The sequence below is a fragment of the Mesorhizobium sp. P3_A8 genome, assembly GCF_056402995.1.
This window is the reverse complement of record NZ_JBFUGI010000013.1, coordinates 169732-224797: the sequence shown is the minus strand read 5'-3', so window position 1 is coordinate 224797 and position 55066 is coordinate 169732. Positions and strand designations below refer to the sequence as shown.

Below are 55066 nucleotides of genomic sequence, written 5' to 3'. Positions count from 1 at the left end.
GCAGCTTGCGGATTTCCGAGCGCATCTGGACACGCAGCTTGGCGTCGAGATTGGACAGTGGTTCGTCGAACAGGAACACTTTCGGCTCGCGGATCATGGCGCGGCCCATGGCGACGCGTTGCCGCTGGCCACCGGAAAGCGCCATCGGCTTGCGGTCGAGCAGATGTTCGAGCTCCAGCGTGCGCGCCACCGCCTGGATACGCTGTGTGCGTTCAGCAGCGGGAACACCGGCGACCTTGAGCGAATAGCCTATGTTCTGCGCCACGCTCATATGCGGATAAAGCGCGTAGTTCTGGAACACCATCGCGCAGCCGCGCTCGCGCGGTTCCAGTTTGTTGACGACGGTGCCGTCGATCACGATTGTGCCGCCGGAAATGTCTTCCAGCCCGGCGATCATTCTGAGCAGCGTGGACTTGCCGCAGCCGGACGGTCCCAGGATGACGACGAATTCCCCCGAGGCGAAGTCGAGGTCGACACCGTGCACGACCTGCGTCTTGGCGTAATTCTTCTTGACGCCGCGAATGGTGATGGAGGCCATTTTTTGTCTCCTGTTATTTCTCGGTGGCGATCAGGCCACGCACGATCCAGCGTTGCATGAGCACCACGACAAGCAGCGGCGGCAGCATGACGATCAGCGTTCCGGCCATGGCGATATGCCATTCCGGAGCACCGCCGACATTGGGGATCAGCTGCTTCAGTTCGGTCACCGCCGTCGCATGCGACTGGTCGGTGGTGATGAGCAGTGGCCACAGATACTGGTTCCACGCCCACAGGAACATGATGGTGCCGAGCGCCGCCATATTGTTGCGCGACAGCGGCAAAAGCACATCGATGAAGAAACGCAGTGGTCCCGCACCGTCCATGCGCGCCGCCTCGGTCAGTTCATCCGGCACGGTGAGGAAGAACTGCCGGTACAGGAACGTGCCGGTGGCCGTGGCGACCAACGGCAGGATAAGTCCGGGGTAGGAATTGAGCAGCCCGAGGCTGAGCGAGACCTGCACGCCCGACACCTTCTCGATCAGCCAGCTCAAGCCCGTCAAGTCGAGGATGGTCTGATAGGGCGACAGCACGTTGGCGACGACCGCGTAGGTCGGCACGATGCGCACTTCCAGCGGTAGCATCAGCGTGATGAAAACCAGCCAGAAGATGAACATCCGGCCGGGAAAGCGGAAATAGACGATCGAGAAGGCGGTGAGCGCCGAAATGATCACTTTGCCCGCCGCCACGCCGCCGGCGACGATAAAGCTGTTGAGCAGCTTGGGGCCGAGGTCCGCCGTGACCCATGCCGTCTTGATGTTGACCCAGAAGTCGCTGCCCGGCAGCAGCGACATCGGCACATCGTTGACATCCCGCAGGTTGTGCGACGCGGCGATGGCGACGACCACGAACGGCGCGACGCAGAAGACAAAACCGACGAACAGGATCAGATGCGTGAAGAAATTGAGGAATGGGGTGCGCTCTACCATGTCATCCTCACCCGTAGTGCACGCGCCGCTCGATGAAGCGGAACTGGAAGATGGTGAGCACGATGATGAGCAGCATCAGGATGATGCTCTGCGCGGCGGCGCCCGAATAATCCAAACCTTTGAAGCCGTCGGAATAGATCTTGTAGACCATCAGATTGGTCGCATTCGCCGGGCCGCCTGATGTCATGATGTCGACGATGCCGAAGGAATCCTGAAAACTCTCGGTGATGTTGATGACCAAAAGGAAGAAGATCGTCGGCGTGATCAGCGGGAACTGGATGTCCCAGAAACGCCTGATGACACCGGAGCCGTCCATCGCCGCCGCTTCGATCAGTGAACGCGGGATGGCCTGGAACGCGGCCAGGAAGAAAATGAAGTTGTAGCCGACATATTTCCACGAGAAGGCGACGATGATCGACGCCATGGCATCCGCGCCATCGAGACCCGGATCCCAGATCCCCGGCCACATCCGGTTGATGACGGAAAGGAACCCTGCCTCCGGCGCCAGGATAAAGCGGAACGCCAGCGCCAGCGCCGGTGCGGCGATGCCATAGGGCCAGATCAGCACGACCCGGTAGAGACGCGAGCCGGCAAGCTGCCGGTCGGTCAATGCGGCGAGCACCAGCGCAATGAACATCGCCAAACCGGTGCTGATCCCGGCAAAGACAAGGCTGGCGGTGATCGAGTTCCAGTAATCGGCGTTGGCCAGGATCGAGCGGAAGTTGTCGAGCCCGACCCAGATGTTGCCGCCACCCCAGGGCTGCTGCAGCGTCAGCGACCAGTACACCGCCTGGCCGGCCGGCCAGTAGAAGAACGTGAAGATCAGGAGCAGCTGCGGCACCGCGAAAAGGATGCCGATCGTCCAGCTGCTGAAAGTGACGCGTTTTTCCATCGGTCCGCCGATGCCGCTGAGCGGCCTGTCACGTTTGCATTAAATACGCGAAACAACCGCCCGTCGACTCGAAGCACAGGAGTCGACGGACGGCCTGAAAATTCCCAGCGATCAGGGCAGGGTCTTGCCCGGATAGGTCTGCTGGAAGCGGTCGAGGATGGCGTCGCCATTCTTGACCAGCGTGTCGAGGCCTTCCTGGACGCTGACCTTGTTGGCGAAGATCGCCTGCATCTGCGTGCCGAACTCGGCGCGGATCTGGGTGAAGTTGCCCAGCCGGATGCCGCGGGTGATTTCGGTCGGCTCGGACGCGGTCAGGCTGGCGATGGCGACTTCGCGACCCTTGTAGGGTGCCTTGTCGTAGAAGCCCTGGGCTTTCAGGTAATCGAAGCCCGACTTCGTCACCGGGATGTAGCCGGTGTTGGTCGACCAGAACAAGGCGGTCTTGGGATCGTGGATGAAGTTCAAGAAGGCAGCCGCGCCCTTGTATTCGGCATCCGACTTGCCGGAAAGCACCCACAGCGAAGCGCCGCCAACCAGCGAATTCTTGCGCTCCGTGCCGGCATAGACCGGCAGTTCCGCGACATCCCAGTTCATGCCTTCCTTCTGGGTCCTGCCGACCGTGCCGTGGTCGCCGACCGAGGTCAGGATGACCTGGCAGGTGCCCGAGGCGAAGGCTTGGACCATGTCCTGGCCGAGGTCTTTGGACTTGATCTTGATCAGACCGGCATCATACCACTTCTTGAGATCGGTGACGTACTGGACGAACTTGGTCTTGTTGACTTCCAGACGTGCGTCGAGGCCGTCATAGCCATTGTTCTTGGTCGCGATCGGCTGGTTGTGGAGCGCCGAGAACTGCTCCATCAGCTGCCAGCTTTCGTTGGCCGAGATGTTGATGGCCATCGGGCATTCATAGCCGGCATCTTTCATCGCCTTGAGGTCGGCGCCGACATCTTCCCAGGTCTTCGGCGCCTCGGTCTTGCCGATCTTGGCGAAGGCGTCCTTGTTCCAGTACATCAGCGGGGTCGAGGAATTGAACGGGAAGGAAAGCATCTCGCCCTTCGACGTCGCGTAGTAGCGCGCGATGCCGGGGAAATAGTCGGCGTAGTCGATCTTGTAGCCGTTTTCTTCCATCAGTTTGTCGGCGGGCTTGTAGGCGCCCGACAGCATCATCGTGGCGGTGCCGACATCATAGACCTGGACGACGGTCGGCTGCTTGCCTGCACGGAAGGCCGCGATGGTGTTCTGCAGCGTGGCGTCGTAATTGCCCTGGCTGGTGCAGACGACTTCATAGTCCGCCTGCGAGGCATTGAAGTTCTTGCACATCGTATCGACGACACGGGCGAGATCGCCCGAAAGGCCGAACCAGAAATCGAATTTTACCGGTTCCGCAGAGGCAGGCATCGCCAGCGCGGTGCTGAGCGCACCAGCGGCAAGGGCAGCAAAGCCCCGCTTGATCATAGTCATGGTTTTTCCCTCTTGAGTGGCTGGTGACAAGGGTCTTGCGCAAGTCCTTGCCGGCTCTCTTAGAGAAGGTATGTGACAGTTCTGTTGTGGCTCTCCGGCCTTTGCACAGCTGCTCGCTCCTCTCCCTCGGCGGCTTGGCCGGCATCAAAACTGCACACCGGCGTCTGAGGTAGCTAGGGCGACTGTCGAGGACGTAAAGACCATGATTATCCGGCTAAAGGGACGATGAAATGCTGTGCAGCAACTGACGGGCGTGCGCCGGGGCGGCACGCTCTGGTTGCAGGAAACCTTATCGATCCTTCAACAGCCAAGCAGTAATCAGTTATATTTCGTTTTTATTTCCAATGAGCTTTGGGGAAATAGGATGTTGACGGTCTACAATTGTATCGTGAACCAGCACGATCTGAGACTGGTCGCACTGGCCGCGCTGATCTGCGGAATTTCTTGTTTCTCTGCTGTCAGCCTGCTTCATCACATCAGCCGCTCGACGGACCGGAACCGACTTGCCTGGCTGATGATTGCGGCCACCTCGACCGGCTTCGGCATCTGGGCAACGCATTTCATCGCCATGCTTGCGTTCACGCCGGGGATACCCAGTGCCTACGATCCGTGGCTCTCCGTACTTTCGCTCGCTGGCTCGGTCGCGCTGACGGCGGCCGGCATGTGGATCGCCACCTTGCGCGACGAGTTCGAGTATCATCTCGTCGGCGGCGCCGTTCTGGGCGGCGGTATCGCGGCCATGCACTATATCGGCATGGCGGCATTCGAGGTCGAGGGCCGGGTCGAATGGAACCTGTTGCTTGTCGCCGTTTCCCTGCTGGCCGGTGTAACGCTAGCGGCGCTCGCGCTGCATGTCGTGCTGCGCCGCCCCTCCCTGGTAGCCACATCCGTCGGCGCGGTGCTTTTGACGCTGGCGATCTGCACCTTGCATTTCATCGGCATGGGTGCCGTCTCGATCTTTCCCGATTCCTCGATCGTCATATCCGAATACACGATCGAGCCGACCTCGCAGGCTTTCGCGGCAGCGGCCGCCACGCTGGTGATCCTGGTGCTGTCGGCATCGGCGCTTTGGATCGATCTGCGCTTCCGTCGCCAGAAGCTCGAGGTCGACCGCATGCACGGCCTGGCCAATGCCGCCGTGGAGGGCCTGATCGTCTGCGACGGCAACCGCATCGTCAGTGCCAATGACAGCATGGGCAAGCTGACCGGCACGCTGGCAGCAGCGCTGAATGGCATGGAACTGGGCGAGCTCTTTGACGAACACGCTGCAAGCGACGCGGCCAGCCTGGAGGGCCAGCCGTGGGAGGCGGAGTTGCGGAACCGCGATGGGACGCGAATTCCCGTCGAACTGATCGCCCGAAGCATCGACTATTGCGGCAAGCCCCACAACGTCATCGCCGTTCGCGACATCCGTGAACGCAAGAAGGCGGAGCAGGAGATCCTTCGCCTCGCTCATTTCGACCCGCTGACGGGACTCGCCAACCGCCGGTCCTTTTCCAGCCGTCTCGATCTGGAAATCGCATCCATGAAACGGGCCACCAGTGCCGACAAGGGCGTCAAAGGCCGGCATCTTGCGCTTCTGCTGTTCGACCTCGACCGCTTCAAGGAGGTGAACGACCTCTACGGGCACGGCGCCGGCGATGCGATGCTGCAGAAGGTGGCAAACTGCGCAGCCGGCGTTCTGCGCTACGGACAGATGCTTGCCCGCCTCGGCGGCGACGAATTCGCCATCATCGCTCCCAACCTGCCCGACCCGCAGGCGGCGGGCCGCATCGCAGGCTCACTGCTCGCCGCGATGCGCGACGAAAACCGGGCCGCGGTCGGCGGCGGCCTGGTCTCGGCCAGCATCGGCATCGCGATCTATCCGCTCGATGCCGAAGACCAGACCAGCCTGATCAGCCATGCCGATACGGCACTCTACCGCGCCAAGACCGAAGGCAGGGACACTTTCCGCTATTTCGAGGCGTCGATGGGCGCCGAGGCCCGCGACAAGCGCGTGATGGAACACGAATTGCGCCAGGCCGTCGTGCGTGGTGAATTCTACCTCGTCTACCAGCCGCAGAAGGAGATCAGCAGCGGCAAGATGCTTGGCTTCGAAGCCCTGATCCGCTGGCGCCATCCCGAACGCGGCGACGTTTCCCCCGCAATATTCATCCCGGTGGCCGAAGACAGCGGCGCCATTGGGCAGATTGGCGACTGGGTGCTCGACGCGGCCTGCGCGGAAGCCGCCCGCTGGGAAAATCCGCTGACGATCGCCGTCAACGTCTCCGCGGTACAACTTCACAATCCCAATTTCAGCCGCAAGGTACACGAGACCCTGCTGAAGACAGGTCTTGCCGCGACAAGGCTGGAACTCGAGATCACCGAAACCGCGCTGGTAAAGGACATGCCGCGTGCGCTGGCAAGCCTGCGGCAGGTCAAGGCGCTTGGCGTGCGCGTCGCCATGGACGATTTCGGAACCGGCTATTCCTCTCTCTCGAACCTGCGCGCCTTCCCCTTCGACAAGATCAAGATCGACTCCTCCTTCATCAAGGCGGTCGACACCAACGGCCAGGTCGCGGCGATCGTGCGCGCCGTGCTGGGGCTGGGACGCGGCCTTGGCCTGCCAGTTCTTGCCGAAGGTGTCGAGACGCTTGGCGAGCTGAAGTTCCTGGACGCCGAAGCCTGCGAGATCGGCCAGGGCTACTATCTCGGCAAGCCGGCGCCGATCGAGGCGTTCGACGACCTGACCGGCATGGGCAAGCGCGCTCCGGTGCGCGCCGCCAAACACAGGGATAGTGGCCTCGTATTGCTCAAGCCAAGCGTGCGCTCGGCCTGATCGCTCACGATCCGAGTGCCGTCTCGACCAGCCGCCTGGCGTCGGGGCTCGACCATTCGGCCGGGCCGTTCATATGCGCGATCAGGCAACCTTCGCCGTCGATCAGCATGGTGACGGGAAGGCCAAACGCCAGGCCGCGTGCCTTGAGGTCGTTGAACAGCGCCACCGTCGAATCCCGGTAGTAGCCGAGCGTCTCGACGCCTGTGTCCTTGAGAAATTTCTTCGGCTTCACATCGTCGCCGGTATCGACATTGACGGCGACGACCTGAAAGGCGTCGCTGCCCTTTTCCTTCTGCAGCGCATCGAGCGCCGGCATTTCGGCACGGCACGGCGCGCACCATGTCGCCCAGAGATTGAGCAGCACCGTCTTGCCGGCATGGTCGGCGATCGTCATCGGCTTGCCGTCCGGGCCGTTGAAGGCAAGGCTCTTCATGGATTGCGGCGGATCGGCGGGCAACAGGGCGGCGACTTCGCCCGTGGCCGCGGCGGCGACCTTCTTGGCGCGGTCGCTCTTGGCGGCGCAGGCGACGTCGTCCTTGCTGTCGCCGACCGCCACTTGCGCCGGTGCATTGTTGCCAGACCGGCTCTCGCTGACATATACCGCGACCGCGCCGGCCAGCGCTCCCGCCACCAGGGCGGCGAGGATCAGGCGCGGGGCCGGGAAAAATCTGTTTCCGTCTGCCATGTTCTCAAAACTGCTCCGAAGCACGGGTTTTATAGCGATGAGCGACAAGAAGACCAGCAACCAGATGTGGGGCGGACGATTTGCCTCGGGTCCGGCCGCGATCATGGAAGCGATCAACGCGTCGATCTCGTTCGACCGCAAACTCTACGCGCAGGACATCCGCGGCTCGATCGCCCATAGCGAGATGCTGGCGCAAACGGGCATTATTTCGGCGGCCGATCAAGAAAAAATCGCTCACGGCCTGAACACGATCCTGAAAGAGATCGAGGCCGGCAACTTCGAGTTTTCGACCAAGCTCGAAGACATCCACATGAATGTCGAATCCCGCCTCGCCGAGCTGATCGGCCCGGCCGCCGGCCGCCTGCACACCGCGCGTTCGCGCAACGACCAGGTGGCGGTGGATCTGAGGCTCTGGGTGAAGGACGAATGCTTTCGTGTCGCCGAGGCGCTGAAGGGCCTGATCACGGCGCTGCTGGAACGGGCCGAGGAGCATGCGGCGACCGTGATGCCGGGCTTTACCCATATGCAGGCGGCGCAGCCGGTGACTTTCGGCCATCACTGCATGGCTTATGTCGAGATGTTTTCGCGCGACCTGTCGCGCGTGCGCGACGCGATCGAGAGGATGGACGAGAGCCCGCTGGGTGCGGCAGCCCTTGCCGGCACCAGCTTCCCGATCGACCGCCACCAGACGGCAAAAGCGCTCGGCTTCCGCGAGCCGATGCGCAATTCGCTGGACAGCGTTTCCGATCGCGATTTCGCGCTGGAGTTCCTCGGCATGGCGGCGATCTGCGCCACGCATCTGTCGCGGCTGGCGGAAGAGATCATCATCTGGTCGACGCCGCAGTTCGGCTTCATTAGGCTCTCGGATAGTTTTTCCACCGGCTCCTCGATCATGCCGCAGAAGAAGAACCCCGACGCCGCCGAACTGGTACGCGGCAAGACCGGCCGCGTCACCGGCCATCTGGTCGGCCTGCTGACGGTGATGAAGGGCATGCCTTTGACCTATGGCAAGGACATGCAGGAAGACAAGGAATCGGTGTTCGATGCCGCCGAGACACTCGATCTGATGCTGGCGGCGATGACCGGCATGGTCTCCGACATGACGGTCAACGCGGCCGCGATGAAGAAGGCCGCCGGCTCCGGCCACGCGACGGCGACCGACCTCGCCGACTGGCTGGTGCGCACGCTCGGCCTGCCGTTCCGCGAGGCGCATCATGTCACCGGCCGCGCCGTGGCGCTGGCCGAGGAGAAGAAGGTGAGCCTGGAGAAGCTTTCGCTGGAGGACCTGCAGTCGATCAACCCCGGCATCACATCGGATATTTTCTCGGTGCTGGCGGTGCAGAACTCGGTCAAGAGCCGCATCAGTTTCGGCGGCACCGCTCCGTCGGAAGTGAGGAAGCAGATTCGCTATTGGAAAAAGCGACTGGCGAAAGGCTGATGCCCCGATATTGCGACAGCAATATATCCGGGGTGCAATACGCCGAGAACTCGGCTAAAAGCGGCGGCTGACAAAACGTTTCGGACGGATGGATCGATGACCGGAAGCAGGATTTTGGTGACGCTGACGCTGCTGGTGGCGATGGCCGCCGTGACCGCCTGCGGCCGCAAGGCCGGTCTCGACACGCCCTATGAAGCTGCCGAACAGGCGCGCAAGGATGCCGAGAAGGCCAAACAGCCCCTGCCGCCGGAGCCGGAAAAACCGGTCAAGGACAAGAAGTTCATCCTCGACCCGCTGATCTAGAACCGATCAGACCGGGCTTCTAAACCCGATCTCATCGTGCTCCAACTTCCGGAACCACTCTCGTGAACCATTTCGACTACCGCGACGGCGTGCTCCATGCCGAGGACGTGGCAATCCCTGATATCGCCGTCCAGGTCGGCACGCCGTTCTACTGCTACTCCACCGCCACCTTGACCAGACACTACCGGGTGTTCGCCCAGGCCTTTGCCGGGCTGGACACGCTGGTCTGCTACGCCATGAAGGCCAATTCCAACCAGGCCGTGCTGCGGACCTTGGCCAAGCTCGGCGCCGGCGCCGACGTGGTCTCGGAAGGCGAATTGCGCCGGGCGCTCGCCGCCGGCGTGCCGCCCAGCAAGATCCTGTTCTCGGGCGTCGGCAAGACCGCGCGTGAAATGGACTTTGCGCTCGAAGCCGGCATCCTTTGCTTCAACGTCGAATCCGAGCCCGAACTCGAACTGCTCTCGGCCCGTGCCACGGCACTCGGCAAAGTGGCGCCGATCTCGCTGCGCATCAATCCCGATGTCGACGCCAAGACCCACAAGAAGATCTCCACCGGCAAGGCCGAGAACAAGTTCGGCATTGCCTGGCAGCGGGCGCGGCAGGTCTATGCCCGCGCGGCAACGCTTCCGGGCATCAAGGTCACCGGCATCGACACCCATATCGGCAGCCAGATCACCGAGTTGCAGCCCTTCGACGACGCTTTCGCCCTGCTGGTCGATCTGGTCGGCGCGCTGCGCGCCGATGGCCATGCCATCGATCATGTCGATCTCGGCGGCGGGCTGGGCATTCCCTATCGCGTCGACAACAACCCGCCGCCTTTGCCCGACGCCTATGCCCAGGTCGTCAGGAAGCATGTCACCAAGCTCGGGCTGAAGGTGATGTTCGAGCCGGGCCGGCTGATCGTAGGCAATGCCGGCATCCTCGTCTCGGAAGTGATCTTCGTGAAGGAAGGCGACGCCAAGAATTTCCTCGTCGTCGACGCCGCCATGAACGATCTGATCCGGCCGACGCTCTACGATGCCTTCCACGACATCAAGCCGGTCGTGCAGCCGCCGGCCGACACGCCGCGCATGATGGTCGACGTGGTCGGCCAGGTCTGCGAGACCGGCGATTATCTCGGCCTCGACCGCGATCTGCCGAGGCTGAAGGCCGGCGATCTCGTTGCCGTTTCCACGGCCGGCGCCTACGGCGCCGTGCAGGCCGGCACCTACAACACCCGCCTGCTGGTGCCGGAAGTGCTGGTCGACGGCGACCGTTTCCACGTCGTGCGTCCGCGGCTGACCTATGACGATCTGATCGGGCTGGATTCGATACCCGACTGGCTGGCATAGCCGGGATTTTTTATACGAGGAACAAGTCATGGCGCAGGGCAACACCGTCACACGCGAACGCATTGCCGCGATGGAACCGCGCATCCGCCCCTATATCAGGCACACACCGGTGCTGCGCGTCGACATGGCCGACTTCGACCGGCCGCCGCTGGCGGTCGACCTCAAGCTCGAATGCCTGCAGCATTCCGGCTCGTTCAAGGCGCGCGGCGCCTTCACAAACCTGCTCGAACGGCCGGTCCCCAAAGCCGGCGTCGTCGCCGCATCGGGCGGCAACCATGGCGCGGCCGTCGCTTATGCCGCCATGCGGCTCGGCCACAAGGCGACCATCTTCGTCCCCGAAGTCAGCCCGCAGGCCAAGCTGGACCGTATTCGCTTCTATGGCGCCGACCTCGTCGTCGGCGGTGCCCGCTATGCCGAGGCGCTGGCCGCCAGCGAACGTTTCGCCGAGGAAACCGGCGCCCTGCAGATCCACGCCTTCAACCAGGAGGAAACGCTGATCGGCCAGGGCACGCTCGGGCTCGAGATCGAGAACGATTTGCCTGAGATCGACACGCTGCTGGTCGCCGTCGGCGGTGGCGGCCTGATCGGCGGCATTGCTGCCTGGTATGCCGGCCGCATCCGCATCATCGCCATCGAGCCCGAGGGCGCGCCAACGCTTCATCGCGCCTTCGAGGCCGGCCATCCCGTCGACGCGCCGGCGGAAGGCATCGCCGCCGATTCGCTGGCGCCAAAGCGCGTCGGCGAAATGATGTTCCCGATTGCCGAAGCCTTCGTCGAACGCTCCATCCTGGTCAGCGACGACGACATCATCGCCGCGCAGAAGGCGCTGTGGAACCGGGTGCGCATCATTTCCGAGCCGGGCGGTGCGGCGGCCTTCGCCGCGATCCTGTCCGGCCGCTACACGCCGGCAGCGGGTGAACGCGTCGCCGTGCTGGTCTGTGGGGCGAATGCAAATCCTGCAAACTTCTGATTGCAACTATCGCGGCAGGCTTCACGTTTTTTGAAAGCGCCTCGCCTTTGCCGTGTTTGCTGGTATTCTTCGAGTCGTAAGGAACGGGCTATCCTGTCCGATTCCAGGAAGGGCCGATGACGCAACGACCCATCTTCAGCAACGATCGCGGCCTGGCCGGGCGCCTGGCGCTCAGTCGGCTGGCGACGCGGGTCTCGATGCTGATCGAGCGCGGCTGGCCGCTGCTGCTGCCGCTGATCATTGTCGCCAGCCTGTTCCTGAGCATCTCCTGGTTCGGCGTTTTCTCCCGGCTGCCGGATATCGCGCGCATCGGCCTTGTCGCCGCATTCGGCCTGGCAGGGCTGGCGGCGCTCTATCCGTTGCGCTTCTTCCGCCTGCCCGGTGCCGCCGAGGTCGATCGCCGCATCGAGGCCGCCAACGAATTGCTGCACAGCCCCGTGCTGGTGCAGGCCGACCGGCCAAGCGGCCGGGACAGCAGTTTTTCGCAAGTGCTGTGGCGCGAGCACCAGAAGCGCATGGCCGCCAGGCTCGACAGCCTGGGCGCCGACCTGCCACGCACGCGCGTGCCGGAGCGCGACCCTTGGGGGCTGCGCGCGGTGGCTGCGCTCCTGCTCGTCACCGCCTTTGCCTTCTCCTTCGGGCCGACCGGCGGCAGGATAGCTGACGGCTTCAGCGCGCATGGCGCGCACGATGCCGTGCCGCCGCGCATCGACGCATGGGTGACGCCGCCGGCCTATACCGGCAAGCCGCCGATCTTCCTGACCGCCGACGCCAACCAGGCGACGCCGACGTTTCATGTACCTGAAGGCAGCGACGTCTCCTTGCGCGTCACCGGAGGCTCGGGCGAGGAAACGCTTGCCTATGCCGACAAGGATGGCAATGCGCGCGCCATCGACCCGGCAGGACCGCAAGCCAGCACCGCCAAGCCGGCAGCAATCTCCGCCGCTCCGTCCAAGGTACGTCAGTTCACCGGCAAGCTGACCGGCGACGGCACGCTGACGCTGAAATCAGGCGAGGACCAGCTTGGCCGCTGGGCCTTCGCCGTGATCCCGGACAAACCGCCGCAGATTCGCTTCGTCGGCGAGCCCAAGCGCGCCGCCAACGGCGCCTTCGAGCTCAATTACCAGATCGACGACGATTATGGCGCCGCCACCGCCAAGGCGGTCTTCGAAATGGCCGACCCGCAGGCGCCGGATGCGCATCCGCTCTACGGCCCGCCCGAAATGCCGCTGGCGCTGCCGCGCCGCGGCGGCAAGTCGAATGCCGCCAAGACCACCAAGGACCTGACCGAGCATGTCTGGGCCGGCAGCAGCATCAAGCTGACGCTGGTCGCCACCGACGATGCCGGACACACGGCGTCCAGCGAGACCAAGACGCTTGTCATGCCCGAACGGCCGTTCGCCAATCCGTTGGCGCGGGCAGTGATCGAACAGCGCCGCCTGCTGGCGCTCGACGCCAATGCCAAGCCGCGCGTCTTCGACCTGATCGACGCCATCACGCTGCGGCCCGAAGACACGTTCGACAACATGTCCCACTACCTTGCCATCATGAGCGCGCGCAGCCGGCTGAAGCTGGCCGGCAACGACGATCAGCTGCGCAGCGAGGTCGCCTATCTCTGGGAAATCGCGCTCGGTATCGAAGAGGGCAATCTCTCGGCCGCCGAAAAGCGGCTGCGCCAGGCGCAGCAGGCGTTGCAGGACGCCATCAAGAACGGCGCCAGCGACCAGGAAATCGAAAAGGCGATGAAGGAACTGCGCGAGGCGATGAACGAGTTCCTGCAGGAATTCGCCGAACGCGCCAAGCAGAACCCGAACGCGCCGCAGATGCAGCAGAACGGCCAGGAACTGCGCCAGAGCGACATCGACCGCATGATGGACCAGATCGAGAATCTGGCGAAGTCTGGCGATCGCGACAAGGCACAGCAATTGCTGTCGCAGCTGCAGGACATGATGAACAATCTCCAGGCCGGGCGTCAGCAGCAGGGCGGCGAGCAGGATAGCCAGATGCGCCAGCAGATGGACAAGCTCGGCGAGATTCTGCGGCGCCAGCAGGAGATGATGAACGACACCTTCCGCATGGACCAGATGCAGCGCGGCAAGAACCCCAACGATCAGTCTGGCGGCCAGGACCAGGACCTGCCGGGCGTTGGCCAGGACCGCGATCCGCTGGCCAGGCCGAAACAGCAGATGACGCCGCAGGAGTTCGCCGACGCGCTGAAGCAGCTGCAGGAAGGCCAGGGTCAGCTGAAAAGCGACCTGGAGCAGCTGAAGAAAGGCCTCGAAGGCATGGGCATGGAGCCCAATGAGGGATTTGGCGAGGCCGGCAAGTCGATGGGCAATGCCGAACAGGCGCTTGGCGAGGGCCAGGGCGATGAGGCCGTCGGCCACCAGGGCCGGGCGCTCGAAGCGCTGCGCAAGGGCGCCAAGGACATGATGAAGCAGATGCAGGCCATGCAGGGCGACCAGGGCGGCAGCCAGGAAGGCGGTCGCCAGCAGAATGCCGACCGTGACCCGCTCGGCCGGCCGCGCGCCAGCCAGGGTCCGGATTTCGGCGATTCGGTGAAAGTCCCCGACGAGATCGACGTCCAGCGCGCCCGCCAGATCCTGGAAGCGATCCGTAAGCGGCTTGGCAACGCACTCAGCCCCAACATCGAGCGCAGCTATCTGGAACGGCTGCTTGAGCTGAAATAGGGATCGCCGCCCGGACGCCCTGCCCGAAACCCTTCTCGAACGGCTGTAACACCATGCCGAAACTTGGCACTGTCACCCCCATCCTGCGCATCTTCGATATTGCCAAGGCGCATGAATTCTACGTCGACTTTCTTGGTTTCGACGTGCAGTTCGAACACCGCTTCGAGGACAAGGCGCCGCTTTACACAGGCGTCTCCCGCGACGGCTGCGTCTTGCATCTGAGCGAACATCATGGCGACGGCACGCCGGGCTCTCACATCCGGATCGAGACGACCGACATTGCGGGGCTGCACCGCGAGTTGACCGCCAGGAAGTACCGCTTTGCCGGACCGGGGTTGGAGGAGACACCTTGGAAGACGAAGGAGGTCACGGTCGACGATCCGTTCGGCAACCGCCTCACCTTCTATGAGGATGTGAGAGCAATTCCAGGAAAAGTGTGAACGGTTTTCCGTCCGGAATTGCGTCAAAATAAAGCTCTGACCCTACCTATTGACGAAGGCCTCACGGATCGCCTCCTGCATGCCGTCGATCGCCTCGCCTGACGCATTCGGGTTGCGGTGCATCACCACATTGGAGGAATCGATGTCGCCGAACCCGTCGGCGGACGTCAGCTCGCGGCAGCCGTCCGGAATGTTGCTGCGCGAAATCGGCGCGATCGCCAGTCCCGAGGTGACGGCAAGCTTCAGACCGCCCGTGGTGTCGCTGGTATAGGCGACACGATAGGCAAGACCGCGCTGCTCCAGCGATTTGATGGCGAAGTCCTTGCACCAGCTGACCCGGTTGTAGAGCGCGATCGGCACCGGCCGCTCCTCATGCATGTGATGCAGGCTCGATGTCACCCACACGGTCGGGTCGTGCATAAGCACTTCGCCGCCGGCCAGATCCTGCCATTCGAACACCACGCAGAGATCAAGCTCGCCGGCAGCGAGCGCCGCCAACTGTGCTCCCGAATGCGCATAGCGCACGGTGACCTCGACCTTGGTGTGACGCTTCGAGAATGCGCCCAGCGCGCGCGACAGGATGGCGTGGCCATATTCCTCCGGAATGCCGATGCGCACCGGCCCGCCCAGCGGTGCTGCCGCCATCGACGCCGCCGTCTCGTCGAGCAGCGAGACGATGCGGCGGGCGTTGACGATGAGTTCGCCGCCGCGCCGCGTCAGCGCGACGCCGCGCGAGCCGCGCTCGAACAGGCTGTCGCCGACCAGCTCTTCGAGCTTCTTCATCTGCATCGACACCGCCGACTGGGTGCGACCGGCCTGCTCGGCCGCCCGCGTGAAATTGCCGGCTTCGGCGATGGCGACAAAGGTGCGTAGGAGATCGCTGTCGAGGGTTGGTCGCATGGAATCCGCCATAAGAAAATCTGATCACAGCTATCATTCCAATTCGTTTGCAACATGTCAAACGCCGGACGATAGTTGTGACACCCATTGGATATGCGGCTGCGAAATCGGCTGCGGACCAATAAAGAGTCCTCACTCGTGCCCGCTGCCCGAAACGGTGGCGGGTTCTTTTTGATCCGGACGCGCTCCGGGTCATATGCACAGGAGCCGGAACGCAGATGCAGAATAGGATGGTGCGCGGCATCCTGAGCCTGTGCCTGGGCGTGCTGGTGTTCTCGCTGCAGGACCCGCTCGTCAAAGCCGTGTCGAGCGGCTACCCGGTGACCGAGGTGATGGCGATCCGCTCGATCATCGCTTTGCCGATCTTGATCGTTCTCGTCCACGCCGATGTCGGGCTGTCGGCAATTCTGTCGAAGCGATTCGGCTTGCTGACGATCCGCGCTTTCATCCAGTTCACCTCCTACACGGTCTACTATCTGGCCATCGCCGCGCTGCCGCTGGCCGACGCGGTTGCGCTCTACTTTATGGCGCCGCTGTTCATCATGGCACTGGCCGGGCCGTATCTTGGTGAGCGCGTCTCCTGGCAAACGCTGGCGACCGTGCTGATCGGCATGCTTGGCGTTATCGTGATGGTGCGCCCCGGCGCTGGCCTGTTCGACTGGGCGGCACTGCTGTCGCTGGGCTCGGCAGCCCTCTACGGTTTCTCGCAGCTGATGGCCCGCAAGATCGGCGACACCGAATCATCCACCGTGATGGCCTTCTACCAGAACGGCGCCTATCTCATCGGCGCCGCCGTGGTTGCCGGCACATTCCATTTGGCCGGCATAACCCACGCCGTCCATCCCAGCATCGAATTCCTGGTGCGGCCGTGGATATGGCCGACGCTGCCTGATTTTCTCAAGATGGCTGCCTGCGGTTTCGTCGCCTCCGCCGGCATGATCCTGCTGTCGCAGGGCTACCGGCTGGCGCCGGCCAACCGCGTCGCCACCTTCGAATACACCGGCATTCTGTGGTCGCCGCTGTGGGGTTTTCTGTTCTTCGCCGAGGTGCCGCGGTCGACGACCGTGATCGGCGCAGCCCTCATCATCGGCGCCGGYCTGCTGGCGCTCAACATCGGACGGCGCGTGAGTACAGCACCGGCGGTTGCCGCCGGAGATCCAGCCTGATCAGGCGAAGCAGATCAGCGCCCGTTCGACACGCGAACGGATTTCAGCCAGCGTGAAGGGCTTTTGCACGACATCGAGGATGATGCCGTTCAACTCCTCGGCGCGCTCGCGCTGGTCGGCATAGCCGGTCATCAGCACGATCTTCATCGTCGGGAAAAGCGCCGCCGCCGCGATCGCCATCTCGATGCCGTCCATTTCCGGCATGCGGATATCGGAGACGACGAGATCGTAGCCGCCATGCGCGGCGCGTATCAGCGCCAGGCCTTGCGCGCCGTCGGCGGCGATATCGATTGCGTGGCCGGCGCGTTCAAGCGCGCGGGCGGCGAGGGTGCGGACGGACTCATCGTCCTCGACGATCAAAAGCTTTGCCATGGCCGGCAATTTGGCGGGGAAAAGTTGACTTTTTCTGAAAGCCCCCAGCGTCGGACCAGGCTAATTTTTCCGGCACCGTTAAGGGCTTTTTCAGAACTTGCCGGTGCGAGGCGCTGGCCTCACGCATCGCCTTTCACAACACCGACGAACGGCAGTTCGCGAAAGGCGTGCGCCACGTCCATGCCGTAGCCGACGACGAAATAATCGGGGCAGTCGAAACCGACATAGTCGGCGACGAGCGCGGTCTGGCGGCGCATGCGCTTGTCGAGCAGCACGGCGATGGAGCAGCTTTTCGCACCGCGCGACAGCATCAGGTCGCGGGTGAAGGTCAGCGTCTTGCCGGATTCCAGAATGTCGTCGATCAGCAGCACGTCGCGGCCGGCGACCTCGTTGTCGATGTCGCGCAGCACCCTCACCTCGCCGCTGGTGGTGCCGGCGCCGTAGCTGGAAATGAAGATGAACTCGACCTCTGGCGACAGGCCGACATCATGCATGGCGCGGATCAGGTCGGCGGCGAAGATGAACGAGCCCTTCAGCACCGAAATCACCAGCAGATCGTGATAGTCGTGCTCGGCGATCTCCTTGGCCAGTTCGAGATTGCGGCGCGCGATCGCCGACGCCGAAAACAGGACTTCGATGTCCTTGTCGCGTACGATGGGCATTGCTGGTCTTCCCCGATGATCGCCTATTGCGCGAAAGTGACTAAAACGGTCCTCACGCCGTTCTTAGGCACGTCGAGCCGGCTGGCAAAGCCGAATCTTTCGCCCGAAGCCAGCGAATGGCCGGATGTCCCCAACGTATAGCGGGTTGTGCGTCCATCATTGCCAGTCACCCGGATTTCGAGCGGCGGCAGGGTCGCTGGCCCTATCCCGTCATTGGCAGCCTCGCCATCGACGAACAGCACCGGATTGGCTCCTGAGGCGTCGACATGTGAGGTGACGCCTGAAATCGTCAGCGCCGACGCTTGGGCGACGGACAGGAACGGCGCCTGGCGCACCAGCGCATGTCCGCCGGAAACCCAGAAGGCGGCGAGCGCAGCACCGATGCCGGCGATCCAGAAGATCGGCCCGCCGCGCGCGGCCGGCGGCCGTTCCGCCGGTGGTTCCGGCTTGCGCAGCATGTCCATGCCCTCGATGGACGGGGTAACGATTGGACGCGGGAGCGGCGAATCGCTTTCGACTGAAGGGGCCGGCGGCGGCAACACGACATAGTCGGCATCGATGATATCGGCGGCCGGGCGGCGCACGATCCGGTCCGCCACGGCAATTGCCGGTGGATCGGTCATGATTTCGCCGGAAACCGGGCGCGCGGTTCGTTCGTCAGCCATATGGCCCCGTTATTGCGCGTGTTCGCTTTTCGTTTCTTTTGCGTAAACAAAAATGGTTAACGCTTCCCCACCGGAGCCCTCGTGACGCGCCGAAACAACCCAGGAATTAACCGCCGGTTAACCATGCCGGCCGATGGTCTTTTCGCAGAACAGGCAGGCTCTGCGCTGCCAGGAAATTCAGGTCGTCGAAATTGATTCGCTTCGAAAATGTCGGCCTCCGCTATGGCATGGGTCCGGAAATCCTCCGCGACATCACCCTGCACATACCGGAGCGCTCGTTCCAGTTCCTGAGCGGGCCTTCGGGCGCCGGCAAGACGACCTTGCTGCGCCTTTTGTTCATGTCGCTGAAGCCGACGCGCGGGCTGATCACGATTTTCGGCAAGGACCGCTCCCGTATCTCGCGCACCGAACTGCCGCATCTGCGGCGCCGCATCGGCGTGGTGTTCCAGGATTTTCGCCTGCTCGACCACATGACCACCTATGAGAACGTCGCGCTGCCGCTGCGCGTACGCGGGCGCGAGGAAGCGAGCTACCGCACCGACGTGACCGAGCTGTTGAAATGGGTGGGTCTTGGCGAGCGCATGCATGTGCTGCCGCCGGTCCTGTCGGGCGGCGAGAAGCAGCGCGCCGCCATCGCCCGCGCCTTGATCGAGCAGCCGGAGATCCTGCTGGCCGACGAGCCGACCGGCAATGTCGATCCGCCGCTGGCGCGGCGCCTGCTGAGGCTGTTCATCGAGCTCAATCGTCTCGGTACCGCCGTGGTGATCGCCACCCACGATCTTGGCCTGATGGAACAGGTCGACGCGCGCCGCATGATCCTGGCCGGTGGAAGGCTGGACATCTATGACTGACCTGTCCGCCGAACATCTCGAAGAGCATGAGCAGGAAGCCGAGGTGGCCGAGGCAAAGCCGCGCGCCCAGCGCCGGATGGCGCCGATCGTGCCGGCGCAGAACATCGCCGGCCGCGCCCTGGTCCTGGTCATCGCCATCATGACCTTCCTGTCCTGCCTGACCTTCGGCGCGGTGACGCTGGTGCGCGACACCGCCTCGGTCTGGGAGAACCAGATCTCGCGCGAGGCGACGATCCAGGTGAAGCCGGCCGACGGCCTCGACATGGAGGCAGCGCTTGCCCAGGCCTCGCAGATCGCCGGCGAGTTCCCCGGCGTGAAGTCGACAAGGATCATCGACCGCGAGGCGACAGCCAGGCTTTTGGAGCCGTGGCTGGGCTCCGGTCTCAACATCGATGAACTGCCCGTGCCGCGCCTGATCATCGTCACCATCGACGAGAACAGCCCGCCCGACTTCGCCGCCATGCGCGCCGCGATCACGCCAAAACTGCCGAGCGCATCGCTCGACGACCATCGCACCTGGGTCGACCGGCTGGTGGCCATGGCCCGCACCACGGTGACCATCGGCATTGCCGTGCTGGCGCTGATGCTGTCGGCGACCGTGCTGACCGTGGTGTTCGCGACCCGCGGCGCCATGGCGGGCAATGGCCACATCATCGAGGTGCTGCATTTCGTCGGCGCTGAGGCGGCCTTCATCGCACGCGAATTCCGCCGGCATTTCCTGGTCACCGGCATGAAGGGCGCGGCCGCCGGCGGCGCAGCAGCGGTGCTGGTCTTCATCGTCTTTTCCTGGTGGTCGTCGCGCAATATGGCGACGCCTCAGGCCGATCAGGCTACCGCCTTGTTCGGCAATTTCGCCATCGGCTCGATGGGCTATCTCGGCGTCGTCCTGATGGTGCTGGTGATCGGCGCGCTGACGGCGGCAACCTCTCATGCCACAGTCGTCGCCTATCTCAGCGACATCGACGTTCGCCAACCAGACGCATGAAAGGGAGCATGCTTTGGCGGCGGCGGAAGCAGGGTGATCACGAATGGAGAAGCGGCGTAACGCAAAGTGCGTCTTTTATCTACCAAAGGCCGCATTTCAGGATTAACCATATGGCTATGGACGTGCGGGATTCGACCGGGACGGCTGGGCAGATGCCAGTGGTGGTTGCTCGTTTGCGCGACCACGGCGGGATTAGCCGTTTAAAGACCGCTCTGCGGATATCCGCGCTCTCCCTCCTCGTTCTCGCAACCTTGTTTGCCGGCGGCTTCGGCTGGTTCGCCAGTAAGGTCGCCCATCTGACCACCCCCGCCAATCCGGCCAAGGCCGATGCCATCATCGTGCTGACCGGCGGCCAGTCCCGCCTCGACGCCGCGATGGATCTGCTGGCGTCAGGCAAGGGCGAGCGGCTGTTGATCAGTGGCGTGCATCCTTCCGCCAGCCGTCGCCAGCTCCAGGCCGCGACCGGCGGCGACAAGAAGCTGTTTTCCTGCTGCGTCGACATCGACCGCGCTGCGCTCGACACGATCGGCAATGCCGAGGAAAGCGCCAAATGGATCGAAAGCCATGCCTATGRCACGGTGATCCTCGTCACCAACAACTACCACATGCCACGCAGCCTGCTGGAAATGGGCCGGCTGCTGCATGGCGCCAAGCTGGAGCCCTATCCAGTGGTCAATTCCAATCTCGACAATGGTGGTTGGCTGACCAAGCCGCGGGCGTTGCGTGTGCTGTTCACCGAATACACCAAATACCTGCTGGCGCTGGCGCGCGGCATCGTGCCGGTGAAACCAACCCCGGACGGCATAGCGCTGGCCGAGACCGCGGCCGGCGGCTGATCCGGGTATCACTCCTTCGCGGCAGCGCCTGAAATTCCCTTGAGACGCACAATCTCCTGTTCAAGGTGCTGAATGCGCTTATCCCGCTCACCAAGCGCTGCCTCGACATCAGCCGCTTCGAAGCGCTGCGGGATGTGTTGGGGGCAGTTGGAATCCCAGGCTGAGACGGTGAACAGGATGACCTGTTCGGGCCGCGCCTTGTAATCTTGCGGCATCAGCTTCGCCATCAGCTCGGCATCGCCTTCGACGACGCGCGCCGTGCCCCAGATCTTGATGCGCTGGCGCAGCATGTAGTCGATCAAAAACAGGAAGGCGCGTGGATTGTCGGCCAGATTGCCTTGCGTGATGAACTGCCTGTTGCCGGAAAAATCCGCAAAGCCGATCGTCTTTTCGTCGAGCACCTTGAGAAAGCCGGCCGGCCCGCCGCGATGCTGGATATAGGGCTGGCCGTCCCCATTGGTCGTCGACAGGAAGACGCTGATCTGCATCTCGATGAACGCGGCAAGGTCCGGCGTGATGACAGCTTGCCAGCCACCACGCTCCTCGACGCGGGCGTAAGACTGCCGCGAACCCTTACGCGCCTGGATCGCCTTGACGGTCGGCGTGAAGGCGACGTCGCTGGTGAAAGCATGCGCGTTCATCGAAACCTCCTGGGCCAGAGCGGGTTTTAGAGCCCGAGCTCCGACAATGTTGGGTGGTCATCCGGGCGGCGCCCGAGCGGCCAGTGATATTTGCGGTCGGCCTCGCCGATCGGCAGGTCGTTGATGCTGGCGATGCGCAGGCGCATCAGCCCGTGCTCGTCGAACTCCCAGTTCTCATTGCCGTAGCTGCGGAACCAGGAGCCCGAGTCGTCGCGCCATTCATAGGCGAAGCGCACGGCGATGCGGTTGCCGTGGAAGGCCCAGACTTCCTTGATCAGCCGGTAGTCGAGCTCACGGCTCCATTTGCGCGTCAGGAAAGCCTGGATGGCATCGCGGCCTTGCAGGAATTCGGCGCGGTTGCGCCAGCGGCTGTCCATCGTATAGGCGAGTGCGACCCGCGCCGGATCACGCGAATTCCAGGCATCCTCGGCCATGCGCGCCTTCTGTGCTGCTGTCTCGGCGGTGAAGGGCGGAAGCGGGGGGCGGCTTTCAGACATAGGAACTCCTTTGACTGGCCATGCTGCAGACAAGGCCACACCCGACATATAAAGCCTTCCATTCCTGAAATGCAGATGACATATTTGCAATCAGTCCTTCCATTTTCCGGAAGAAGTGATGGATCGTCTCGAAGCCATGTCGCTCTTTGTCGCCGCAGTGGAGGCCGGCAGCCTTTCCGCCGCGGCCCGCCGTTTCGGCATTCCGCTGGCGACCGTCAGCCGCAAGGTTTCCGATCTGGAACGTCATCTCAAAACAAGGCTGCTGAACCGTTCGACGCGCCGGCTGACGCCGACCCATGCCGGCGAGGCTTATCTTGCGGCCTGCCGCCGTATCCTCGATGAGGTTGGCGAGGCTGAACGCGCGGCGGCGGGCGAATACAGCGCTCCGACCGGTGAACTGGCCATCACCGCGCCGGTTGTCTTCGGCCGCCTTCATGTGCTGCCGGTTATCACCGGCTTTCTCTCGGCCTATCCCGACGTGGACATCCGCCTGACCCTGGCGGACCGCATCACCCAGCTGGTCGAAGACCATTTCGACCTCGCGCTGCGCATCGGCCAGTTACCCGATTCGCGCCTTGTCGCCATTGGCGTCGGCTCGATCCGCCGCGTCGTCTGCGCCAGCCCGGCCTATCTGGCCGAACATGGCATACCCGCGACGCCGGAAGACCTGAGCACCCACAATTGCATCACCTTCGAGGGACTGTCCTCCGCCGCCCCATGGGGCTTCACCAAGGGCAAGACGGAAGTCACGGTTCAGGTCCGCTCGCGGCTTCAGGTCAACACCGCCGAGGCCGCGATCGATGCCGCGATTGCCGGCGTCGGGCTGACGAAAGTGCTTTCCTATCAGGTCGATGCCGCGGTGCGGTCGGGCATGCTGCGCATCCTGCTCCGTGAGTTCGAGCCGGAGCCGTGGCCGGTAAGCCTGGTGCATGCGGGCCACGGCCTGCTGCCGGTCAAGCTGCGTGCCTTCCTCGATTTCGCCGCACCCCGTCTGAAGGAGCGGCTGGCCCGATTGGGGTAACGTGGCCGCAGGCTGATCCCAGAAACGAACCGTGCCTCGGCATCGGCAGGGTCACGCTTCGGCCATTTCCTTTTTCCCCGCGCTTGGTGTAACCAACGCACACTTCCTCACCGGACCTCCCCCATGCTCTATGTCAGATCGCTGGCGTTCAACTTCGTCTTCTACGTCAATCTGATCGTCCAGATGATCCTCTGGACCCCCTATTATTTCCTGTCGCCGCGCCACCGCGCCTGGTTCGTGCCGAAATTCTGGTCGCGCACCTGCATGTGGCTCTACGACAAGATCGCCGGCACCAAGAGCGACATCACCGGGCAGGAAAACCTGCCGGAGGGCTCCTTCATCCTGGCGCCCAAGCACCAGTCGTTCTGGGACGCGATCGCTTTCTTCCCCTTCCTCCAGGACCCGCTCTACATCTTGAAGCGGGAACTGACCTGGATCCCGTTCTTCGGCTGGTACATCATGAAGATGCGCATGATCCCGGTTCATCGCGGCAGCCGTTCCAAGGCCTTGAAGGCGGTGGTCGCGGCGACCAAGGAAGAGATGGCGCGCAACCCACGCCAGCTGATCATCTATCCCGAGGGCACGCGCCGGGCGCCGGGCGATGAGCCCGCCTATAAATACGGCATCGTCGAAATCTATTCGCAACTCGGTGTTCCGGTTGTGCCGGTTGCTCATGTCGCCGGCCTCTATTGGCCGCGCCGCAAATTCCTGCGCTATCCCGGCACCATCAAGGCGCGTTTCCTGCCGCCGATTCCACCGGGCCTCGGCAAGGACGAGTTCATGGCGCGGCTGATCGGCGAGACAGAAGCCGCCTGCGACCAGATGCTCGTCGAGGCGTCCCGCGCACCCAACCCGCCGGCCTTTCCGCCGACCGCGGTGAAGCGGCTGCGGGAACTTGGCGCGAAGGTCTGAAGCGAAGGCAGGCAACATTCAGCCGAACACCGCCAGCGCGGTGGTCAGCACCAGCGTCGCGGCAAAGACCAGATTGATGATCCGCGACGTGACCGGCCGGCGCAGAAAGCGCGCGAAGGCCGCGCCCGCGAGCAGCCATACGGCATGGATGACAACGATCATCATGGCGAGAACGGTCAGCTTCAGCCATAGGCCAAGCCCGGCGTCGCCTTGTTTGGAAGCGGCGCCGGCGAACACGGCGGCGATCGCCACATACGCTTTGGGGTTGGCGGCAGCCAAGAGAAAACCGGCCATCCAGGTCGGGCGCGAAGCCTCGGACGCGCGTGCCGCCAGCGGCGCCGCCGTGGCGATCCTGAAGGCGAGATAGAGGATGTAGGCGGCGGATGCGACAACCAGCACCGGCGCCAGCCTCGGCATCGACCAGAGCACCGCCATGATCCCGGTCGCCACCACCAGCAAGACAGCGATCGTGCCAAGAACGATCCCCGAGGTATAGCGCAGCGAGTGGCGCAAGCCGAAGGCGGCACCAACGGCGGTGACGCTTATCGTTGCCGGACCTGGACTACCCATGACCACCGTGGCGGCAAGCACCAGGGCGAGCAGCGGTCGCCAAAGCTCCGGTTGCGAAAGAAGCGGTTCAGTCATTTCCACCCTCTGTCTTGCCTTGAGCGCAGGACGCTATGGCAAGACAGGAGGGGTGGTCTTGGACGTTCGTGCGTAGAACGGCCGCCGGGAGCTTCAGCCGCTCGCCTTGTCGAGCTCAGCCATGTCGTCCGCTGTCAACTTCAGCGACGCCGCCTTGATCAGACTATCCATCTGGTCCGGCTTGGTGGCGCTGGCGATCGGTGCGGTGACGCCTGGCCGCGCGATAACCCAGGCAAGCGCGACTTCCGCCTGCTTCGCCGAATGCCTCGCCGACACCGCGTCGAGTGCCGCAAGGATGCGCATGCCGCGCGCGTTGAGATAGTCCTTCACCCCGCCGCCGCGCTCACTTTGGCCAAGATCGGCTTCGCTGCGGTATTTGCCGCTTAGGAAACCCTTGGCCAGGCTGAAATAGGTGATGACGCCGATATCCTCGGCCACACACAGATCGTGCAGCGGCCCATCGAAGGAGGAGCGGTCGTAGAGATTGTATTCCGGCTGCAGCACTTCGTAGCGCGGCAGGCTGCGCAGGCTCGCCACGTCGAGTGCGGCGCGCAACTGGCCCGCATCGAGGTTCGAGCAGCCGACATGGCGGACCTTGCCCTTGGCGAGCAGCTTCTCGTAGGCGCCGAGCGTTTCCTCATAGGGCGTGGTCGGATCCGGCCAATGCGACAGATAGAGATCGATAGCGTCGATCTGCAGTCGCTTCAGCGACGCGTCGACGGCCTTTTCGATATAGGCAGCGGATAGATCCTTGTGGCCCTGCCCCATATCCGAGCCGACCTTGGTGATCACCACGACCTTGTCACGGTTGCCACGGTCTTTCATCCAGTTGCCGATGATGGTTTCGGATTCACCACCCTTGTGGCCGGGGACCCAGCGCGAATAGGCGTCCGCCGTGTCGACCGCGTTGAGACCAGCCCCGACGAAGCGGTCGAGCAGGTCGAAAGATGTCTTCTCGTCGGCGGTCCAGCCAAAGACGTTGCCACCCAGAACCAGCGGCGCGATGGAAAGGTCGGTGCGACCGAGACGGCGTTTCTGCAAGACGGATCTCCATGAGGATTGGGGCCGGGCGGATGCCGCCCGCTGGCTGGGGTTCGGAGCCTAACCTAGGTCTCGCCGCACCAAGGTCAAAGGCCTGGCTGCCTTTTCCGCAGAGCCAGCCTTCACAAAGGCGCTATCCCCCGTGCCACGTCCTCCAGCCAATGGTCGCGGATGCCAAGCGCTTCCAGATGTTTCAACGTGCTGAGCACATAATCCTCATTGTCGCCGGATTGGCCGACCGCACCGCGCACCACCGCCGCCGCATGCGCAGCATCCAGCGCGCCGGCATATTGCTCATGCTTGCGGTCGACGATGTAGGCTACGGCTTCGACCATGCCGCCGCCATCAAGGCGAACCTTGAGCGTGCGCTCGAGATAGACTGATGTGACGAGTTCGCGCTCGCGCAGATAGGCGATGACCTCGTCGCGAAATTCGCCCGGCACGCGGAAAGCCAGGCCGACGCAGGAACCGCCATGGTCGAGGCCGAGCACCAATCCGGGCCGCTGGCGCGTGCCGCGGTGCACGAACGAATAGACACAAAGCGAGCGCCGATAGCCGTGCAACCTTGCTCTTTGTGTCTCGACATGCGCGAACCCCGGCCGCCAGATCAGCGATCCATAGCCAAACACCCAAAAATCGCCCATATCGCCGCGCCTGATTGCAAAAGATTGCCGACACCGCATCCGAATCGGTGTTTTTTCCGTCCGTGTCTGTCTACCTATTGTTGTCGGAATCAAAACTCCGTCCACCAACACCCATGCGTTAATGAGAGCCAAAGCATGACGTCAAGTGACGAACGCCAACCAAAGTCCCGCCGCGGCCTGTTCTGGCTGGTGGCGTTCATCGTTGTGCTGTTTGCCATCTACAGCGGTGGTTGGTTTTACCTGGAGAACAGGGTCAGGGCTGAAGCCGACAAGGCGGTTGCCACGCTCAACAAGAGCGGCATCGAGGCCGGCTGCGCCAATCTCCAGGTCAGCGGCTATCCCTTGAACTTCACCGTCTCCTGCGACAACCTCGCTTACGAGGACGATGCCAAAAACATCGCCGCGTCGGCCGGCTCCTTCAATGCCGTCGCCCAGATCATCCAACCCCTGTCCCCGGTTGCCAATCTGCGCGGACCGCTCAGAACCTCCGTCCCGGGCATGAAGCCGCTGTGGATCGACTGGGACAATCTGCAGGCCAACGTCAAATTGTGGTACCCGCTGCCGCAGCGTATATCCCTGCAGGCCGAGGGCCTGTCCGGCCAGACCGATCCGGCTGACGACACCGATCCGGTTGAACTGTTCAGCGCTGGCAAGGCCGCTGGCCAGTTGCAGCCGAATGGCGGCGATCTCGACTATGCCGGCAGCTTTGGTGATCTCGAGATCGATCCCGATGCGATCGGCGGGCGCGTGCTGCCGGCGCTCGATGCCAGCGGCGATGCCACGCTGAAGAATGGTGTCGCGCTGATCGGCACGCAGGTGAAAAGCCTGCGCGGCCAAAGGATAGAGATTCGCAACCTCGATGTGTCCTCGGGCACGGCGCGGGTTACCGTTTCCGGGCCGCTGTCGGTCGATGCCGAAGGCCTGGTCGACGCCGACCTGATGATCCGGATCAAGGATCCGAAGTCCGTGGCATCTATCCTTGCCGGTGCCATACCCGAGCAGAAGAATGCGATCGAACAGGGTTTTGCCGCACTCGCCATGCTCGGCAGCGAACCGTCGATGCCGCTGAAAGTGGTCAAGGGCAGAGCTTCGCTCGGCTTCATTCCGCTCGGCAAGATCAAGCCGGTGCAATAGCGCTGCCATGGCAAGACCCTTGAGGCTCCTCAGTGTCGGCGCGCTGACTCTGGACACCATCCTGCGTGTGGAGACGCTTCCCACGCACCAGGGAAAATTCATCGCCTCCGACGGTGTCCAGATCGCCTCGGGCATGGCCACCAGTGCTGCCTGCGCCGCGCATCGCCTGGGCGCCGACGTGTCGCTGTGGGCGAGCGCCGGCGACGATCCCATCGGTGATCAGCTGATTGCCGGGGTCGAGGCCGAAGGCGTCGATTGCACCTATGTGCGCCGCGTCAGCGGCGCCCGCTCGGCACTGGCCTCGATTCTGGTCGACGCCCATGGCGAGCGCATCATCGTGCCTTTCTATGACAAACGCGCCCAGGCCGATCCCGAAGCGTTGCCTTTCGCGGACATCACTGCATTCGATGCCGTGCTGGTGGATGTGCGCTGGCCGGGCGCCGCGGCCCTTGCCCTGAAGGCCGCGCATGCTGCCGGCCGCCCAGCGATTCTCGATGCCGACACCGCGCCGCTGGCGGTGCTGGAACAGCTCTTGCCGCTCGCCTCGCACATTGTTGCCTCCGAGCCGGCGATCCGCATCATATGCGGCCACGCACAGGATCTGGAGACCGCTTGCACCGACATGGCTTCCCGCACCGATGCCTTTGTCGCGGTCACCGGCGGCGCGGCAGGCACCTGGTGGTTCGATCGCGCGGCGCAATCATCCCGTCATGTCGCAGCGCCCAAAATCAAGGCGGTCGACACGCTGGCGGCGGGTGACGTCTTTCACGGCGCCTTTGCCGTCGGGCTGGCGGAAGCCATGCCGGTCGAGCAGGCCTTGCGCTTCGCCAGCGCTGCAGCCGCGCTCAAATGCCAGCGCTTCGGCGGCAGGCTGGGCGCGCCGGACCGGGCCGAGACGCTGGCGATGATCTCGGCGATCTGGCCGACACCCTAACAACGCCAAGGGAGTTGAGATTCAGGTCAGGCCGAGTCGAAAATGGCTGATGCCGAGAACCGGAGCGGAGCGTACTTTTTGTACGTGAGCACCGGAAGCGCAGCCGTCGGCCATTTGCAGGCCGGCCTCACCTGGATATCAGCTCCCCTTGGGATGCTCGACCGCCTGACGGCCAAAGTCGGGCACGTCGATGTCCTGGCCGGCCTCGATGATCGAGCGGCGCACGGCGCGGGTCCGGGTGAACAGGTCGAACAGCTTGTCGCCGTCGCCCCAGCGGATCGCGCGCTGCAGGAACGCCAGGTCTTCCGAAAACCGTGCCAGCATTTCGAGGATGGCGTCCTTGTTGTGCAGGCAGACGTCGCGCCACATGGTCGGATCCGAGGCGGCCAGACGCGTGAAATCGCGAAAGCCGGAGGCGGAATATTTGATCACTTCGGACTTGGTCACCGACTGCAAATCGTCGGCGGTGCCGACGATGTTGTAGGCGATGATGTGCGGCAAATGCGAGACGATGGCCAGCGTCATGTCATGATGCTGCGGATCCATCGTGTCGATGTTGGCGCCGCAGCGGCGCCAGAATTCCGACAGCCTCTCCAGCGCCTCCGGATCGGTGCCCGGCACCGGTGTGAAGATGCACCAGCGATTGTCGAACAGATCGGCGAAGCCGGCATCCGGTCCCGATTTTTCCGTGCCCGCCAACGGATGGCCGGGAATGAAATGCACGCCGTCAGGCACATGCGGTTGCATCTGCGCGATCACCGATGCTTTGGTCGAGCCGACATCGGTGAGGATCGCGCCCTTCTTCAGCGCCGGTGCGATTTCCTCTGCGACCGCGCCGGACGAGCCGACGGGCACGGAGACGATGACCAGATCGGCGTCGCGAACCGCCTCTTTCGCATCGGTCGTATAGCTGTCGCCCAGCCCGAGTTCTTCCGCCCGCTTCAGCGTCGCGGCGCTGCGGGTTGAGATGGCGACATGGCCAGCCAGGCCCTCGCGGCGGATGACGCGGGCCAGCGACGAGCCGATCAGGCCGATGCCGACCAGCGCGATCTTTTCAAACATCGGTGATGTCATGGCGTTCAGCTTTTCAGGAATGTCGTGAGCGCGGCGATAACACCGCGATTGGCTTCTTCGGTGCCGACGGTCATGCGCAGCGCGTTGGGAAAGCCGTAGCCTGAAACGCGGCGTAGGATATAGCCGCGCGCGGTCAGGTAATCGTCGGCCGCCGCCGCCGAATGCTTCCGGTCGTCGGGAAAATGGATGAGCAGGAAATTGCCGACGCTGGGCGTCACCCGCAGCCCGAGCCCGGTCATCTCCTGGCTCAGCCAGGTGAGCCAGGTCTCGTTGTGCGCCACGCTGCGCTCGACATGGGCGCGGTCGCGGGTCGCGGCGATGCCAGCCTCGATTGCCGTCGCATTGACATTGAAGGGACCGCGCACGCGGTTGATGGCGTCGACGATGTGCATCGGACCATACATCCAGCCGATCCGTGCCCCACCAAGACCGATCTTGGAGAAGGTGCGGGTCATCACAACGTTCTCCGTGCTGCCGACCAGTTCGATGCCGGCTTCATAGTCGTTGCGGCGGACATATTCGGCATAGGCCGCGTCGAGCACCAGCAGGACATGCCTGGGCAGGCCGGCATGCAGGCGGCGCACCTCCTGGAACGGCACATAGGTGCCGGTCGGATTGTTGGGATTGGCCAGGAACACGATTTTCGTATGCGGCGTGACGGCGGCCAGGATCGCATCGATGTTGGCCCGCTCGTCAGTCTCCTTGACCGCGACCGGCGCAGCACCGGCCGACTGGATGTAAATCTTGTAGACCATGAAGGCATGTTCGGTGAAAATCGCTTCGTCACCGGGCGCGAGATAGATTTGTGCCAAAAGCCCGAGAATCTCATCGGAACCGTTGGAACAGATGATGTTCTGCGCGTTGAGGCCGTGCACCTCGGCGATCGCCTCGCGCAGCCGTTTGGCGGTGCCGTCGGGATAGATGTCGAGTTTGGCGGCAACCTCACGTGCGGCTTCGATCGCCTTCGGTGACGGACCGAGCGGGTTCTCGTTCGACGACAGCTTGTAGACCTTGGCGACACCGGCGGGTGCGGCGCTCTTGCCGGGCACATAGGCGTCGATGTCCATGATGCCCGCGCGCGGGGTTGGCCGTGCCTGATCCAGTGTCTTGTTCATTTCTGCAAAATCCGTCGAAAATGCCTCCATCGGGAGGCCGCTGCGGAAATACAAGCCATGGCCCGCAATGTCGAGAGGCGGCAGTGGTGCCAGCAGCCGGCCCAGATGCCGGCATTGACGGCAGGGCGGGCGAGTTCTAGAAGGACAGCGACAGTTCCGTGGTGATTTGGCCGGTCGGCTTGCAGCCACGTTAAACAATTCGCTAAAGGGCCGTTTGCGTGACGTAACCGGCTTTGCGAATGGCAATGCCGGTTTTTTATTGTCCGCGGCCGGCCGGACGGACGCATCGTCGGCGATTTTTCGCCTGATATGATGCAGCAAGTGAGACGAGAATGGCCGCTCTGCGCGCAGGAAAGACCAACAACGAGGCCGACCAGCCGTCGAGCCCGGTGTTGCGCTTCGGGTCCGACAAGCCGCTCAAGCTCGATGCCGGCACGCTTTTGTCGCCGTTCCAGATCGCCTATCAGACCTATGGCACGCTGAACGATGCCCGCTCCAATGCCATCCTTGTCTGCCATGCGCTGACCGGCGACCAGCATGTCGCCAACACCAACCCGGTGACCGGCAAGCCGGGCTGGTGGGAAGTGCTGATCGGCCCCGGCAAGATCATCGACACCAACCGTTTCTTCGTCATCTGCTCCAATGTCATCGGCGGCTGCCTGGGCTCCACCGGCCCAGCCTCGACCAATCCAGCCACCGGAAAACCCTATGGGCTCGACCTGCCCATCATCACCATCCGCGACATGGTGCGCGCGCAGCAGATGCTGATCGACCATTTCGGCATCGAGAAACTGTTTTGCGTGCTCGGCGGCTCGATGGGCGGCATGCAGGTGCTGGAATGGGCGTCGTGCTATCCGGAGCGTGTCTTTTCAGCGCTGCCGATCGCCACTGGCGCCCGCCATTCATCGCAGAACATCGCCTTCCACGAGGTCGGCCGACAAGCCGTTATGGCTGATCCGGATTGGCATGGCGGCAAATATTTCGAGCACGGCAAGCGCCCCGAAAAGGGCTTGGCGGTGGCGCGCATGGCCGCCCACATCACCTACCTGTCGGAAGCCGCCCTGCACCGAAAATTCGGCCGCAATTTGCAGGACCGCGACCATCTGACTTTCGGCTTCGATGCCGACTTCCAGATCGAAAGCTATCTGCGCCACCAGGGCATGACCTTCGTCGACCGCTTCGACGCCAATTCCTATCTCTACATGACGCGGTCCATGGACTATTTCGACCTCGCCGCCGACCATGGCGGCCGGCTGGCGGATGCTTTTGCCGGCACCAAGACCCGCTTCTGCCTGGTGTCGTTCACATCGGACTGGTTGTTTCCGACGGAAGAAAGCCGCTCCATCGTGCATGCCCTCAATGCAGCCGGAGCCTCGGTCTCCTTCGTCGAGATCGAGACCGATCGCGGCCATGACGCTTTCCTGCTCGACGAGCCGGAACTGTTTGCCGCCATCAACGGCTTCATCGGCTCAGCGGCCCGGGCGAGAGGGCTCACATCATGAGCGTCAACGGCAGCCAGCGCGTCGACCTCGAGGTCGTCGCCAACCTCATCCCGCCGCAGTCCCGCGTGCTCGACGTCGGTTCGGGCGATGGCTCATTGCTTGAATTGCTGCAGGACACCAAGCAGGTCGACGGCCGCGGGCTTGAACTGTCGCAGCGCGGCGTCAACGAATGCGTGGCGCGCGGCCTCTCCGTCATCCAGGGCGATGCCGACAAGGATCTCGAATTCTATCCCGACAAGGGCTTTGACTTCGTCGTCCTGTCGCAGACCTTGCAGGCCACCCGCAACCCGAAGCTGGTGCTCGACGAGCTGCTCAGGATCGGCGACCGGGCGATCGTCTCCTTCCCCAATTTCGGCCATTGGCGGGTGCGCCTGTCGCTGTTCGTCAAGGGCCGCATGCCGGTCACCCAGGACCTGCCCTATTCCTGGTACGACACGCCCAACATCCATTTCTGCACCATCCGCGACTTCGTCAATCTGTGCGAGGAGCTCGGCGCGACGGTGGAAAAAGCGACCGCGCTCGACGCCGCTGGCCAGAAGATCGGCCTGTCGATGCCCTGGTGGTTCTGGAATTTCTTTGGCCAGCAGGCGGTGTTCTTGCTGAAGCGATAGGGTACGGCACGTCTAGCCAAGCACATCTGTAGCCTTGTGCGGATGCTCGACACCGTCAACGATGATTACGTCGGAGTCCGAATTATCGGTGCGCAGTGGAAGGATCGCCCGGTAGGCTGGCGAATTGTACCAGTTGCGCACCTGATGCCGGTCGGGAAACTCGATGATGATGAGGTTGCCCGGCCAGCCGTTCTCGATCACCTCCACGTCACCGCCATGCACCAGGAAACGGCCGCCGAAAGGTTCCAGCGTGGCATCGATCTTGTGCAGATATTCGACGATCTGCGGGCACATTGTCACTTGGCGCATATGGGCAACGGCGTAAGCGGTCATGACGTAGCTCCCTTGTCGATCGAGGCCGATTTGCCGGCCTCATGACTGCAGGTTGCCAAAGGAAGTGACGGACTTCGATTACGCCTGAGATAATAGGAGCGATATCGACGCTGCGACCGAATCAGTCCTCGATCAGGCGGAACTGCATTCCTTCCGACCTGCTAACGTGTTGCTATTGGGGCGCGAAATCTGAAATTCGACCTTTCAGGTCGGCCGTATTTCGCATCGTGGGATGACATACGAAGATGTTCTTTGTAGCGTCGCGCCGAACGTAATGCTTTGGGCGGGGCATGGAACGCAAATCCCAGACCTATTCAATCGTAGTCGAAATGGAAAATGCCAAATCCATCAACGAAGATGAGATTGGCGTTTCGTTTCGCGCTTTGGCGCGGGAAATAGAAGGCGCAACGACGCACGATCAATACCCCAAGCCGGAGGTTATTGTCGTTCACAGCGGACAAGCTGCCGAAACGCCGCTTCTTCAGCAGCGTCTGGCCGAGCTTGTTCCGCAACTTGGCGCCGTTGCCAACATGGTCTTCTGCGCCAGCACCGGCAGCCGGTACTATCAGATCAAGAACGCGGGCATTGGACTGGCCACCGGCGACGTCGTGGTTTTCTGTGATTCCGACACGGTCATGGAGACAGGCTGGCTGCCGGCGCTCCTCAAGCCGCTACAGGATCCAAAGACGATCGCCGTGAACGGTTACACCTATCTCAGCTGTGACGATTTCGCCTCGCGCACCTTTGCACTCCTCTGGTTCTTCCCGCTGCGCGACGGGGATCAACGTTTCGCTTCCAGACGGGCGATGAACGCCAACAATTGCGCTTTTCGCAGAGACTGGTTGGCCAGCCACCCCTATCCCGCCAGCAATGGTTTCAAGGTTTCCTGCACGTTGCTCACCAGCCAGCTCAAAAAGAGCGGACATGACTTCGTCCGGGTCGATGCCCGGGCCAGCCACTATCCTCCGCGCGGCTGGCGGTTTTTCTTCTGGCGCGCGCTGGTCACCGGCCGCGATGCGGACCGGAAGTATGTGGCTCTGGAATCGCCGTCGCGAACCGCACGGGTGGTGAAGGCAACAAGGCGTTGGTTTTCGATGTCCCGGCGAGTGAGTGGCCGCATCATAGCGCATGCGACGCAGCTCGGCATGCCCGTCTGGCAAATTCCGTTTGCCCTGGCCGTCGGATTGGTCTTTTGCACGCTGGTCTTTTTTGGCCAGGCGGCCATGGCGCTTGGCCTGGTCAGGGACGAACCGGAATTCGTGCCTCTTTATGTCGGGCATAGCTGAAATGGCCAAGGCCCAGGATACGGCACCCCTTATCACGGTGATCACGCCGACGCACAACCGGCGCGAAACGGTGTTGCGCGCCGTCGAAAGCGTCCTTTCGCAGAGCATGCCGAGGCTTGAGCACATCGTCGTCGACGACGGTTCCACCGACGGCACCGAGGCGGCGCTGGCCCGCATCAGCGACCCGCGGCTGATCTATGTCGGTGCGAAATGGCGAGGCGCCAACGCTGCCAGGAATGCCGGCATCGAACGTGCGCGGGCACCGGTGGTGACATTTCTCGATTCCGACGATGTCTACATGCCGCACCGGCTCGAACGGACCTTGGCGTGGTTCGATGACAATCCCGCGCTTCAGGTGCTGCTCAGTTCGTTCGTCTCCTTGAAGAGCGGCCGCACCACCAACTGCATCAACCCCGAGGCATTCGTCAGCCCGGCGATGCTGGAGCGGACGCTTGTGGCGCAAACGATCTTCATCGCCGGCTCGGCGATATCGGCCCGCCGCGAGGCCTTGCTGGCCATTGGCGGCTATGACAGCGACATCACCCGGATGCAGGATCGGGAATTGCTGCTGCGCCTCGCCCGGCGCTTCGGCGCGCAACTGTCCGGAGATCTCGACTGGACGAAACACAATTCTGAGAATTCGATTTCAGGCCGCCGCGACGGCTATGTCGAAGCCTATGCAAATCTGATGGGCAAGCATCCGCATATTGCCCACGCCTACCCGCACATTCCCCCCTACATGATCTCGCGCCAGCTTATTGCCGATATTCTCAGGGGCCGTTTGCCCGAGGCATTTGCCGGGTACATGGCCAACCGGTCTTCCAAGGAGCTTGGTTACTCGCTGCCGCAACTGGTCAACGGCTATGTCTATGGCCGGCGTTGGCGCCGCGATCTCTACACCGAGTTTCGCAACAAGTGCGGCGCCCGGCCTGCCTGAATCCGTTGCAAGTTCAACGGTCGAGTTCCGGGAAATACGGATCCGATAGGAAGCGCCTGTCGCGCTCGCCTTGCAGGCAGTCGATCGGTGCGTCCGCGTCGACGGGGGTGAGCCTCGCCTTGTCCTGAATGCCGCTCACTTCAAGGATCAGCTTGCGCCGGATGGCGGTGGAAAATTCGGCGGCCGCATAAATCGGCAGCACGAAGGAGCCGGGGCCGCCGGTCACGCACTGTGCATAATACTGGTCGAGATGGCTGAAGGTAGTCGATGGGTTGATGAGGATCGGCAGGCCGTTGATGACGATGCCTTTGGCGGTTGCAGCATCACGCGTCGCGGTGACCGGCGGCCCGATATTGTTGGGGCCATCGCCCGATATGTCGATGACGCTGCGCTCGCCGGCGAAATCCGTCCTGTCGAACAGCCCGGCGCCGAAGGCAAGTGCGGTGGAAATCGACGTGCCGCGAAAACTCCGGAACGGGCGCGCCGCCACCTTGTCGGCAAAGCGGTTGGCGCTCTCCGTGCTGTCGATGATCTGCCAGCCGATGACCGCGTCGTCGCGCACCGTGCCGGCCCATTCGAAATACGCAAGCGCGATGCGGCCCGTATTGCCGGAGCGGACGGCCTGGATGAAATCGGGATGCCGCAGCGCCTCGACATAGCCGGCACGTTGCAGCGCGAATTCCTTCTCGTCCATCGACAGGGAGATATCGACCGCCAGCACAAGCCTGACATCAACGACCGGCGCATCCGGCGATGAAGCGACGGGAACTGCCTGGGCGCAGGCAAGGCAGGCAAGCAGGCGCAGCGCATCGAGCATGGTCAATGCCGGGGTTGTTTCTCCGGGAAATCTTCCATTGCGATCACGGCGAAATAAGGTTTGGGCACAACCAGAGAAAGCAGCCTACTTCCTGCGGCGGGCGGCAGCCGGCGGCGGATCGATGGCGCCAGCCCTGACGCGGGCAGGTTTCAGCGCCGGCGCACCGGAATCCTTCACGATCGTCAGGCCGCGCGGAAAGAACTGATTGTTGTGCTGGCCACGGCCGATGTTGATGATCGTGGCTCCCTTCAGATGCTTTTCCAGCATCGCCAGCACGCGGCGCAGTGCGGGCCCGTCGAACGCATCCATCGCTTCGTCGATGATCACCCATTTCGGCTGCCGCAGGGCGAGCCTGGCCACGCCCAGCAGGCGCTGTTCGTCATCGCCCAACTCATGGTCCCAGCGCCCGACGCGGTCGAGCGACGACGACAGCCGTTCCAGGCCGACCTCGGCCAGCACCGCCACAATGTCGGCATCACTGGCCGGCGCATGCCCGTTCGCGTGATTGAGCACCTCGCGCAACGTGCCGGCCGGCAAATACGGCACCCGCGGCACGAAGATGAGGGTTTCTCTCGCCGGCAGGCCGATCTTGCCGCTGCCCCACGGCCAAAGCCCGGCAATGGCGCGGAAGAACAGCGTCTTGCCGGCGCCCGGCTCGCCGGTGATCATCACCCGCTCGCCGGGGCGGATTTCGACATGCTGGTCGGAGAGTTTTGTGCAGCCCTCCGGCGAGGCCACCTGGAGCTTCTCGAAGGTCAGGCTGCCATTGGCGTTTTGATCGAAGGTGATGCGTTTTTCGGTATCGTGCAGCACGTCGGTTTCATCGAGCGCGATGCGGAAATCGGCGACGCGCATCAGCGTGGCGCGCCAGTCGGCGATGCTGCCGATGTTGTTGATGAACCAGCGCAAGGAAGAGTGGACCTGGTTGAAGGCGCCGACCGCCATCATCAGCCCGCCAAAGCTGATGTCGCCCGAGAAATAGACCGGCGAGGCGACCAGGATCGGCGCCACGACGGTGATCCAGCCATAGGTGTCGGTCACCCAAGACAGGTTGATCTGCGCGGTGTAGATGCGCCGCATGGCGCCCAGCACGGTGCCGAGGTCGAGTTCGAGCCGTTGCCTGGCATCGGCTTCGCCATGGTAGAGCGCGATGGCATCGACATTCTCGTTGACGCGCACCATCGAGGAGCGCAGCTCAGCTTCGCGCGTGTAGCGGTCGCTGTTGAGGCTGATCAGCGGTCGCCCGACCAGCCAGCTCAGCCAGGAAGCGATGCCGGCATAGAGGAACGCCGCCCAGACCATGTAGCCCGGTATGGCCAGCGACCAGCCATTGACGTGGAAGACGAAGCCTGAAGACAGTTCCCACAGCACCCCGACGAAAGACACGAGCAGGATGAGCGACTGTAACAGCCCGACACCGAGATCGGTCGACAGGTCGGACAAATGCGCTGCATCCTGCTGCATGCGCTGATCGGGATTGACGCCGATGGCGCCGGCATTGGCCAGCCGGAAGGCGCGCGCCGGCCGCATCCACTGATCGATCAGGTCCAGCGTCAGCGCCTCGCGCAGCTTCAGCCGGATCATCTGGTTGAGCCAGGTCTGGCCTATATTGAGCACCAGAAGCCCGCCCGCGATCATCGCAAAGACGAGAAGTTGGTGCAGGAAGGCCGCCATGTCGCGGCGCGCGAGCGCGTCGTAGAAAGGCTGGTTCCAGCGGTTGAGCAGGACCTGGCCGATCGACGTCGCGATGATGACAGCCATGATGGCGACCGACGTCCACAGCAACCACTTGCGAACCGGCGATCCCACCAGCGCCCGTTTGATCGTCGCCACCTGATCGCGCAGGCTGCTGGCCACGGCGACCGGCTGAACGGTGGCCTGATTGTCCAGTTGATCAGCCATGTCAGAGGTCCTTGCCTTCAGGTGTGATGCTGAAACCGGATGAAGAGAGCCGACGGCCGCCGCCGTCAACCAGTCCGCGAGACAGATAGGTCGGGAAAATGCCGCACGAGGAAAGTTTCCGCCTTGATCACGAAGGTTTCACCTGGTGGGACGGCGCTGCCGCGCCTGCGGCCTCGGCCCGGCGGCCGAGCCTAGTCGCGCCATGCGGCGACAGCACCGGCACGAAGACACGGCGGGACGCGCGCTGGGCGACCGGCACACCCTGATAGAGCCGCTTCTGCGCTTCGACGACGATGACGCCGGAAAAGATCGGCCACAGCCGTCGGCCGGCACGCTCCAGCACATTGTGGAAGCGCATCATGAAGCGACGCCGCGATGGCGGGAAGAACAGCGCATCCGACCAGGAAGCGGGCGTGAAATTCGCCTCGCGCAGCAACTCGGTAAGCTGGCCACGTGAAAAAGGCCGGCCATTGCCGAACGGCGTATGCTCGAAGCGCGCCCAGACGCCGCGCCGGTTGGGCACGACGATGACGACGCGTCCCGCCGGCGACAGCACCCGCCAGATCTCGTTCAGCGTCTCGCGCGGGTTTTCGACATGTTCGAGCGAATGGACGAGCAGCATGCGGTCGATGCAGGAATCGACCAGCGGCAGTTCCTCGTCGAAGACCAGCGCTGTCGCCGTCGGCCCCGTCGCCGGCCAGACCACGGCGCCCTGCGTCGCCGGCATGAAGGCGAAGACCCGCTCGGCATCGGAGCCGAAACGCTCCAGCCAGGGCAGCGTATAGCCGAGCCCGACCAGCCGTTCATTGGGGACAGTGGCCCAGATCGACGACAGCGCCATGGTGATCGAGCGCTCGGCGAACCGGCCGAGCGTTGTCGAATAGAAGGAGCGAAGGTCGACGATGTCGGAATGCATGTCAGGGATGTAGCCGTGATATCGGTAGGTTTCAACAAAAGGCCCTGAAGGCTATCGACATCTCCGGGAGTGACTTTGTCATCTCCGGAGTGACACTTGTCATCTCCGGGATGACATCCGCGCGCTGGCGCCCTATGTCTGCGGCGACAATGGAGAGATACGATGGCGGTCGAAATCGAGCAGTTCATGTGCCGCAGCGATAATTTCGGTGTGCTGGTGCATGACCGCAAAAGCGGGCAGACCGCGATCATCGACGCGCCCGAGGAGGCGCCGATCCTGGCCGCGGTCAAGCGCACCGGCTGGACGCCGACGATGATCCTGACCACGCACCACCATACCGACCATGTCGAAGCCAATTTGGCGCTGAAGGAGCGCTTCAAGCTGCGCATCGTCGGCCCGGAGGCTGAAAAGGCCAAGATTCCAGGCATCGACGAAACCGTCGAAGAGGGCTCCGTCCTGCATCTCGGCGATGAACGGATCGAGGTGATCGCCACCCCCGGCCACACCGCCGGCCACGTTTCCTACCATCTGCCGGCATCGAAAGTGGCTTTCACCGCCGACACGCTGTTTGCGCTGGGCTGCGGGCGGCTGTTCGAATGCAAGCCGCCGGTGATGTACGAATCGCTGAAGAAACTTGCCGCACTTCCCGCTGATACCGTTATCTATTGCGGCCACGAATACACGCTCGCCAACGCCCGTTTTGCGCTGACCGTCGACCCGACCAATTCGGCGCTGAAGGAGCGTTCCGCCCGGATCGAGGCGCTGCGGACCGACAACAAGCCGACGCTGCCGACGACGATCGGCGAAGAACTGTCGACCAATCCCTTCCTGCGCTGGCACGATCCGGCGATCCGCAAGCATCTTGGGCTGGAGAAGGCTGGGGATGCCGAGGTGTTCGCCGAGATCCGTAAGCGCAAGGACAATTTTTGAACCCCGGGGGATTTCGGAGACCATGACCAGCTCAGCCGAAATCATCGCAACGCTTGGCCTGAAGCCGCATCCTGAAGGCGGCTGGTACGCGGAAACCTTTCGCGACGAAGCCGGGGGTGCGCGCGGCCATTCGACCGCCATCTATTTCCTGCTGGAACAGCACCAGCTTTCGGCCTGGCATCGGGTCAAGGATGCCGCCGAGGTCTGGCATTTCCATGCCGGCGCGCCGCTGGCGCTGTCCATGTGGGAAGAAGGGTCAACCGTGATCGAGCAGGTGCTCGGCATCGGGCTCGCGGCGGGCGAACGGCCGCAGATCGTCGTGCCGGCAGGTTGGTGGCAATCGGCGCGCAGCTTCGGTGAATGACGCTGGTCGGCTGCACTGTCGCGCCGGGTTTTGATTTCGCCGCCTTCGAACTGGCCGAACCGGGCTGGGAGCCGGGAGAATGATCCCGAAAGGTGCGCCATTTAAACTCTGGTGCAACCAACATCTGCCAGCCATGTTGGCCGATCCGGCTACGCACCTGATGCCCATTGAGGCCATGCCGATATGATTGATTATCGGCTGCCTATGCGAAACAAAGTGCTCATTGCCGCCTTTTCTGCAGTTGGCGTAGCAGGCCTTCTGATCCGGCCTATTTATCCGAAGAGCATCTTTGTCGCACTATTCGTAATGAGCGTGTCCTTTGCAGCGTATTCAATCTTCTACGTATGCAAGTTGTTTCGGGAATGGAATGATATTCCGACGCTTCAAAGGCGCTTGCTCATGATGATTCTTCTCAGCTCTCTCGGTGGATCCTTATACATGATTTACCTGACACTGCGTTCCATGCTGGCGCAGTGAGCAGTAGTTAACCACTGAGCATCATCAGCATTGGTTTCGTCGAATTCGACGGCAAATCCTAGCCCAACAGGAACCCGAGCGTGATCGCCACTTGGGCAGCATAGTACAAAACCCAGACCGCAAATCGCATCCACGCACGATGAGGCGAGATGGCCGCGACCAGAAACTTCTCCGTGGCCAGCAACCCGTCCGAGGCCATGAACAGCACCGCGCCGCCGATGACCCAGACGCTGTTGGTGGTCAGCGCCGCCATGCCCATCGCCAGGATTGCGACGACATAACAGGCGATCGGGATGCGCAAGCTGGGGCCGACGCGACGCCAGAGCGCTGCGAGCATGACGACCACGAACACAGCCAATGCCAGCGCGATCGCCCCGCGCCAGGATTCGGCACCAAGCAATCCCAACCCGCCGCCACTGCGCAGGAACAGTGCGACATAGACTATGTGGGCAATGAGAAAACTCGCCAACCCGCCAAGAAACGCCTTCTCGCCGTCGCGCGACAGGAAGGCGTCACCCACCGCGCTGAGCGCAAGGGCGGTGACCAGAAGCAGCGGGCCGCCTTGCAGCGCCACCAGCACGGCAAGCATCGCGACGCTAAGCGTCTTTGCCGCGGAGCGGGCGAGGCTCGGCGGCATACCCAGCGTGAAGGCATAGATCACCGCCGCCACCAGCGAGAAGATCAGCGTCGCATTGGCGTTGGCGTCGATACCGCCGGCAAACGGCATCGTCATGCCCCGGCTCCGCTTTCGGATGCCCCGGCTCCGCTTTCAGCCGCGGCCGGCTTGCCCAGGAACAGCGATCTTGCCGCCAGGGCCGCACCACCGGTGATGAGCACGCAGGCGGCAAGGATGCGAAGCGACGGTTCCGCGACGCCGGCCGCGATCAGCACCAGCGTCGACAGCAACGGAGCGGCATAGCTTGCGGCACCCAGCACCTGGATGTTGCCGCGCTTGACGCCGATGTCCCAGGCGTAGAAGGCGGCGCCCACCGGCATCAGGCCAAGGCCAAGCACCGCCAGCCACTGGCCGGCGCCGTCCGGCAGCACAGTCTGTTCCAGCGCCAGATGGCAGACGAGCGACAGCACGGCGGTCGCCGCACAGAACCAGGTGACGATGCTGGTCGGCACCGACGGGAAACGCCGCGACAAAAGCGAATAGGACGACCACAGCACGGCGCAGACGGCGGCCATGGCGTAGCCGAAGGCGTAGCGCGCATCAAAGGCCAGCCCACCGCCCTTGGTGACGATCAGCACGGTGCCGGCAAGGCCGAGCAGCGCGCCGACGACATGGTTCCACGCCAGTTTTTCGCCCGGCATCAGCGCCGAACCGAGCACGATCAGCAACGGCCACAGATAGGCGATCAGGCTCGCCTCCACCGCTGGCGCGCTACGCAAAGCAGTGAAATAGAAAAAGTGGTAGCCGAATAGACCGGCAATGCCGATCACCCAGACCTGTGGCGGTATTTTCTGGCTCTTGTCGGCGGCCGGCATGAACAGCCGCGCGACAAGCCCAACCCCGGTGCCGATCGAGAAGGTGATCGCCGACAACAGGAACGGCGGCACCTTGCCGGATGCATCGGTGAGCAGCGCCAAAAGCGCCCACATGGCGACCGCCGAAAAGCCGATCAGTGTTGCGCGCCCCATTTTTTCTCCCGTGGCGCGCCCTCTTCTGTCTCGGTGGCGTGCCTATTGTACCGCTTCGAAACGCCCGGCGCTGATGGTCAATGTGCCGATCTGCGTTCCAACCGTGGCGTGGATCGGCGCATATACTCCGGTTTGGCCGAGCGGCGCAAACGTCACCATCATGCGGCTTTTGTTCTTGAGATAGTTGAGCGCCTTGCGACCCTTGCGATAGCCCGCAACCGGCTCGAAACCCATCCGGCAGGTGATGGTATCGCCCTTGTAGCCCGGCACCGAGATCGTGCCTTTCGAATTGTAGGTCAGCGTCAGGTCGGCGCGCATCTCGCCGTCATAGAATTTCACCGTGCGGCCGCAGACCTGGTCGAGGCTGTCGGCATGGATGACGGTGGCGGCCATCGGATCGAGCACCGCAGCCAGGTCGCCGGCGCCGATCGGCACCCAGGCCTTGGGGTCGCGCTTGCCCGGTGCCGGGACAACCTGCGTCGAGGTCACCGCGCCATTGGTGAAGCGGATATCGACCACCGACGCCTTCTTGCCGGAGGTGTAATCGGCACGAAATGCCTGCGGCACCAGCTTTTTGCCGGAAATCGTGCCCTTGGACGAGATCGTGCCCCGCGTGTCGTCGAACAGTTTGGCCAGTCCCGCAGCGGTCACGCTGCCGTCGATCGCGTAGGCGCCGTTCTCATAGTGGCTGGAGAAGGTCGATCTCGCTAGCGAGAGGCCAAGGAAGGAAACCGTGTACTCGCCCTTGAAGGACTGCGGCGAGGCCGCCGATGCGGCGGAGGGCAAAGCGATGGCAAGCGCGGCGCTGAGCGCGTGAGACAAACGAGGCATGGCGGGATCGGATCCTTGATTTTCGGCCGGAGGCGGGCGACTCCGGTCTGGCATGTCCCTATGAGACCGCTTATAGGATGAAATCCGGCCTTAATATGAAATGCCGGGCGCTTCCGTGGGGAAGCCGGAGCTTGACGCCCCGGTGAAATGCAACTATGGAACGCCAACTTTTCCATAAGGCCGCCTGACCAGAACCGCGCGCCACCCGGCGTGGGCACAAAGGTTTGGCAGGTCAAGAGAGAACTGAAGGTTAGAATTATGTCCCGCACCTGCGAACTCACTGCCAAGGCAGTCCAGACCGGCAACAATGTGAGCCACGCCAACAACAAGACCAAGCGTCGCTTCCTGCCGAACCTCGTCAATGTGACGCTGATTTCGGAAGCGCTGAACCAGAATGTGCGCCTGCGCATCTCGGCCAACGCGCTGCGTTCGGTCGAACATCGCGGTGGCCTCGACGCTTTCCTGGCGAAGGCCGACATCAAGGAACTGTCGCAGCGCGCGCGCCTGCTGAAGAAGCAGATCGCCAAGAAGCTGGCCGAACAGGTCGCTGCGTAACATCAGATAAAGGCGGGGGACGACCGCCCAGACCAACCTCTTGTTGGTCTCTGGCCAACGTTTTGTTGGCCTTGGGGCATCGGATAGATCCGCAAGGCTCGACATCCGGTGCTCACCTACGAAGCGAGCACTGCCCGATCGGTATGATGCTCCGCTGGTTCCATTACCCAGGATAAAAAAATGACTTTCTTCTCGCGATATTTGCCCTTCGTGGCCGCCATGGCGCTTGTCGTCGTGGCTTCGAACATCCTCGTGCAGTTCCCGATGCAGGGCCAGATCGGCAGCCTGTCGCTGGCCGACCTGCTCACCTGGGGCGCTTTCACCTATCCGTTTTCCTTCCTGGTCACCGACCTCGCCAACCGCCGCTACGGGCCTGCCGTGGCGCGCAGGATCGTCTTTGTCGGCTTCATGACGGCGGTGGTCTGCTCGATCCTCGTTCCGCCCTTCCTGTTCCGCCATGGCCTGATCGAATTCGAGACCGCCGCCGACCGGCTGGTGCGCATCGCCGCAGCTTCGGGCGCCGCGTTCCTGTCCGCGCAGTTGCTCGACGTCACCGTGTTCAACCGGCTGCGCCAACAGAGCTGGTGGCGCGCACCCATCGTCGGCACACTGGTCGGGTCGGTGTTCGACACCATGGTCTTCTTCACCGTCGCTTTCTCGGCCGCTTTCGCTTTTGCCGGCCCGAACGACGGCTTTGCGCTCGAGACGGCGCCGCTGATGGGTGTGTTCCATGTCGACGCCATGCGCTGGGTCTCCTGGGCGCTCGGCGACCTCAGCGTGAAGCTGATCATCGCCGTGGTCGCGCTCATCCCCTACCGGCTGCTCGCCACTCGTTGGAGCCAGCCGGCGGTTGCTGCCTAGACCATGATCCCCTGGGTCCAGCTCGATTCGGCGAAGACCGGGGATGGCGCCCAAGAACTTCGCCTCAAGCGGCGCGGCAGCGAATTCTCGATCATGCTCGGCACCAACGAGCTGATGAACAGCCGCCTCAGCGGCTCCGAGCAGGCGCTGGCCGAACTGTCCTGCCAGAAGATTGCGGACCATCGGCGGCCGAAGATCCTGATCGGCGGCCTTGGCATGGGTTTCACGCTGCGCGCTGCTCTCGCCGAGTTGGGCAACGATGCCGCAATCGTTGTCGCCGAGCTGGTGCCGGCGGTCGTCGCCTGGGCACGGGGCCCGATGGCCGAGGTGTTTGGCGGTTGCCTCGATGATCCCCGCGTCACCATAGAGGAGACCGATGTCGGGCAATTGATACGATCCGAGCCCGCAACCTGGGACGCCATCCTGCTCGACGTCGACAATGGCCCCGAAGGCATCGTCCACAAGGGCAATGACGCCCTCTACAGCGTGGCAGGCCTGGTCGCCACCCGCACCGCCCTCAAGCCGGGCGGCGTGCTGGCGGTGTGGTCGCAGGGGCCGGACAGCGGCTTTGTCAGGCGGCTGAAGCAGGTGGGCTTCGCGGTCGAGGAGGTCAACACGCGCGCCAACGGCAAGCGTGGCGCGCGCCATGTCATCTGGATCGCCACCAACGGCTCACGGTCCTGACCGAAGCCGGTGGCGGTTTCGTTCTAGTTCGACTTTTGGAGTTCCGCGCCAAGAGCCTCGAGCAGCCCGCGCGTCCCCTCCTCCCGTCCCTTGGCGGAATCGACACCATCGAAGAACGCGCCCTGCTCGGTATAGGTCAGCCGCGTGCCGTCACCCGAGGGCGTCAGTTCAACCGTGGTCAGCGATGCCGACATGGGCTGCGGCCCGATGGCCATCCGGTAGGAAAACACGATGCGCTGGTCGGGAACGATGTCCTGGAACTGGGCGTCGAGCCTGACCTCCGGGCCGCCGCCATAGCTGAAGCGCGACACCTCGCCGCCGCCGACTCGAAAATCGAAGCTGAATTCGGCGATGGTGAAACCGTCGCCGTCGACCCGCCAGCGCCGCACCGTCGCCTTGTCGGCGAAGGCATGGAAGACTTTGGCCGGCGATTGCGGATAGGTCCGCTCGATGGTGAATGTGGAGTGGATGACGGAGTGCTCGTCCTTCACGGGCGCGATCTGGTTCATTGCTGTTCGTCCTTTTCCTGATTCTTCTTGGGGGATTGGCCTTTTGGGGATGGGCCTGTTGGGGATGGGTCTGTTGGGGATGGGATCGTCTCGGCCAGGATCTGGCCAAGCCGGTCGAGGTGGCGTTCCGCCGGTATGCGGCGCTCCGCAATCCAGTCGGCGAGCGGGGCGAGCCCGCCCGGTTCGATCCGGCAGGTGCGCACCCGCCCGATCTTTTCGCTGCGGATCAGTCCGCAAGCTTCCAGCGCCTGCAGATGCTGCAGCACGGCGGCAAACGTCATGCCGAACGGCTCCGCCAGCTGGCTGACGGTGGCCGGTCCGCGGCTCAACCGTTCCAGGATCTGGCGACGGGTCGGCTCGACAAGAGCGCGAAGGATGCTGTCGATCTCGGAATAGTTAAGCATGGACTTGAGTATCATGCCGATCGCATCAATAGTCAAGTCTGCACTAAAGTGTTTTGATCAGCGTAGATCGAGTGACGAAGGCGTCCGATCACATCGAACCAGCCGTAAGGTTCGCGGTTGGAGCCCCGCTCAATCCTGGTGCAGGATAAATTCCAGATAGAGGTTGCGCTGCAGGATCGAATGGTTGTCGTCGGAGATCAGCGACACCATCAGCGCGCCGTCGTCACGGGTCCAGACGTCGAGACCTTCCATATTGTCGATCTGGTAGCCCATGTCGGCGTCCAGCAGCACCGGCCCGTCGGCGACCGCGCCCTTCTCGACACTCTCGCCATAAATGCGCCGCAGCCGCATCTTGAGGCCGCCCGCCATCGAAAAGCTGCGCTCCAGCAGCAAAAGGTCGCCATCCGGCAGGAAGGCGCCATCGGTGATGTCGAAATCGCCATTGCGCTTGACGGTGAAGACGCCCTTGTGCGGCCCTTCGATGATGGCGGCATAGATATTGCCAGCCTTGTCGAGGCTCTTTTCCGAGACCACGACCAGACCACCCTCGTGCTGGCCGTTGACATTGGCGTGGGTAACAGTCTCGAAGCCGCGGTTCTGGCGCAGCTCCCGCGCCGGCACCAGGAAATCCAGTTGCCGGTATGGCGCCTTCATATCATTAGGGTCGATCTTGAACTGGGCGACGCGATGGTTGCGCTCGAAACCGACGGTGGCGATGCCATCCTTGACCGCGAGGCCTTCGGCATCGACTTCCCATTTCTCGTCGATCGGCTGGCCGCTCTGGTCGACCATCTGCTGCATGCTAAAATTCTGGATGCCGATAGGCCGCTTGTCGGCGTCGCGAGCCAGCGTGCCGAAGAACCAGTAGCCGGTGTCGGCCACGCCGATGAAATCGCTGCCCGCTTTCAGAAACCGAAAGGCCGACAGCGCGCCGAAATCGCGTGATGGCGAGGTCATTTCCAGCCCGCCGACGAATTCGAGCGGGCCGAACTGCTTGTCGGTGCGGCCAATATGGAATTCGGTGATCGGACGGGCCGAGACTTCGATCGGCTCGACCGAGGCTGAGCCAGCTGGCGCCGAAGCGACGCCGGCGAGCAGGGCGATGGCGGCGAAAAGCGTCTGCCGAAACCCGCCGCGCGAAAAGATCATCCGGCGCGCCGCATGCCGCCGCGACGCGTATCCTTCGCGCTCTCCTCGGCAAACAGCGAAGCCAGTTGCTCGGTCATGGCGCCGGCCAGTTCCTCGGCGTCGACGATGGTGACGGCGCGGCGATAATAGCGCGTGACGTCATGACCGATACCGATGGCCAGCAATTCCACCGGCGAGCGCGTCTCGATCAGTTCGATGACGGCGCGCAGATGGCGCTCGAGGTAGTTGCCTGGATTGACCGACAGCGTCGAATCGTCGACCGGCGCGCCATCCGAGATCATCATCAGGATCTTGCGCTGTTCGGGCCGGGCGATCAGCCGGTTGTGCGCCCACAGCAGCGCCTCGCCGTCGATGTTTTCCTTGAGCAGGCCTTCGCGCATCATCAGGCCGAGATTGCGCCGTGCCCGCCGCCACGGATGATCGGCGGATTTGTAGATGATGTGGCGCAGATCATTGAGCCGGCCGGGGTTCGGCGGCTTGCCGTCCTTCAGCCACTTCTCGCGCGCCTGGCCGCCCTTCCACGCCCGCGTGGTGAAGCCGAGGATCTCGACCGAGACGCCGCAGCGCTCCAGCGTGCGCGCCAATATGTCGGCGCAGGTGGCGGCGACCGTGATCGGCCGGCCGCGCATAGAGCCCGAATTGTCGAGCACCAGCGTCACCACCGTGTCGCGGAATTTGGTATCGCGTTCCTGCTTGAAGGACAGCGGCTGCATTGGGTCGATGACGACACGCACCAGCCGCGCCGGGTCGAGGTAGCCCTCTTCCAGGTCGAAATCCCAGGAGCGGTTCTGCTGCGCCATCAGCCGGCGCTGCAGCCGGTTGGCCAGCCGCCCGACGACGCCGGACAGATTGGCCAGCTGCTTGTCGAGGAAGGCGCGCAGCCGGTCGAGCTCTTCTTCTTCGCAAAGCTCCTCGGCGCCAACCGTCTCGTCGAAAGCGGTGGTGTAGACCTTGTAGTCGATTTCCTTCGGCAGATTGGTGAAGGGATTGTCGTTGCGCCTAGCCTCGCCGGGCGTCTCCGCATCCGCGTCGTCATCGTCGGACAGATCGTCGGCTGTGGCGTCGGAGGCTTCGGTTTCCGACGACTGCTCATCATCGGCCGACGCCTCGGCATCCTCGGACTGAGACTGCTCGGAGCCGGAATCCTCTTCGCCGCCCTCCTCGCTTTGCTCTTCGCCTTGCGGCTGGTTGTCGTCATTGTCCTCGGAGTCTTCGGTCTCCTGGTCGTCGCCGAGTTCCTCGGCCATCTCCATGGAGGCGAGCATCTCGCGCACGACCCGGGCAAACGCCTGCTGGTCGCCGAGCTTGGCCGACAAGCCGTCGAGGTCGGCCTTGGCCTTTTCCTCGACCCAGGGGCGCCAGAGTTCGACCAGCCGCTCGCCGCTCTTCGGGATCGGCCGGCCGGTCAGCTTCTCGCGCACCATCAGCGCCAGCGCTTCCTCGATCGGCGCGTCGGCCTTGTCCTTGACGTCGACGAGGTTGGCCTTGGCGTATTTGTCCTCCAGCATCGAGCCGATATTGTCGGCGACGCCCTGCATCGCACGGCTGCCGATCGCCTCGACGCGGGCCTGCTCGACCGCATCATAGATGGCTCGCGCCGCCTTGCCTTCCGGCGCCAGCTTGGTGTGGATGCGCACATCGTGGCAGGCGCGCTTCAGCGCCATGGAATCGCCGAGGCCACGGGTGATCGCGATATCGGTCTTCGACGCCTTCTTCGGCAACTCGGGCAGTCGCGCACGGTTGCCCGCAAGCGCTGGTCGGTCCTTGGCGAAGCCGACTTCGAGTTCCTTGTCGCCGGCAATGGCGCGCATGCAGACGGTGACGGCGCGTTTGAAGCTGTCGGCTTCAGACCCCGTCTTCGACTTGTTGCGCGTGTTGTCGCCTGGACCCGCCATCGAGGCTCTGCTTACCCCAGCACCACGTTGGCGGCGCTCTCGGGCAGATCCTCACCGAAGGCGCGCTGGTAGAACTCGGCCACCACCGAGCGCTCGAGCTCATCGCACTTGTTGAGGAAGGTCAGCCGGAAGGCCATGCCGATATTGCCGAAAATCTCGGCATTCTCGGCCCAGGTGATCACCGTACGCGGGCTCATCACGGTCGACAGATCGCCATTGATGAAAGCCGAACGCGTCATGTCGGCGACGCGCACCATCTTGTTGACGATGTCCTTGCCCTTGCCGTCGCGATAATGCTTGGCCTTGGCCAGCACGATGGCGACTTCATTGTCGTGCGGCAGATAGTTCAGCGTGGTGACGATCGACCAGCGGTCCATCTGCGCCTGGTTGATCTGCTGCGTGCCGTGATAGAGGCCGGTCGTGTCGCCGAGGCCAACCGTGTTGGCGGTCGAGAACAGGCGGAACGCCGGATGCGGACGGATGACCCGGCTCTGGTCGAGCAACGTCAGCCGGCCCGACGATTCCAGCACGCGCTGGATAACGAACATCACGTCCGGGCGGCCGGCATCGTACTCGTCGAAGCAGAGCGCGACATTGTGCTGATAGGCCCAGGGCAGGATGCCGTCGCGGAATTCGGTGATCTGCAAGCCGTCCTTGACGACGATCGCGTCCTTGCCGACGAGATCGATACGGCTGACATGGCTGTCGAGGTTGACGCGCACGCAGGGCCAGTTGAGGCGGGCGGCGACCTGTTCGATATGGGTCGATTTGCCGGTGCCGTGATAGCCCGACACCATGACGCGGCGGTTGTAGGCAAAGCCGGCTAGGATCGCCAAGGTCGTCGCCTTGTCGAACAGATAGTCCGGATCGATGTCCGGCACATGTTCTGATGTTACCGAATAGGCCGGCACCACCATCTTGGACTCGAAGCCGAATTTATCCTTCACCGACACGGTCGTGTCGGGCAGGTTGGCGATGTCGCGATCGACCTTGTTCATATCTCTCAACGTCTCCACGGGCGAAACGTCCCGTTTCGCCGGCAATCGATTTTGTCCGGGGGCGGTCTTAGAGCCTTTTCCAACCTTATGAAAGTTGGAAAACGACACGAACCGTATGGTCGCTCAGCACAAGCCAGCCTGTTTGAGCACGCGATAGGCCTGCAGCACATCGCGGAACCGGTCTTCCGAACCTCTATCGCCACCATTCGCATCCGGATGGTGACGTTTCACCAGTTCCTTATAGCGCGCCTTGATATCCTTGCCAGTCGCCTTTGTATCAAGGCCAAGCGTTTCCAGCGCCTTGGCCTCAAGCGGCTTCGCCTTGCGCTCGCGCGCCTCGCGCGGATCCTTCGGCCCCTTGAACAGGTCGAACGGGTCGCGCATGCGGTTGTAGTAGCCAGCGCGGCCTGATCGATGCTGGGCAATATCGGGCGACGAACGCGTCGAGGCGCCGTTGACGCCCATCTTCCAGGTCGGCCGGTGGCCGGTCATCGCTTCCTTCTGGAAGCGCGCGACCTCGGTGTCCGGAACGCCGGAGAAATAGTTGAAGCCCTTGTTGTACTCGCGCACATGGTCGAAGCAGAAACGGAAATACTCGCCCTCCTTCATCCGCCCGACCGGCGCGCGATGGGTGCCCGCTTCCTTGCAGCCGTCCCACTGGCAAATCGGCGAGTGCGACTTCAGCTCCGCGTCCTTGTCGGGGCGGACGCGAATCTTCTCGAAATATTTGGGATACGGCTTCATCTCACCCATTTATGGGGCGTTCGCAGATGCGAAACAAGAATTGACATTTTCGCGATCATCGCCCTAACCGCTGAATCGCGGCTTAAAGCAGGCGAATGGCGAATTTAGTTGCGAAACAGCGGCCCCCTTGTGAAACCGGTTTCCGGTTTTCACGCTGGTGCGCCAGCCATATGTGGTGAAGGGAGACGGCGATGTCCATACAGGCGACCATGGAAGACAAGCTCAACAAGGCATTTTCGCCGGAGCGGCTGGTCATCATCAACGAAAGCCATCTCCACGCCGGCCACCATCATCACGGCTCAGACCATCACGGCGCCTATGACGGTACCGGCGAAACGCATTTTCGCGTCCGCGTTGTCTCGTCCAGCTTTGTCGGCATGAGCCGCATCGACCGCCACCGCGCCGTCAACGAATTGCTCGCCGACGAACTGAAGGCCGGCGTGCACGCGCTCGCGATCGAACCCGCGGCTCCCGGCGAAAAGACCCGCTGGTAGGTCCGTTCGGCCTTTCGCGGGGCGTTCAGATCACCGCTTCGATGAGGAACGGCCCACGCCGCGACAAGGCTCTGTCCAGCAACGCGTCGAACCGCTCGCACGTGTCGGCGCGCGCTGCTTCCACGCCCATGCCCTTGGCCAGCGACACCCAGTCCAGCGCGGGATGGTCGAGGTCGAGCATGCGCCTGGCGTTCTCGCCGATCGCATTGACACCGACATTGCGCATCTCGCCATGCAGGATCGCGTAGGTGCGGTTGGCAAAGACGATCGTGACCACGTCGAGATTTTCCCGCGCCTGCGTCCACAGGCCCTGCACGGTGTACATACCGCTGCCATCGGCCTCCAGATTGATCACCTTGCGGTCGGGACAGGCGATCGCCGCCCCGTTTGCCATCGGAATGCCGCCGCCGATCGATCCGCCCGTGCCCATCATGTAATCGTGCGGCGCGGCAAAGGCCGACAAGGCAAAGAAGCGCCTAGCCGAGGTGACCGCTTCGTCGCAGACGATCGCATTGTCCGGCAGCTTGCGCGCCACCGACAGTGCGATCGCGTCGTCCGTCAGCCTGCCGCTCGGCGCAGCCTCGTCCGGGAAAGCGGTCGCGAACACCGCATGCTGCGACGGCTTGACGCCAAGCTCATCACGAAGCGTCTCCAGCGCCGCATGCAAATCCTGACCATGGGCGGCGAGCGTCAGCACCTGGCAGTCGTCGCGAACCAGCCGACCCGGTTTTCCCGGATAGGCGAAGAAGGCGACCGGCTCCTTGCCGCCGACCAGCACCAGAACGTCGATATCCCGCAGCAGCGCCGTCGCCGCATCGATTGGATAGGGAATGCGTGTCGGTGCGACGCGGCCGCGACCGCGCTGCATGCGGGCGATCAGAACCTCGCTGAACAGGCGGACATCGCAGGCCGTCGAGATCTGGCCGGCGATCTCGAGCGCATCGGCTCTCGCGGCTCGGCCGCGAACGATCATGCCGACACGGCCCGGAGCCGCACGGATCGCAGCGGCGGTCTCGCGTACGACATCCCTGTCGACGGCCGGCGGCGATGCGAGAACGACCTTGCCCGGTGTGGCCGGGTTGGCGCCGCCCCAGGCAGCATCCGCCGGCAGGATCAGCGTCGTGACGCCGGGCGGCGTCAGCGAGGCGCGAAACGCCGCCTCCGTGGCCGGCTGGACATCGGCTGGCCCCGAAATACGGCGCACCCAGTTGGACATCGGCGCCGCCAGGCCTTCGATATCGCTGGTGAGCGGCGCATCGAGCGACAGATGGTAGGAGGCATGGTCGCCGACGATGTTGATCATCGGGCTGAACGCACGCCGGGCATTGTGCATATTGGCCAGCCCATTGGCGAGGCCCGGACCGGTGTGCAGCAGCGTCGCGGCGGGACGGTCGGTCATGCGCGCATAGCCATCGGCCGCGCCCGTCACCACGCCCTCGAACAGGCCGAGCACGCAACGCATCTCAGGCTTGCGGTCGAGCGCGGCGACGAAATGCATTTCGGACGTGCCGGGATTGGCGAAGCAGACCGTCACATCATTGGCCAGCAGCACGTCGCACAGGACATCGGCGCCATTCATGCAGTTTTTCTCCCTCTCATGAAGAGCAAATTCGCCCACGGATGTCCGAACGGCAATATCCCGCCGCCGCTTTTGGCATGATCCAGTGACAGGGATGGGTGGCGGGCGGAAATCGGCAGGGATCAGCCGACCGTCGATTTCAGGAATGTCAGCGCAACCGCCGTCAGCGCATCACCATCTTCGCCGAAATCACGGTTGATCGACATATGCGTGTAGGCGCTGCCGTCGAACAGCGTGACCTTCGTGCCAGTGGCCCGCAGACGTTCTGCAAAGGCCTTCGAATCCTCGCCACGGCCAGAAGCCCCGGAATAGGCGATGAAAGTCGGCGGATGCTTGCGGCCGCCGACATAGCTGGCCGGCGAAAGTGCCGCCCATTGCGAGGGATCGGAAAAGACCCGGGCATAGGCCCGGACCATGCCGCCATTCTTCTCAAGCGCCGCCAGGTCATAGGCCCTGGTATCGTCGAGCAGCAGCCCGGCGACACCAGGCAATCCGCCACGCATGCCAGTCAGCGCGATCAGGTGGCAACCGGCCGAATGGCCCATGCCGACAATGCGCTTGGGGTCGCCGCCATGCCCGGCGATGTTGGCCCTGACATAGGCATAGGCCTTTTCGACGTCACCGGCTTGGGTGGCGACATCGGCCTCCGGCAGCATGCGGTAATCGATCGAAACGAAACAGAAGCCGTTGGCGAGCAGGAAAGCCGGCTTGGCGCCCACCTGGCTGCGCTTGCCAAACTCCCAGGCCCCGCCATGGACGAAAAACACCACGGGTAGGTTTTTCGCGCCATCAGGCGCGTAGATATCGAGCTTGGCCGGGCCGTAGTCGAAGGTTTTGGGAGATGGCGACGATTGGCGCGCAAAAGTCTTCGCCGGCAGAAGAGCCGCCATCGAAGCCAGAAGCAGGGTTCGCCGATCGATCATCATTTTTCTCCTGGCTGCCCGGCGCAAAATGCACCGGGACGCCACGAAGTTCCAATGAAGGATTGGTAACGTAGCCTACAGTGATGTCACGTGACCGGCCTGATCCTCAACCGGGCGATCCGGTTCTTGTCGCGCTTCATGACGATGAAGCGCTTGCCGTGGAAGGTGAAAGCCTGCTTCTCATCGGGGATCGACTGGGCCTCGTGGATGACGAGGCCGGCAATGGTGGTCGCTTCCTCATCCGGCAGGTTCCAGTCGAGCGCCCGGTTCAGGTCGCGGATCGGCACATTGCCGTCGACGACGACGGAGCCGTCGGCCTCCTGCTTGACGCCCTGTATATCGACATCATGCTCATCGGCGATTTCGCCGACGATCTCCTCGATGATGTCCTCCAGCGTCACCAGCCCTTCGACCTCGCCATACTCGTCGACGACGACGGCGAAATGCGCCTTGCGCCGCAAGAAGGCGTTGAGCTGCTCCTGCAAGGTCGTGGTGTCGGGCACGAACCAGGGTTTCGAGGCGATCTTCATCACGTCGATCCTGGAAAAGTCATTGCCGACTTCGTTCAACGCACGCAGCAGATCCTTGGCGTGCAGCACGCCGACAATGTTGTCGAGCGAGCCCTTCCACAGCGGCATGCGGGTGTGCGGGCTCTGCAGGATCTCGCGCACCACCGCTTCCGGCGCATTGTCGGCATTGACCGAGCGCATGTTGGTGCGGTGGACCATGATGTCGGAGACTTCAAGCTCTTCGAGGTCGAACAGGCCGCCAATGCGGTCGCGGTCCTCGCGCACCACCTGGCCGTCGCGGCGGAAATCGTCGACCGCGCCGCGCAACTCGTCCTGGCTCGAACGCTGCGGCTCGATGCGCGACAGCTCGTAGCCGAACATGGCAAGCAGGCGTGTGCGCACGGCAACGACCAGCAGGATGAGGATGGCAAGAACGGCAACGACGGTCCAGCCATTGTCCATCTCAGCCGGCTTTCCCGTTGGCTGGGTGGTTTTCCCTCAAGAACGACAGCACTTCCGAGGCCGGCACGTCCTTGGCAACAAAAGCCTGGCCGATGCCACGCGTCAGGATGAAGGTCAGCGCGCCGCGCGACACCTTCTTGTCCTGGGTGATGAAGGAA

The 55066-nt window shown here is 63.2% G+C and carries 58 protein-coding genes, 1 pseudogene and 1 riboswitch (2 of these 60 running past the window's edge); of the genes and pseudogenes, 26 read left to right on the top strand and 33 right to left on the bottom strand.

The window, feature by feature from the left end; translation table 11 throughout:
* From ugpC to AC1DX4_RS27870, 4 genes are all read right to left on the bottom strand, one after another.
* On the bottom strand, positions 1-538 hold the start of the coding sequence (gene ugpC, locus AC1DX4_RS27885; protein ID WP_477223362.1) for a sn-glycerol-3-phosphate ABC transporter ATP-binding protein UgpC. 563 nt of this gene lie to the left of the window's left edge; only the first 538 of its 1101 coding nucleotides appear in the window; the start codon lies at positions 536-538; the stop codon falls past the left edge of the window.
* Between the two features lie 13 nt (positions 539-551).
* Positions 552-1466, bottom strand: coding sequence for an ABC transporter permease subunit (locus AC1DX4_RS27880; RefSeq protein WP_477223361.1), 915 nt, complete (start codon positions 1464-1466; stop codon positions 552-554).
* Positions 1467-1473: 7 nt separating this feature from the next.
* Positions 1474-2358: a carbohydrate ABC transporter permease gene (locus AC1DX4_RS27875; RefSeq protein ID WP_064992418.1), complete on the bottom strand. Its 885-nt coding sequence runs from the start codon at positions 2356-2358 to the stop codon at positions 1474-1476.
* Positions 2359-2469: 111 nt separating this feature from the next.
* Complete coding sequence (locus tag AC1DX4_RS27870; RefSeq protein ID WP_477223360.1) at positions 2470-3822, bottom strand: extracellular solute-binding protein; 1353 nt, start codon at positions 3820-3822, stop codon at positions 2470-2472.
* A gap of 364 nt (positions 3823-4186) precedes the next feature.
* On the opposite strand from AC1DX4_RS27870, the gene AC1DX4_RS27865 reads away from it, so the two are divergent.
* Positions 4187-6640, top strand: coding sequence for a putative bifunctional diguanylate cyclase/phosphodiesterase (locus tag AC1DX4_RS27865; protein WP_477223391.1), 2454 nt, complete (start codon positions 4187-4189; stop codon positions 6638-6640).
* A gap of 4 nt (positions 6641-6644) precedes the next feature.
* Here AC1DX4_RS27865 and tlpA read toward each other — a convergent pair whose 3' ends face one another.
* Positions 6645-7325, bottom strand: coding sequence for a thiol:disulfide interchange protein TlpA (gene tlpA, locus AC1DX4_RS27860; protein ID WP_477223359.1), 681 nt, complete (start codon positions 7323-7325; stop codon positions 6645-6647).
* Positions 7326-7362: 37 nt separating this feature from the next.
* Here tlpA and argH point away from each other — a divergent pair, with 37 nt between their 5' ends.
* The 6 genes from argH to AC1DX4_RS27830 all read left to right on the top strand — a co-directional run bounded on the left by argH (position 7363) and on the right by AC1DX4_RS27830 (position 14497).
* The gene (gene argH / locus AC1DX4_RS27855; protein WP_477223358.1) at positions 7363-8763 is read left to right on the top strand and encodes an argininosuccinate lyase; all 1401 of its coding nucleotides are present in this window, start codon (positions 7363-7365) and stop codon (positions 8761-8763) included.
* A 96-nt stretch (positions 8764-8859) separates the two neighbouring features.
* Positions 8860-9066, top strand: a complete 207-nt coding sequence (locus AC1DX4_RS27850; protein WP_477223357.1) for a hypothetical protein — start codon at positions 8860-8862, stop codon at positions 9064-9066.
* 62 nt (positions 9067-9128) lie between these two features.
* Positions 9129-10397: a diaminopimelate decarboxylase gene (gene lysA / locus AC1DX4_RS27845; protein ID WP_477223356.1), complete on the top strand. Its 1269-nt coding sequence runs from the start codon at positions 9129-9131 to the stop codon at positions 10395-10397.
* 28 nt (positions 10398-10425) lie between these two features.
* Entirely contained in the window at positions 10426-11367 is a 942-nt protein-coding gene (locus AC1DX4_RS27840) for a threonine/serine dehydratase (protein ID WP_477223355.1), read from the top strand.
* 116 nt (positions 11368-11483) lie between these two features.
* A complete protein-coding gene (locus tag AC1DX4_RS27835; RefSeq protein ID WP_477223354.1) occupies positions 11484-14057 on the top strand; it encodes a TIGR02302 family protein in 2574 nt (857 codons plus the stop codon).
* A 53-nt stretch (positions 14058-14110) separates the two neighbouring features.
* Positions 14111-14497 (top strand): glyoxalase superfamily protein, encoded by a 387-nt coding sequence (locus AC1DX4_RS27830; RefSeq protein ID WP_477223353.1) that lies wholly within the window; start codon positions 14111-14113, stop codon positions 14495-14497.
* Between the two features lie 42 nt (positions 14498-14539).
* Here the strand turns inward: AC1DX4_RS27830 and AC1DX4_RS27825 are convergent, their stop codons facing one another.
* A complete protein-coding gene (locus AC1DX4_RS27825; protein WP_477223352.1) occupies positions 14540-15397 on the bottom strand; it encodes a LysR substrate-binding domain-containing protein in 858 nt (285 codons plus the stop codon).
* A 218-nt stretch (positions 15398-15615) separates the two neighbouring features.
* Between AC1DX4_RS27825 and AC1DX4_RS27820 the strand changes: the two genes are divergently transcribed.
* On the top strand, positions 15616-16563 hold the full coding sequence (locus tag AC1DX4_RS27820; RefSeq protein ID WP_477223351.1) for a DMT family transporter: 948 nt from the start codon (positions 15616-15618) through the stop codon (positions 16561-16563).
* Here AC1DX4_RS27820 and AC1DX4_RS27815 read toward each other — a convergent pair whose 3' ends face one another.
* The 3 genes from AC1DX4_RS27815 to AC1DX4_RS27805 all read right to left on the bottom strand — a co-directional run bounded on the left by AC1DX4_RS27815 (position 16564) and on the right by AC1DX4_RS27805 (position 18262).
* Positions 16564-16935, bottom strand: a complete 372-nt coding sequence (locus AC1DX4_RS27815; RefSeq protein ID WP_477223350.1) for a response regulator — start codon at positions 16933-16935, stop codon at positions 16564-16566.
* 119 nt (positions 16936-17054) lie between these two features.
* Positions 17055-17597 (bottom strand): hypoxanthine phosphoribosyltransferase, encoded by a 543-nt coding sequence (hpt, locus tag AC1DX4_RS27810; protein WP_027031270.1) that lies wholly within the window; start codon positions 17595-17597, stop codon positions 17055-17057.
* A 23-nt stretch (positions 17598-17620) separates the two neighbouring features.
* Positions 17621-18262 (bottom strand): hypothetical protein, encoded by a 642-nt coding sequence (locus AC1DX4_RS27805; protein ID WP_477223349.1) that lies wholly within the window; start codon positions 18260-18262, stop codon positions 17621-17623.
* Positions 18263-18453: 191 nt separating this feature from the next.
* On the opposite strand from AC1DX4_RS27805, the gene ftsE reads away from it, so the two are divergent.
* The 3 genes from ftsE (at position 18454) to AC1DX4_RS27790 (ending at position 20934) form a co-directional block, all read left to right on the top strand.
* A complete protein-coding gene (ftsE, locus tag AC1DX4_RS27800) occupies positions 18454-19113 on the top strand; it encodes a cell division ATP-binding protein FtsE (RefSeq protein WP_477223348.1) in 660 nt (219 codons plus the stop codon).
* A complete protein-coding gene (locus tag AC1DX4_RS27795) occupies positions 19106-20098 on the top strand; it encodes a cell division protein FtsX (RefSeq protein ID WP_477223347.1) in 993 nt (330 codons plus the stop codon). Before ftsE ends, AC1DX4_RS27795 begins: the two co-directional genes overlap by 8 nt.
* 110 nt (positions 20099-20208) lie before the next feature.
* Entirely contained in the window at positions 20209-20934 is a 726-nt protein-coding gene (locus tag AC1DX4_RS27790) for a YdcF family protein (RefSeq protein WP_477223346.1), read from the top strand.
* 8 nt (positions 20935-20942) lie between these two features.
* Here the strand turns inward: AC1DX4_RS27790 and AC1DX4_RS27785 are convergent, their stop codons facing one another.
* Positions 20943-21575 (bottom strand): pyridoxamine 5'-phosphate oxidase family protein, encoded by a 633-nt coding sequence (locus tag AC1DX4_RS27785; RefSeq protein ID WP_477223345.1) that lies wholly within the window; start codon positions 21573-21575, stop codon positions 20943-20945.
* A gap of 26 nt (positions 21576-21601) precedes the next feature.
* Positions 21602-22072 carry a nuclear transport factor 2 family protein gene (locus AC1DX4_RS27780; RefSeq protein ID WP_477223344.1) on the bottom strand — a complete coding sequence of 157 codons (471 nt, stop codon included), beginning with the start codon at positions 22070-22072 and terminating at the stop codon, positions 21602-21604.
* Between the two features lie 118 nt (positions 22073-22190).
* Between AC1DX4_RS27780 and AC1DX4_RS27775 the strand changes: the two genes are divergently transcribed.
* Both AC1DX4_RS27775 and AC1DX4_RS27770 read left to right on the top strand, forming a co-directional pair.
* Entirely contained in the window at positions 22191-23093 is a 903-nt protein-coding gene (locus tag AC1DX4_RS27775) for a LysR family transcriptional regulator (RefSeq protein ID WP_477223343.1), read from the top strand.
* Positions 23094-23216: 123 nt separating this feature from the next.
* Complete coding sequence (locus AC1DX4_RS27770) at positions 23217-24005, top strand: lysophospholipid acyltransferase family protein (protein ID WP_477223342.1); 789 nt, start codon at positions 23217-23219, stop codon at positions 24003-24005.
* Between the two features lie 18 nt (positions 24006-24023).
* Here the strand turns inward: AC1DX4_RS27770 and AC1DX4_RS27765 are convergent, their stop codons facing one another.
* The 3 genes from AC1DX4_RS27765 to AC1DX4_RS27755 all read right to left on the bottom strand — a co-directional run bounded on the left by AC1DX4_RS27765 (position 24024) and on the right by AC1DX4_RS27755 (position 26335).
* A complete protein-coding gene (locus AC1DX4_RS27765; RefSeq protein ID WP_477223341.1) occupies positions 24024-24650 on the bottom strand; it encodes a LysE family translocator in 627 nt (208 codons plus the stop codon).
* A 93-nt stretch (positions 24651-24743) separates the two neighbouring features.
* The gene (locus AC1DX4_RS27760; protein ID WP_477223340.1) at positions 24744-25691 is read right to left on the bottom strand and encodes an aldo/keto reductase; all 948 of its coding nucleotides are present in this window, start codon (positions 25689-25691) and stop codon (positions 24744-24746) included.
* Positions 25692-25813: 122 nt separating this feature from the next.
* Positions 25814-26335: a gamma-glutamylcyclotransferase gene (locus AC1DX4_RS27755; RefSeq protein WP_477223339.1), complete on the bottom strand. Its 522-nt coding sequence runs from the start codon at positions 26333-26335 to the stop codon at positions 25814-25816.
* 135 nt (positions 26336-26470) lie between these two features.
* On the opposite strand from AC1DX4_RS27755, the gene AC1DX4_RS27750 reads away from it, so the two are divergent.
* Positions 26471-27469 (top strand): DUF2125 domain-containing protein, encoded by a 999-nt coding sequence (locus tag AC1DX4_RS27750; RefSeq protein ID WP_477223338.1) that lies wholly within the window; start codon positions 26471-26473, stop codon positions 27467-27469.
* Between the two features lie 7 nt (positions 27470-27476).
* The gene (locus tag AC1DX4_RS27745) at positions 27477-28403 is read left to right on the top strand and encodes a sugar kinase (protein WP_477223337.1); all 927 of its coding nucleotides are present in this window, start codon (positions 27477-27479) and stop codon (positions 28401-28403) included.
* Between the two features lie 138 nt (positions 28404-28541).
* Here AC1DX4_RS27745 and AC1DX4_RS27740 read toward each other — a convergent pair whose 3' ends face one another.
* Positions 28542-29477: a prephenate/arogenate dehydrogenase family protein gene (locus AC1DX4_RS27740; protein WP_477223336.1), complete on the bottom strand. Its 936-nt coding sequence runs from the start codon at positions 29475-29477 to the stop codon at positions 28542-28544.
* A 5-nt stretch (positions 29478-29482) separates the two neighbouring features.
* Positions 29483-30592, bottom strand: a complete 1110-nt coding sequence (hisC, locus tag AC1DX4_RS27735; protein WP_477223335.1) for a histidinol-phosphate transaminase — start codon at positions 30590-30592, stop codon at positions 29483-29485.
* A gap of 148 nt (positions 30593-30740) precedes the next feature.
* Positions 30741-30818, top strand: a riboswitch (SAM riboswitch).
* Between the two features lie 106 nt (positions 30819-30924).
* Between hisC and metX the strand changes: the two genes are divergently transcribed.
* Together metX and metW are read left to right on the top strand one after the other, a co-directional pair.
* Positions 30925-32094, top strand: a complete 1170-nt coding sequence (gene metX / locus AC1DX4_RS27730; protein WP_477223334.1) for a homoserine O-acetyltransferase MetX — start codon at positions 30925-30927, stop codon at positions 32092-32094.
* Positions 32091-32705: a methionine biosynthesis protein MetW gene (metW, locus tag AC1DX4_RS27725; RefSeq protein ID WP_475456822.1), complete on the top strand. Its 615-nt coding sequence runs from the start codon at positions 32091-32093 to the stop codon at positions 32703-32705. Before metX ends, metW begins: the two co-directional genes overlap by 4 nt.
* Before the next feature lie 12 nt (positions 32706-32717).
* Here metW and AC1DX4_RS27720 read toward each other — a convergent pair whose 3' ends face one another.
* Positions 32718-33038, bottom strand: a complete 321-nt coding sequence (locus tag AC1DX4_RS27720; protein ID WP_477223333.1) for a DUF1330 domain-containing protein — start codon at positions 33036-33038, stop codon at positions 32718-32720.
* A gap of 290 nt (positions 33039-33328) precedes the next feature.
* On the opposite strand from AC1DX4_RS27720, the gene AC1DX4_RS27715 reads away from it, so the two are divergent.
* A complete protein-coding gene (locus AC1DX4_RS27715; protein ID WP_477223332.1) occupies positions 33329-34324 on the top strand; it encodes a glycosyltransferase family 2 protein in 996 nt (331 codons plus the stop codon).
* 1 nt (position 34325) lies between these two features.
* Complete coding sequence (locus AC1DX4_RS27710) at positions 34326-35261, top strand: glycosyltransferase family 2 protein (RefSeq protein ID WP_477223331.1); 936 nt, start codon at positions 34326-34328, stop codon at positions 35259-35261.
* Positions 35262-35274: 13 nt separating this feature from the next.
* Here AC1DX4_RS27710 and AC1DX4_RS27705 read toward each other — a convergent pair whose 3' ends face one another.
* From AC1DX4_RS27705 to AC1DX4_RS27695, 3 genes are all read right to left on the bottom strand, one after another.
* On the bottom strand, positions 35275-36078 hold the full coding sequence (locus tag AC1DX4_RS27705) for a DUF1194 domain-containing protein (protein ID WP_477223390.1): 804 nt from the start codon (positions 36076-36078) through the stop codon (positions 35275-35277).
* A gap of 84 nt (positions 36079-36162) precedes the next feature.
* Positions 36163-37980, bottom strand: a complete 1818-nt coding sequence (locus AC1DX4_RS27700) for an ABC transporter ATP-binding protein/permease (protein ID WP_477223330.1) — start codon at positions 37978-37980, stop codon at positions 36163-36165.
* 127 nt (positions 37981-38107) lie between these two features.
* Positions 38108-38896: a class I SAM-dependent methyltransferase gene (locus AC1DX4_RS27695; protein ID WP_477223329.1), complete on the bottom strand. Its 789-nt coding sequence runs from the start codon at positions 38894-38896 to the stop codon at positions 38108-38110.
* A gap of 162 nt (positions 38897-39058) precedes the next feature.
* Between AC1DX4_RS27695 and gloB the strand changes: the two genes are divergently transcribed.
* From gloB to AC1DX4_RS27680, 3 genes and pseudogenes are all read left to right on the top strand, one after another.
* The gene (gene gloB, locus AC1DX4_RS27690; RefSeq protein WP_477223328.1) at positions 39059-39826 is read left to right on the top strand and encodes a hydroxyacylglutathione hydrolase; all 768 of its coding nucleotides are present in this window, start codon (positions 39059-39061) and stop codon (positions 39824-39826) included.
* A gap of 22 nt (positions 39827-39848) precedes the next feature.
* Positions 39849-40273 (top strand): annotated as a pseudogene (locus tag AC1DX4_RS27685) (cupin domain-containing protein).
* 100 nt (positions 40274-40373) lie between these two features.
* A complete protein-coding gene (locus AC1DX4_RS27680) occupies positions 40374-40667 on the top strand; it encodes a hypothetical protein (RefSeq protein WP_477223327.1) in 294 nt (97 codons plus the stop codon).
* 58 nt (positions 40668-40725) lie between these two features.
* On the opposite strand, the gene AC1DX4_RS27675 is transcribed toward AC1DX4_RS27680, so the two are convergent.
* From AC1DX4_RS27675 to AC1DX4_RS27665, 3 genes are read right to left on the bottom strand one after another with little or no spacing between them, the layout of a single operon-like run.
* Entirely contained in the window at positions 40726-41400 is a 675-nt protein-coding gene (locus AC1DX4_RS27675) for a lysoplasmalogenase (protein WP_477223326.1), read from the bottom strand.
* Positions 41397-42311 carry an aromatic amino acid exporter YddG gene (gene yddG / locus AC1DX4_RS27670; RefSeq protein WP_477223325.1) on the bottom strand — a complete coding sequence of 305 codons (915 nt, stop codon included), beginning with the start codon at positions 42309-42311 and terminating at the stop codon, positions 41397-41399. The genes AC1DX4_RS27675 and yddG overlap by 4 nt, the downstream gene beginning before the upstream one ends.
* Positions 42312-42353: 42 nt before the next feature.
* Positions 42354-43142: a DUF3108 domain-containing protein gene (locus AC1DX4_RS27665; protein ID WP_477223324.1), complete on the bottom strand. Its 789-nt coding sequence runs from the start codon at positions 43140-43142 to the stop codon at positions 42354-42356.
* 258 nt (positions 43143-43400) lie between these two features.
* On the opposite strand from AC1DX4_RS27665, the gene rpmB reads away from it, so the two are divergent.
* From rpmB to AC1DX4_RS27650, 3 genes are all read left to right on the top strand, one after another.
* A complete protein-coding gene (rpmB, locus tag AC1DX4_RS27660; RefSeq protein WP_023763853.1) occupies positions 43401-43697 on the top strand; it encodes a 50S ribosomal protein L28 in 297 nt (98 codons plus the stop codon).
* A 180-nt stretch (positions 43698-43877) separates the two neighbouring features.
* A complete protein-coding gene (locus AC1DX4_RS27655; protein ID WP_477223323.1) occupies positions 43878-44558 on the top strand; it encodes a queuosine precursor transporter in 681 nt (226 codons plus the stop codon).
* Between the two features lie 3 nt (positions 44559-44561).
* Positions 44562-45242, top strand: a complete 681-nt coding sequence (locus tag AC1DX4_RS27650) for a spermidine synthase (RefSeq protein ID WP_477223322.1) — start codon at positions 44562-44564, stop codon at positions 45240-45242.
* 23 nt (positions 45243-45265) lie between these two features.
* Here AC1DX4_RS27650 and AC1DX4_RS27645 read toward each other — a convergent pair whose 3' ends face one another.
* The 6 genes from AC1DX4_RS27645 to AC1DX4_RS27620 all read right to left on the bottom strand — a co-directional run bounded on the left by AC1DX4_RS27645 (position 45266) and on the right by AC1DX4_RS27620 (position 50950).
* Complete coding sequence (locus tag AC1DX4_RS27645; RefSeq protein ID WP_477223321.1) at positions 45266-45751, bottom strand: SRPBCC family protein; 486 nt, start codon at positions 45749-45751, stop codon at positions 45266-45268.
* The gene (locus tag AC1DX4_RS27640) at positions 45748-46170 is read right to left on the bottom strand and encodes an ArsR/SmtB family transcription factor (RefSeq protein WP_477223320.1); all 423 of its coding nucleotides are present in this window, start codon (positions 46168-46170) and stop codon (positions 45748-45750) included. The genes AC1DX4_RS27645 and AC1DX4_RS27640 overlap by 4 nt, the downstream gene beginning before the upstream one ends.
* 114 nt (positions 46171-46284) lie before the next feature.
* A complete protein-coding gene (locus AC1DX4_RS27635) occupies positions 46285-47304 on the bottom strand; it encodes an esterase-like activity of phytase family protein (protein WP_477223319.1) in 1020 nt (339 codons plus the stop codon).
* Entirely contained in the window at positions 47301-49199 is a 1899-nt protein-coding gene (cobT, locus tag AC1DX4_RS27630; protein WP_477223318.1) for a cobaltochelatase subunit CobT, read from the bottom strand. Before cobT ends, AC1DX4_RS27635 begins: the two co-directional genes overlap by 4 nt.
* Before the next feature lie 11 nt (positions 49200-49210).
* On the bottom strand, positions 49211-50197 hold the full coding sequence (cobS, locus tag AC1DX4_RS27625) for a cobaltochelatase subunit CobS (RefSeq protein ID WP_287271377.1): 987 nt from the start codon (positions 50195-50197) through the stop codon (positions 49211-49213).
* A gap of 123 nt (positions 50198-50320) precedes the next feature.
* Positions 50321-50950, bottom strand: coding sequence for a J domain-containing protein (locus AC1DX4_RS27620; protein ID WP_477223317.1), 630 nt, complete (start codon positions 50948-50950; stop codon positions 50321-50323).
* A 182-nt stretch (positions 50951-51132) separates the two neighbouring features.
* On the opposite strand from AC1DX4_RS27620, the gene AC1DX4_RS27615 reads away from it, so the two are divergent.
* Entirely contained in the window at positions 51133-51435 is a 303-nt protein-coding gene (locus tag AC1DX4_RS27615; protein ID WP_477223316.1) for a BolA family protein, read from the top strand.
* A 25-nt stretch (positions 51436-51460) separates the two neighbouring features.
* On the opposite strand, the gene AC1DX4_RS27610 is transcribed toward AC1DX4_RS27615, so the two are convergent.
* The 4 genes from AC1DX4_RS27610 to aroB form a co-directional block, all read right to left on the bottom strand.
* Positions 51461-53014 carry an acetolactate synthase large subunit gene (locus AC1DX4_RS27610; protein WP_477223315.1) on the bottom strand — a complete coding sequence of 518 codons (1554 nt, stop codon included), beginning with the start codon at positions 53012-53014 and terminating at the stop codon, positions 51461-51463.
* A 122-nt stretch (positions 53015-53136) separates the two neighbouring features.
* Positions 53137-53937 carry an alpha/beta hydrolase gene (locus tag AC1DX4_RS27605; RefSeq protein WP_477223314.1) on the bottom strand — a complete coding sequence of 267 codons (801 nt, stop codon included), beginning with the start codon at positions 53935-53937 and terminating at the stop codon, positions 53137-53139.
* 86 nt (positions 53938-54023) lie between these two features.
* Positions 54024-54908, bottom strand: a complete 885-nt coding sequence (locus tag AC1DX4_RS27600) for an HlyC/CorC family transporter (protein WP_477223313.1) — start codon at positions 54906-54908, stop codon at positions 54024-54026.
* 1 nt (position 54909) lies between these two features.
* A protein-coding gene (gene aroB, locus AC1DX4_RS27595; RefSeq protein ID WP_477223312.1) for a 3-dehydroquinate synthase crosses the window boundary here: on the bottom strand, positions 54910-55066 show its end. 980 nt of this gene lie beyond the right edge of the window; only the last 157 of its 1137 coding nucleotides appear in the window; its start codon lies off the right edge, out of view; the stop codon is at positions 54910-54912.

Excerpts from the sequence above, each read along its gene's own strand:
- AC1DX4_RS27880 (WP_477223361.1), bottom strand. The coding sequence starts at position 1,466 with ATGGTAGAGCGCACCCCATTCCTCAATTTCTTCACGCATCTGATCCTG.
- AC1DX4_RS27875 (WP_064992418.1), bottom strand. The coding sequence starts at position 2,358 with ATGGAAAAACGCGTCACTTTCAGCAGCTGGACGATCGGCATCCTTTTC.
- AC1DX4_RS27870 (WP_477223360.1), bottom strand. The coding sequence starts at position 3,822 with ATGACTATGATCAAGCGGGGCTTTGCTGCCCTTGCCGCTGGTGCGCTC.
- AC1DX4_RS27865 (WP_477223391.1), top strand. The coding sequence starts at position 4,187 with ATGTTGACGGTCTACAATTGTATCGTGAACCAGCACGATCTGAGACTG.
- tlpA (WP_477223359.1), bottom strand. The coding sequence starts at position 7,325 with ATGGCAGACGGAAACAGATTTTTCCCGGCCCCGCGCCTGATCCTCGCC.
- argH (WP_477223358.1), top strand. The coding sequence starts at position 7,363 with ATGAGCGACAAGAAGACCAGCAACCAGATGTGGGGCGGACGATTTGCC.
- AC1DX4_RS27850 (WP_477223357.1), top strand. The coding sequence starts at position 8,860 with ATGACCGGAAGCAGGATTTTGGTGACGCTGACGCTGCTGGTGGCGATG.
- AC1DX4_RS27840 (WP_477223355.1), top strand. The coding sequence starts at position 10,426 with ATGGCGCAGGGCAACACCGTCACACGCGAACGCATTGCCGCGATGGAA.
- AC1DX4_RS27835 (WP_477223354.1), top strand. The coding sequence starts at position 11,484 with ATGACGCAACGACCCATCTTCAGCAACGATCGCGGCCTGGCCGGGCGC.
- AC1DX4_RS27830 (WP_477223353.1), top strand. The coding sequence starts at position 14,111 with ATGCCGAAACTTGGCACTGTCACCCCCATCCTGCGCATCTTCGATATT.
- AC1DX4_RS27825 (WP_477223352.1), bottom strand. The coding sequence starts at position 15,397 with ATGCGACCAACCCTCGACAGCGATCTCCTACGCACCTTTGTCGCCATC.
- AC1DX4_RS27815 (WP_477223350.1), bottom strand. The coding sequence starts at position 16,935 with ATGGCAAAGCTTTTGATCGTCGAGGACGATGAGTCCGTCCGCACCCTC.
- hpt (WP_027031270.1), bottom strand. The coding sequence starts at position 17,597 with ATGCCCATCGTACGCGACAAGGACATCGAAGTCCTGTTTTCGGCGTCG.
- AC1DX4_RS27805 (WP_477223349.1), bottom strand. The coding sequence starts at position 18,262 with ATGGCTGACGAACGAACCGCGCGCCCGGTTTCCGGCGAAATCATGACC.
- AC1DX4_RS27795 (WP_477223347.1), top strand. The coding sequence starts at position 19,106 with ATGACTGACCTGTCCGCCGAACATCTCGAAGAGCATGAGCAGGAAGCC.
- AC1DX4_RS27785 (WP_477223345.1), bottom strand. The coding sequence starts at position 21,575 with ATGAACGCGCATGCTTTCACCAGCGACGTCGCCTTCACGCCGACCGTC.
- AC1DX4_RS27780 (WP_477223344.1), bottom strand. The coding sequence starts at position 22,072 with ATGTCTGAAAGCCGCCCCCCGCTTCCGCCCTTCACCGCCGAGACAGCA.
- AC1DX4_RS27775 (WP_477223343.1), top strand. The coding sequence starts at position 22,191 with ATGGATCGTCTCGAAGCCATGTCGCTCTTTGTCGCCGCAGTGGAGGCC.
- AC1DX4_RS27770 (WP_477223342.1), top strand. The coding sequence starts at position 23,217 with ATGCTCTATGTCAGATCGCTGGCGTTCAACTTCGTCTTCTACGTCAAT.
- AC1DX4_RS27765 (WP_477223341.1), bottom strand. The coding sequence starts at position 24,650 with ATGACTGAACCGCTTCTTTCGCAACCGGAGCTTTGGCGACCGCTGCTC.
- AC1DX4_RS27755 (WP_477223339.1), bottom strand. The coding sequence starts at position 26,335 with ATGGGCGATTTTTGGGTGTTTGGCTATGGATCGCTGATCTGGCGGCCG.
- AC1DX4_RS27750 (WP_477223338.1), top strand. The coding sequence starts at position 26,471 with ATGACGTCAAGTGACGAACGCCAACCAAAGTCCCGCCGCGGCCTGTTC.
- AC1DX4_RS27745 (WP_477223337.1), top strand. The coding sequence starts at position 27,477 with ATGGCAAGACCCTTGAGGCTCCTCAGTGTCGGCGCGCTGACTCTGGAC.
- AC1DX4_RS27740 (WP_477223336.1), bottom strand. The coding sequence starts at position 29,477 with ATGACATCACCGATGTTTGAAAAGATCGCGCTGGTCGGCATCGGCCTG.
- hisC (WP_477223335.1), bottom strand. The coding sequence starts at position 30,592 with ATGAACAAGACACTGGATCAGGCACGGCCAACCCCGCGCGCGGGCATC.
- metX (WP_477223334.1), top strand. The coding sequence starts at position 30,925 with ATGGCCGCTCTGCGCGCAGGAAAGACCAACAACGAGGCCGACCAGCCG.
- metW (WP_475456822.1), top strand. The coding sequence starts at position 32,091 with ATGAGCGTCAACGGCAGCCAGCGCGTCGACCTCGAGGTCGTCGCCAAC.
- AC1DX4_RS27720 (WP_477223333.1), bottom strand. The coding sequence starts at position 33,038 with ATGACCGCTTACGCCGTTGCCCATATGCGCCAAGTGACAATGTGCCCG.
- AC1DX4_RS27715 (WP_477223332.1), top strand. The coding sequence starts at position 33,329 with ATGGAACGCAAATCCCAGACCTATTCAATCGTAGTCGAAATGGAAAAT.
- AC1DX4_RS27710 (WP_477223331.1), top strand. The coding sequence starts at position 34,326 with ATGGCCAAGGCCCAGGATACGGCACCCCTTATCACGGTGATCACGCCG.
- AC1DX4_RS27705 (WP_477223390.1), bottom strand. The coding sequence starts at position 36,078 with ATGCTCGATGCGCTGCGCCTGCTTGCCTGCCTTGCCTGCGCCCAGGCA.
- AC1DX4_RS27700 (WP_477223330.1), bottom strand. The coding sequence starts at position 37,980 with ATGGCTGATCAACTGGACAATCAGGCCACCGTTCAGCCGGTCGCCGTG.
- AC1DX4_RS27695 (WP_477223329.1), bottom strand. The coding sequence starts at position 38,896 with ATGCATTCCGACATCGTCGACCTTCGCTCCTTCTATTCGACAACGCTC.
- gloB (WP_477223328.1), top strand. The coding sequence starts at position 39,059 with ATGGCGGTCGAAATCGAGCAGTTCATGTGCCGCAGCGATAATTTCGGT.
- AC1DX4_RS27680 (WP_477223327.1), top strand. The coding sequence starts at position 40,374 with ATGATTGATTATCGGCTGCCTATGCGAAACAAAGTGCTCATTGCCGCC.
- AC1DX4_RS27675 (WP_477223326.1), bottom strand. The coding sequence starts at position 41,400 with ATGACGATGCCGTTTGCCGGCGGTATCGACGCCAACGCCAATGCGACG.
- yddG (WP_477223325.1), bottom strand. The coding sequence starts at position 42,311 with ATGGGGCGCGCAACACTGATCGGCTTTTCGGCGGTCGCCATGTGGGCG.
- AC1DX4_RS27665 (WP_477223324.1), bottom strand. The coding sequence starts at position 43,142 with ATGCCTCGTTTGTCTCACGCGCTCAGCGCCGCGCTTGCCATCGCTTTG.
- rpmB (WP_023763853.1), top strand. The coding sequence starts at position 43,401 with ATGTCCCGCACCTGCGAACTCACTGCCAAGGCAGTCCAGACCGGCAAC.
- AC1DX4_RS27655 (WP_477223323.1), top strand. The coding sequence starts at position 43,878 with ATGACTTTCTTCTCGCGATATTTGCCCTTCGTGGCCGCCATGGCGCTT.
- AC1DX4_RS27650 (WP_477223322.1), top strand. The coding sequence starts at position 44,562 with ATGATCCCCTGGGTCCAGCTCGATTCGGCGAAGACCGGGGATGGCGCC.
- AC1DX4_RS27645 (WP_477223321.1), bottom strand. The coding sequence starts at position 45,751 with ATGAACCAGATCGCGCCCGTGAAGGACGAGCACTCCGTCATCCACTCC.
- AC1DX4_RS27640 (WP_477223320.1), bottom strand. The coding sequence starts at position 46,170 with ATGATACTCAAGTCCATGCTTAACTATTCCGAGATCGACAGCATCCTT.
- AC1DX4_RS27635 (WP_477223319.1), bottom strand. The coding sequence starts at position 47,304 with ATGATCTTTTCGCGCGGCGGGTTTCGGCAGACGCTTTTCGCCGCCATC.
- cobT (WP_477223318.1), bottom strand. The coding sequence starts at position 49,199 with ATGGCGGGTCCAGGCGACAACACGCGCAACAAGTCGAAGACGGGGTCT.
- cobS (WP_287271377.1), bottom strand. The coding sequence starts at position 50,197 with ATGAACAAGGTCGATCGCGACATCGCCAACCTGCCCGACACGACCGTG.
- AC1DX4_RS27620 (WP_477223317.1), bottom strand. The coding sequence starts at position 50,950 with ATGGGTGAGATGAAGCCGTATCCCAAATATTTCGAGAAGATTCGCGTC.
- AC1DX4_RS27615 (WP_477223316.1), top strand. The coding sequence starts at position 51,133 with ATGTCCATACAGGCGACCATGGAAGACAAGCTCAACAAGGCATTTTCG.
- AC1DX4_RS27610 (WP_477223315.1), bottom strand. The coding sequence starts at position 53,014 with ATGAATGGCGCCGATGTCCTGTGCGACGTGCTGCTGGCCAATGATGTG.
- AC1DX4_RS27605 (WP_477223314.1), bottom strand. The coding sequence starts at position 53,937 with ATGATCGATCGGCGAACCCTGCTTCTGGCTTCGATGGCGGCTCTTCTG.
- AC1DX4_RS27600 (WP_477223313.1), bottom strand. The coding sequence starts at position 54,908 with ATGGACAATGGCTGGACCGTCGTTGCCGTTCTTGCCATCCTCATCCTG.